Source organism: Desulfovibrio sp., from assembly GCF_014803725.1.
Classification (GTDB): domain Bacteria; phylum Desulfobacterota; class Desulfovibrionia; order Desulfovibrionales; family Desulfovibrionaceae; genus Desulfovibrio.
The window spans coordinates 1-57,671 of sequence record NZ_JAAVBE010000005.1 but is presented as its reverse complement, the minus strand read 5'-3'; the positions used below and the strand labels follow the sequence as shown (position 1 = coordinate 57,671).

General features: G+C 62.5%; 42 protein-coding genes, 5 tRNA genes and 3 pseudogenes (1 of these 50 running past the window's edge). 26 read left to right on the top strand and 24 right to left on the bottom strand.

What is annotated here, in order from left to right; all coding sequences use genetic code 11:
* The 7 genes and pseudogenes from msrA to rfaD form a co-directional block, all read right to left on the bottom strand.
* On the bottom strand, positions 1-792 hold the 5' portion of the coding sequence (gene msrA / locus HDR50_RS02050) for a peptide-methionine (S)-S-oxide reductase MsrA (protein ID WP_291355471.1). Its footprint begins 162 nt before the window's first position; only the first 792 of its 954 coding nucleotides appear in the window; its start codon is at positions 790-792; its stop codon lies beyond the left edge, outside the window.
* Positions 793-943: 151 nt separating this feature from the next.
* Positions 944-1,408 (bottom strand): cupin domain-containing protein, encoded by a 465-nt coding sequence (locus tag HDR50_RS02045; protein ID WP_291355470.1) that lies wholly within the window; start codon positions 1,406-1,408, stop codon positions 944-946.
* Between the two features lie 58 nt (positions 1,409-1,466).
* Positions 1,467-2,366, bottom strand: a complete 900-nt coding sequence (locus HDR50_RS02040) for an autotransporter outer membrane beta-barrel domain-containing protein (protein ID WP_291355468.1) — start codon at positions 2,364-2,366, stop codon at positions 1,467-1,469.
* A gap of 2,420 nt (positions 2,367-4,786) precedes the next feature.
* Positions 4,787-4,862 (bottom strand) — tRNA-Ala (locus HDR50_RS02035).
* Positions 4,853-5,629, bottom strand: a pseudogene (locus tag HDR50_RS02030) (hypothetical protein). Before HDR50_RS02030 ends, HDR50_RS02035 begins: the two are co-directional and overlap by 10 nt.
* Positions 5,630-5,800: 171 nt before the next feature.
* Positions 5,801-7,915 carry a methyl-accepting chemotaxis protein gene (locus HDR50_RS02025; RefSeq protein WP_291355466.1) on the bottom strand — a complete coding sequence of 705 codons (2,115 nt, stop codon included), beginning with the start codon at positions 7,913-7,915 and terminating at the stop codon, positions 5,801-5,803.
* A 195-nt stretch (positions 7,916-8,110) separates the two neighbouring features.
* Complete coding sequence (rfaD, locus tag HDR50_RS02020) at positions 8,111-9,082, bottom strand: ADP-glyceromanno-heptose 6-epimerase (RefSeq protein WP_291355464.1); 972 nt, start codon at positions 9,080-9,082, stop codon at positions 8,111-8,113.
* Positions 9,083-9,306: 224 nt separating this feature from the next.
* On the opposite strand from rfaD, the gene HDR50_RS02015 reads away from it, so the two are divergent.
* The 3 genes from HDR50_RS02015 (at position 9,307) to HDR50_RS02005 (ending at position 12,047) form a co-directional block, all read left to right on the top strand.
* Positions 9,307-9,807: an EF-hand domain-containing protein gene (locus tag HDR50_RS02015; protein WP_291355462.1), complete on the top strand. Its 501-nt coding sequence runs from the start codon at positions 9,307-9,309 to the stop codon at positions 9,805-9,807.
* A 76-nt stretch (positions 9,808-9,883) separates the two neighbouring features.
* The gene (locus HDR50_RS02010; protein ID WP_291355460.1) at positions 9,884-11,791 is read left to right on the top strand and encodes a YgiQ family radical SAM protein; all 1,908 of its coding nucleotides are present in this window, start codon (positions 9,884-9,886) and stop codon (positions 11,789-11,791) included.
* Entirely contained in the window at positions 11,778-12,047 is a 270-nt protein-coding gene (locus tag HDR50_RS02005; protein WP_291355458.1) for a SlyX family protein, read from the top strand. The genes HDR50_RS02010 and HDR50_RS02005 overlap by 14 nt, the downstream gene beginning before the upstream one ends.
* Positions 12,048-12,077: 30 nt before the next feature.
* Here HDR50_RS02005 and HDR50_RS02000 read toward each other — a convergent pair whose 3' ends face one another.
* Positions 12,078-12,992 carry a radical SAM protein gene (locus HDR50_RS02000; protein ID WP_291355456.1) on the bottom strand — a complete coding sequence of 305 codons (915 nt, stop codon included), beginning with the start codon at positions 12,990-12,992 and terminating at the stop codon, positions 12,078-12,080.
* Between the two features lie 196 nt (positions 12,993-13,188).
* Positions 13,189-14,748, bottom strand: coding sequence for an outer membrane homotrimeric porin (locus HDR50_RS01995; protein ID WP_291355454.1), 1,560 nt, complete (start codon positions 14,746-14,748; stop codon positions 13,189-13,191).
* 416 nt (positions 14,749-15,164) lie between these two features.
* Between HDR50_RS01995 and frc the strand changes: the two genes are divergently transcribed.
* The 5 genes from frc (at position 15,165) to tsf (ending at position 21,424) form a co-directional block, all read left to right on the top strand.
* Positions 15,165-16,463, top strand: coding sequence for a formyl-CoA transferase (gene frc, locus HDR50_RS01990; RefSeq protein ID WP_291355452.1), 1,299 nt, complete (start codon positions 15,165-15,167; stop codon positions 16,461-16,463).
* 153 nt (positions 16,464-16,616) lie between these two features.
* Positions 16,617-18,350: an oxalyl-CoA decarboxylase gene (gene oxc / locus HDR50_RS01985; RefSeq protein WP_291355450.1), complete on the top strand. Its 1,734-nt coding sequence runs from the start codon at positions 16,617-16,619 to the stop codon at positions 18,348-18,350.
* A 66-nt stretch (positions 18,351-18,416) separates the two neighbouring features.
* Positions 18,417-19,400, top strand: coding sequence for an AEC family transporter (locus HDR50_RS01980; protein ID WP_291355447.1), 984 nt, complete (start codon positions 18,417-18,419; stop codon positions 19,398-19,400).
* Positions 19,401-19,642: 242 nt separating this feature from the next.
* Entirely contained in the window at positions 19,643-20,470 is an 828-nt protein-coding gene (gene rpsB / locus HDR50_RS01975) for a 30S ribosomal protein S2 (protein ID WP_291355446.1), read from the top strand.
* A gap of 96 nt (positions 20,471-20,566) precedes the next feature.
* Positions 20,567-21,424, top strand: coding sequence for a translation elongation factor Ts (gene tsf / locus HDR50_RS01970; protein WP_291355444.1), 858 nt, complete (start codon positions 20,567-20,569; stop codon positions 21,422-21,424).
* 367 nt (positions 21,425-21,791) lie between these two features.
* Here tsf and HDR50_RS01965 read toward each other — a convergent pair whose 3' ends face one another.
* A complete protein-coding gene (locus tag HDR50_RS01965; RefSeq protein WP_291355442.1) occupies positions 21,792-23,405 on the bottom strand; it encodes an outer membrane homotrimeric porin in 1,614 nt (537 codons plus the stop codon).
* Positions 23,406-23,824: 419 nt separating this feature from the next.
* Here HDR50_RS01965 and HDR50_RS01960 point away from each other — a divergent pair, with 419 nt between their 5' ends.
* From HDR50_RS01960 to HDR50_RS01875, 18 genes and pseudogenes are all read left to right on the top strand, one after another.
* The gene (locus HDR50_RS01960) at positions 23,825-24,766 is read left to right on the top strand and encodes an ADP-ribosylglycohydrolase family protein (RefSeq protein WP_291355440.1); all 942 of its coding nucleotides are present in this window, start codon (positions 23,825-23,827) and stop codon (positions 24,764-24,766) included.
* 590 nt (positions 24,767-25,356) lie between these two features.
* Positions 25,357-26,214, top strand: a complete 858-nt coding sequence (locus HDR50_RS01955; RefSeq protein ID WP_291355438.1) for a tyrosine-type recombinase/integrase — start codon at positions 25,357-25,359, stop codon at positions 26,212-26,214.
* A gap of 223 nt (positions 26,215-26,437) precedes the next feature.
* Positions 26,438-27,319 (top strand): glycosyltransferase, encoded by an 882-nt coding sequence (locus HDR50_RS01950; RefSeq protein WP_291355436.1) that lies wholly within the window; start codon positions 26,438-26,440, stop codon positions 27,317-27,319.
* 193 nt (positions 27,320-27,512) lie between these two features.
* Positions 27,513-28,196 (top strand): hypothetical protein, encoded by a 684-nt coding sequence (locus HDR50_RS01945; RefSeq protein ID WP_291355434.1) that lies wholly within the window; start codon positions 27,513-27,515, stop codon positions 28,194-28,196.
* A complete protein-coding gene (locus HDR50_RS01940; protein ID WP_291355432.1) occupies positions 28,180-29,601 on the top strand; it encodes a phosphomannomutase in 1,422 nt (473 codons plus the stop codon). Before HDR50_RS01945 ends, HDR50_RS01940 begins: the two co-directional genes overlap by 17 nt.
* Before the next feature lie 59 nt (positions 29,602-29,660).
* Positions 29,661-31,085: a mannose-1-phosphate guanylyltransferase/mannose-6-phosphate isomerase gene (locus HDR50_RS01935; protein ID WP_291355431.1), complete on the top strand. Its 1,425-nt coding sequence runs from the start codon at positions 29,661-29,663 to the stop codon at positions 31,083-31,085.
* 99 nt (positions 31,086-31,184) lie between these two features.
* Positions 31,185-32,222, top strand: coding sequence for a GDP-mannose 4,6-dehydratase (gene gmd, locus HDR50_RS01930; RefSeq protein ID WP_291355430.1), 1,038 nt, complete (start codon positions 31,185-31,187; stop codon positions 32,220-32,222).
* A gap of 679 nt (positions 32,223-32,901) precedes the next feature.
* A complete protein-coding gene (locus HDR50_RS01925; protein WP_291355428.1) occupies positions 32,902-34,236 on the top strand; it encodes a glycosyltransferase family 1 protein in 1,335 nt (444 codons plus the stop codon).
* A 2-nt stretch (positions 34,237-34,238) separates the two neighbouring features.
* The gene (locus HDR50_RS01920; protein WP_291355426.1) at positions 34,239-36,761 is read left to right on the top strand and encodes a glycosyltransferase family 1 protein; all 2,523 of its coding nucleotides are present in this window, start codon (positions 34,239-34,241) and stop codon (positions 36,759-36,761) included.
* Positions 36,758-37,594 (top strand): hypothetical protein, encoded by an 837-nt coding sequence (locus tag HDR50_RS01915; RefSeq protein WP_291355424.1) that lies wholly within the window; start codon positions 36,758-36,760, stop codon positions 37,592-37,594. The genes HDR50_RS01920 and HDR50_RS01915 overlap by 4 nt, the downstream gene beginning before the upstream one ends.
* On the top strand, positions 37,591-39,036 hold the full coding sequence (locus HDR50_RS01910) for a glycosyltransferase family 2 protein (protein WP_291355422.1): 1,446 nt from the start codon (positions 37,591-37,593) through the stop codon (positions 39,034-39,036). The genes HDR50_RS01915 and HDR50_RS01910 overlap by 4 nt, the downstream gene beginning before the upstream one ends.
* Positions 39,029-39,793, top strand: a complete 765-nt coding sequence (locus HDR50_RS01905) for an ABC transporter permease (RefSeq protein ID WP_291355420.1) — start codon at positions 39,029-39,031, stop codon at positions 39,791-39,793. Before HDR50_RS01910 ends, HDR50_RS01905 begins: the two co-directional genes overlap by 8 nt.
* Positions 39,794-39,802: 9 nt before the next feature.
* Positions 39,803-41,005, top strand: coding sequence for an ABC transporter ATP-binding protein (locus tag HDR50_RS01900; RefSeq protein WP_291355418.1), 1,203 nt, complete (start codon positions 39,803-39,805; stop codon positions 41,003-41,005).
* A gap of 3 nt (positions 41,006-41,008) precedes the next feature.
* On the top strand, positions 41,009-42,043 hold the full coding sequence (locus HDR50_RS01895) for a glycosyltransferase family 2 protein (protein WP_291355416.1): 1,035 nt from the start codon (positions 41,009-41,011) through the stop codon (positions 42,041-42,043).
* Positions 42,044-42,077: 34 nt separating this feature from the next.
* Positions 42,078-42,962: a putative nucleotide-diphospho-sugar transferase gene (locus HDR50_RS01890; RefSeq protein WP_291355414.1), complete on the top strand. Its 885-nt coding sequence runs from the start codon at positions 42,078-42,080 to the stop codon at positions 42,960-42,962.
* Between the two features lie 791 nt (positions 42,963-43,753).
* Entirely contained in the window at positions 43,754-46,771 is a 3,018-nt protein-coding gene (locus tag HDR50_RS01885) for a glycosyltransferase (RefSeq protein WP_291355413.1), read from the top strand.
* Between the two features lie 661 nt (positions 46,772-47,432).
* Positions 47,433-47,939, top strand: a complete 507-nt coding sequence (locus tag HDR50_RS01880; protein ID WP_291355412.1) for a hypothetical protein — start codon at positions 47,433-47,435, stop codon at positions 47,937-47,939.
* A gap of 57 nt (positions 47,940-47,996) precedes the next feature.
* Positions 47,997-49,098, top strand: a pseudogene (locus HDR50_RS01875) (IS3 family transposase).
* Here the strand turns inward: HDR50_RS01875 and HDR50_RS01870 are convergent.
* The 14 genes and pseudogenes from HDR50_RS01870 to infB form a co-directional block, all read right to left on the bottom strand.
* Positions 49,081-49,335: pseudogene (locus tag HDR50_RS01870) on the bottom strand (Arm DNA-binding domain-containing protein); the annotation flags it as partial. The pseudogenes HDR50_RS01875 and HDR50_RS01870 sit on opposite strands and share 18 nt — an antisense overlap.
* A 178-nt stretch (positions 49,336-49,513) precedes the next feature.
* Positions 49,514-49,588 (bottom strand) — tRNA-Gly (locus tag HDR50_RS01865).
* A gap of 11 nt (positions 49,589-49,599) precedes the next feature.
* Positions 49,600-49,674: transfer RNA gene (locus HDR50_RS01860), tRNA-Gly, on the bottom strand.
* 83 nt (positions 49,675-49,757) lie between these two features.
* Positions 49,758-49,831: transfer RNA gene (locus HDR50_RS01855), tRNA-Cys, on the bottom strand.
* A 7-nt stretch (positions 49,832-49,838) separates the two neighbouring features.
* A tRNA-Gly gene (locus HDR50_RS01850) sits at positions 49,839-49,913 on the bottom strand.
* A 257-nt stretch (positions 49,914-50,170) separates the two neighbouring features.
* Positions 50,171-50,476 (bottom strand): pseudouridine synthase, encoded by a 306-nt coding sequence (locus HDR50_RS01845; protein WP_291355411.1) that lies wholly within the window; start codon positions 50,474-50,476, stop codon positions 50,171-50,173.
* Positions 50,477-50,664: 188 nt separating this feature from the next.
* The gene (locus tag HDR50_RS01840; RefSeq protein WP_291355410.1) at positions 50,665-51,291 is read right to left on the bottom strand and encodes a tetratricopeptide repeat protein; all 627 of its coding nucleotides are present in this window, start codon (positions 51,289-51,291) and stop codon (positions 50,665-50,667) included.
* Positions 51,288-51,722, bottom strand: a complete 435-nt coding sequence (locus tag HDR50_RS01835) for a hypothetical protein (RefSeq protein WP_291355409.1) — start codon at positions 51,720-51,722, stop codon at positions 51,288-51,290. The genes HDR50_RS01840 and HDR50_RS01835 overlap by 4 nt, the downstream gene beginning before the upstream one ends.
* Before the next feature lies 1 nt (position 51,723).
* The gene (locus HDR50_RS01830) at positions 51,724-52,389 is read right to left on the bottom strand and encodes a YkgJ family cysteine cluster protein (protein ID WP_291355407.1); all 666 of its coding nucleotides are present in this window, start codon (positions 52,387-52,389) and stop codon (positions 51,724-51,726) included.
* A gap of 150 nt (positions 52,390-52,539) precedes the next feature.
* Entirely contained in the window at positions 52,540-52,728 is a 189-nt protein-coding gene (locus HDR50_RS01825; protein WP_165078658.1) for a ferredoxin, read from the bottom strand.
* 126 nt (positions 52,729-52,854) lie between these two features.
* Positions 52,855-54,183, bottom strand: a complete 1,329-nt coding sequence (locus HDR50_RS01820) for a trypsin-like peptidase domain-containing protein (protein WP_291355403.1) — start codon at positions 54,181-54,183, stop codon at positions 52,855-52,857.
* Between the two features lie 41 nt (positions 54,184-54,224).
* The gene (locus HDR50_RS01815) at positions 54,225-55,244 is read right to left on the bottom strand and encodes a DHHA1 domain-containing protein (protein ID WP_291355401.1); all 1,020 of its coding nucleotides are present in this window, start codon (positions 55,242-55,244) and stop codon (positions 54,225-54,227) included.
* Entirely contained in the window at positions 55,231-55,521 is a 291-nt protein-coding gene (locus HDR50_RS01810; protein ID WP_165078682.1) for a DUF503 domain-containing protein, read from the bottom strand. The genes HDR50_RS01815 and HDR50_RS01810 overlap by 14 nt, the downstream gene beginning before the upstream one ends.
* 78 nt (positions 55,522-55,599) lie before the next feature.
* Positions 55,600-57,671: translation initiation factor IF-2 (gene infB / locus HDR50_RS01805; protein WP_291355399.1), on the bottom strand; the 2,072-nt coding region annotated here is incomplete at its 5' end.

The following is a 57,671-nucleotide window of genomic DNA, read 5'->3' as shown; positions in this document are numbered from 1 at the left end:
GCGCGCCTCGATGCGCCGCATGCCGTGGCTCTCGTCGAGGCGCCCGGTGATGTGGCCCTTGCCGATGGGCCGCGTGAAGCTGGCCCAGCCCGTGCCGGAATCAAACTTGGCGGAAGAGGCGAAAAGCGGCTCGCCCGTCACCACATCCACATAGATGCCCGGCTCGTGGCGGTTCCAGTGTTCGCCAGTGAAGGCGGGCTCGGTGACGCCCTCCTGCGTGACCGCGTATTGCATCGGCGTGAGCTTCCGGCGCAAGTCCCCGTCCGCAGGCTTCGGCCACGCGCGCACTTCGGGCGCCACTGGCTGGGGCGGTTTTTTGCTGAGGTCGATGTGGCAGTAGCCGCCGGGATTCTTTTTCAGGTAGTCCTGGTGATAGTCCTCCGCGGGATAAAAATTCCGCAGCGGCATGAGCTCCACGGCCAGCGGCGCTCCGGCGAGGCCCTGCATGAAGGAAAGGAGCTTTTTGAGCTGCGCCCCCTCCTCCTCGCTGTCATAATAGATGCCCGTCCTGTACTGGGTGCCCACGTCATTGCCCTGGCGATTGACGGAAAAGGGATCAATGATGCTGAAGAGGCAGTCCACCAGAGAGTCGAGCGAGATCTTCTCCGGGTCATAGACAACTTCCACCGCTTCCACGGCGCCGGTTGCCCCGCTGCACACGGTCTTGTAGTCCGGATCAGCGACACTGGAATTGGCGTAGCCCGTCTTCGTGGCGACCACGCCGGGCAGCCGCGAAAAATACTCCTGCACACCCCAGAAACAGCCGCCGCCGAACCATACTTTCTTGTCCATGCAAGCCCCCGTGCCTGTTCCGGCCAGAAAAAAGAAGAGCGCGCCCAGCGCGCACGCCAGCCAGTGCTTCACCATCATGCCGCCAGCCTTTCAGGTGCGGGAAAGATCCCGGGAAGAGGCGGGCCGGGCTGCCCCGGCCCGCGCGTTCCGTTCAGTTCTTCTTTTCCGGGAAGACGACAACGAGCAGCATCTTGAAGTCGTCGAGCGCGCTCACCGCATGCGGGTGCCCGGCGGGCATGACGATGCACTGGCCCTGCTCGAGCACGAAGGTGGCGTCGTCGATGGTGACCTGGCCCCGGCCTTCCAGCGCGGTCACAAAGGCGTCGCCCGTGGACTTGTGGGCGCTGATGCCCTCGCCCTTGGCCATGGCGAAGAGCGTGACGCCCACGGCCGGGTTCTGCACGAGGGTCTTGCTCGTCACCTGGCCCTGGGCGTAGTCCACCTGCCCGGCGAGGTCCACGGGCTTGGCGTAAGCGATATTTTTCAGGTGCTTCACCGTGCCCTGGGGCAGCAAAAGCTCCTGCTCCGGCTCCTGCTGGAGCAGGATGGGCGTGGGCGGCACGGTCTGGGCTGGGTCATTTTTCACTGCCGCGGGGATGCCGTCTTTCTCGCTCATGGTCTCGATCCTCCTTTGCTGTGTGACTTTGGCGCCCGGCCTCATGCCGGCTCGCGCCCTAAAATTCATAGCGCACGACGCCGAACACCCCCTGGTTGGCGGTGTGTTCGCCGAACTGCCCGATATAGTTGAGCCCGGCGGAGAAATCCCCGGCGCGCAACTCCACGCCGGCCCGCCCGCCCCAGGTGATGTTGTCCATGACCTGACTGTCGAATTCCTGGTCCTTGTGCGAGCCCGTGTAGCGCACCGAAGTCTTGGCATAGGTGTCGCCCAGGGCCGGGATGGCCTTGAGGTTGACGAGCGGCGTGATTTCCCAGCCGTTCTCCAGTCTGAAGGGCTTGGTGAGGACAAGGCCGAAGGGCAGCGTCCAGACATTCTGGTGGGTGCGGTTGCCGTGCAGCGCGTCCTCGCCGTGGAGAGTGGCGTCAAAGGGCTCGGACACCATGTGCAGGTACCGCACCCCAAGGTGCGGCCTCAGGTTCACATATTTGGTGTCGATCTCATACTCCGCGCGCAGGCTCATGCCGAGCGACCAGGCAGGGATGTCGGCCTTGAGCTCGGCGCCGTCCACCTCCGCGGGCAGGTCTTGCNNGACCTTGTTGTANACCGAGGTGTAGTCGACCTCGGCGTCGAGGCTGAAGGCNCCGGGCTTCCACACGCCATAGGCCCCCACGCCCCAGAAGGTGGCGCTGTTCTGCGTGGTGGCCATGTCGCCCGTGCTTTTCACATAGCCGGCGCCCATGTTGAGGCTCAGGCCGGCGCGCAGGGTATTGCCCCANGTNTAGTCGCCGCCGATGGCGAGGCCGCCGATGCCCCCGCGGAAGCCGTAGCTCGCCGTGCCGCCGTCGAGCCCGAAATGGTCGATGGATTCATAGAGCGGNAGCGCCCAGAGCGCGAAGCTGTGCCGGTAGAGATCCTCCTGCCCCAGCTTGATGCGCGAATAGATGGCCGATTCCATGGATTCNCTCGCGGCCTGCGAAAGCCNGGGCACGCCGCTNGCCACNCCGATGCTNTTNGTGTGGGGCGCCTTTTCCGTCACCGAGAACTGCCCTTCCATGCCGTTGCCGAGGCGNGTGAGNTCAAGCAGCGGATTGCTGGAGATGAGGTTGGCCCCGCTCCAGGCCGTGGCGTCGGCATAGTTGGTGGTGATGTTGCGCCCNAGAGCCACATAGGTGTGCCCGGGGGTGACGTGGTCGATGTAGATNTTNGCGCCGGANGCCACGGNCGCNTCCGTGGGNGNGGCGGCGCTNAGGGCGCCGGGCACCNCNNCGGGGAGNGCACGCAGTGGGNACNGNNGGNTTGGNNTAGTTGACGCCGCTCTTGGCTGCCGTCGATGACNAGCAGCGAATTGCCGGAAAAGTTCACNGGCCNCGCGGCAGCACGCGCCGGGCCCGCGGCAGCGCGGCCCAGGGCCCGGGACGCCCCNACGGACGCCGCGTGATCCACATCCAGAGACGAACCCAGCACCACGGGCGAGAANACCCCGAGCACGGCGCTCGNNGGCGCCATGCCGGCTTTGGCCGTGATGGTCTTCAGGGNGCNCGTATCGTTCGTGCCCAGNGCGAGCCGGCCGTTATGCCCTACGGTAATGGCGCCATCCGTGAGNTTGCCGGAGCCGGCTTCGGTCACGAAGTTCCNCACCGCGCCCCAGGCTTCGCCGGCGCCCGCGCCCACGAGCAGGTCATGCCCGTTGAGCCGCAGNGAGCCGATGCCGGCGTCGGTGCTCGCGGCCGTATCCGACGCGGCGCCGATCTGCATATTCCCGGAGCGCACCGCCACGGAGTTGATGGCCGCATNGATGCCGTTGTGCAGGGTGAGGGAGGCGGCGCCGAGCGNNTCGCCNCNGAGGCTGCCNCCGCTTATGCGGGCTGTGCCGGCCACGCCCATGNTGGTGAAGCNGCTNGCGCCGTTGTTGTTCACGTCNANCNTNCCNCCCACCCAGGCGGCCTCGCNGTGGGAGACGAGGGAGCCGTCGGCGGCATATTCCGCATTGCCCACCGCNTNCNTGCCNGTGATGCTGAAGGAGCCGTTGTGCAGGGTGAAGTCGCCCGTGCTNCCGCCGTCGATGTCGCTCTTGACCNCCATCAGGCGCCCNGNCTCNATNCGCGANGGNGTNGANACGCCGGCGATGTCCGCCACCTCGCCCGCNGCGATGAGGCTCGCCCTGATATTGGTGCCGGTGAGGGTCTTGGACGGGGTGACNCTGACACTGAAGGGGTCGTTCACGCNGATCTGGGANGCCGAGGTGCGGTCCACGCCGGCCACGATGAGGCCCCCGGCGCGGATGGTGTCGGCCGTGATGTTGCGCACGCCGATGCTGCCCCCGGCCTCGATGGTCAGGTGGCCGTTCCCCTGCAGGATATTATAGGTGTGAATATCAGGATTGGCGNCGGGATTGTAGGTGCCGATNTCGCCGCCGGCGCGGATGGTGCCCGAGGCCTCCTGGATGCCGCTNTCCCCGCGGTGGTCGGGATCCAGAAAATAGATGTTCCCGNNGGAGGTCAGCAGCGACCCGGCCTGCATGCGGTTGGCCGTGCTGCCGAGGATCCCGTTGATGTGGATATCCAGGTTTGCGGACACCTTGCCGCCGTTCTGGATGTCGAGATCCCAGAGGGTGAGCCTTTCCTGGGAAAAAACCTCCATCCCNCTGGCGACGCGCACCGTCTCCACCAGANTCTGCCCCGNACTNTGGGCGATGCGGATATTGCCGTTCTGCGCGTATATTTCATTGAAAGCCGCGTTGCTTGCCCCTANGCTGCCATTGATGACAAGGTTCGCGCCGTTGGTGANGACGCGCGAAGCGCTGCCGGCTATACTCCCGAGGNTGCCGGCGATGGTCACAGTGGGGCGATTGGATGTGGCTCCGGCCCCGACGAAGACGGTGCTCTGGCCGNTGCCGCCAAGCGCAAGATTACCGGAAAGGGTGCCTTTCTGNAGCACCAGTGTGGCGTTGCCGNNGTCCGACGAAACAATGAAGCGGGTCACGGCTCTGNTCAGCAGGNTGNCGCCATTATTGCCGGTGAGGGTGAGCGTGCCGTTACTGTAGGTAAAGGTGTTTCTCGTAGGCTGGATCTGCGCATAGGTATTGTCGCCGCTGAGCGATGCGCCGCTGTAGGTGCCGTTGGGTTCATTGGCCGCATGGGCCGGCGCCGCGCCTAAAGTGGACGCGAGCGAAAAGGCGCAAAAGGCAAGGCCAAACANCTTAANCACGGAACGGGCATGCGCGGCAGCAGTCATGGGGCACCTCTGCGTGGGCATTGAGACGTTATGATGGGGCGCCGGAGCCGCATGTCCGCGCCCGGTGCTGGTTCCCGGCGCGGACACGATCCGGCGAAGGTGACGAAAAGGGCTTACGCTCTCGCGCAAGCCCTTGAAAAGTGGTGGAGCTGAGGAGAATTGAACTCCTGACCTCTTGAATGCCATTCAAGCGCTCTCCCAACTGAGCTACAGCCCCANGGCNTGAANAAGATAGCCGGNGCNNCNNGNGCTGTCAAATANTTTTTCCANTTTTNTGCGNNCTGCAGGGNNGNNGNCAAGCCCCGCGCCTGAANCANCNCNTGCTGCGGCNGNCGCACTGNGCTCNAGTCNGNCNNGCNTCTNGCGNGNGCTCACGCGCTTTTCAAAGCCCNTGCCCGTCCANTGGTAGGANACCTCGTTGGCNAGCGGCACNTCCACCTTGCCCTTGCTGCTCCAGAANACCGGNTCNGCCTTGAGNCCGCCGAGNCCNAGGCANATGAGCACCGTGGGCATNACNTTNNCGGGCAGNTTCTGGCCCTTGCCGAGAAATTCGCGCGCGTCCGGCTCCGGCGGGGTGTCGATGGGCACGATGCGGCCCGAGGTGTCCTGCCGCCAAAGCTCCACCGTGCAGATGGGCTCGCCCAGCGTGCCCACGGCCACGTCGGTGGAGCCGTCGGCGGTGTTGCGGAAGAGCCTGAGCCCCACCGCCCGGTCACGCAGGGGCAGGCTCGCAAAAACGAGCACATCCGGGGTCTCGCCGCTGATCTCCCAGAATTGCGTGCGCCCCTCGGTGAGCAGTTGCTGCTTGTCGGCTTCGGACAGGCCCTCGGCCGTGGTCTCAAAGATGCTGGTGGGGAGGCTGGTGAACAGGCCCCGGGCCGTGGCGCCATCGTCTTCCGCACGGGCATAGCCGGCCGCGAGGGGCACGAGCAGCGTGAGCGCGGCCATGAGGCGCAGGGGGGCCAACAACACTGGGAGACGCATGCGATCCTCCACCCCGCGCGGCCTTTTGCCAAGGCGCCGCGGGCATTGGGAGTCACGGGGAAGTTGAAAGTTGTATGCCGTCCCCGGGCGGCTTCCCATGCGGGGGGGCGCCCCAGCAAAAGGGGCGCGCCCTTGCGGACGCGCCCCCTGCTTCTGCGCCCTTGCCACTGGCTAGGCGTTCTTCATCTCCTGGATGAGGTCGGTCAGCTTGTGGGCCTGATTGGCGAGATCGGACACGGCCTGGGTGGCCTCAGCCATGGCCTCGGCGGTCAGGCGGGACATGTCGTTGACCTCGATGATGGAGCGGTTGATCTCCTCGCTGGCCGCAGACTGCTCCTCGCTGGCGGCGGCGATGGCCTGCACCTGGTCGGACGTGGCTTCCACCGTGGCGACGATCTCCTCCAGCGCTGTGCCGGACTGGTTGGCCAGGCTGGTGGCTTCGCTGATGCGCTGCACCGCGTTGTCCACGGCGCCCATGCTCTTGTCCGTGCTCTCCTGGATGGCGCGGATGGCGTTGCTCACGTCAAGGGTGGAGGTCATGGTCTTTTCAGCGAGCTTGCGCACTTCGTCGGCCACCACCGCGAACCCGCGGCCGGCCTCGCCCGCGCGGGCCGCTTCGATGGCCGCGTTGAGGGCGAGCAGATTGGTCTGGTCGGCGATGTCGGAGATGACGCCCATGATGCGGTTGATGTCCTGGGCGCGCTCGTTGAGCTGGGCCATGTCTTCCTTGAGCTGGAGCGACACTTCGTGCACTTCGCCGATGCTCTGCACGACCTGCTGGACCACGTGCTCGCCGGCCTCGGCCTTGGCCTTGGTGTCATTGGAGGCGCCAGAGGCGGAACCGGCATTGCGAGCCACTTCCTGCACGGTGGCGTTCATCTCGTTCATGGCCGTGGCGGCTTCCTGCAGGCGCTGGGCCGATTCGGAGGCGCCGCGATCCGACTGCTCAATCTGGGCGGAGAGCTCGGTGGAGGCGGAGGAGATGATCTCGACCATGCCCTCGAGCTGGTTGGCGGCGGCAAGCATGCCCTCGCGCTTGGCGCTCTCGGCCTTGCGGGCGGCCTCCTCGGCGCGGGCCATGGCGGCCTTGGCCTCTTCGGTGGCCTTCTCGGCCTGGGTGGACTTCTCGTGCGCCTCGGCGATGTTCTTCTTCAGCGCGGCCACCATGGCGCGCAGGGCGTCGGCGAGCTTGCCGGTCTCGTCCGTGGTGTGGACGTCCAGCTCCTTGTCCATGTGGCCGGCGGCCACGTCCTGGGCAAAGACCTGGGTGGTGGAGAGCGGCTTCACGATCATGCGGGTGATGATGACGGCGATGATGATGCCGAGCACGAGCACCACGAGCAGCATGATGGTCACCACGGTGGTGGAGGCCGCGAAGCTGCTGGCCGCGCCCATGACGGTCTCTTCGGTGTTCTTGGTGGTGAGTTCGACCATGTGGGACGCGTCGGCGCTCATGGCCTGGAGCTGGTCGTAACGCAGCTTGGCGCTGGCGGCGAGCTCGCGCATGCGGGCGGCCACTTCGTCGGCGTCGTGGGCGAACTCGTTGTATTCCTTCATGGTCTCGTTGAAGAGCTCGCGGCCTTCCTCGCGCTGGAGGTTGGCGGACATGGCCTGCGCCTGCTTGCTGATGCCGCTGAGGCGCTCCTCGATCTTGGTGAACTGGGCCACATCGCTGTGGCGCTCGGCGTTCATGAGGTCCTTGAGCACGGTGGAAACGCTCGCATAGAGGTCCGCGGCCTGGGCCATGGTGCGCGAATACTGGAGCGCCGCGTTCAGGTTGCCCGCGTTGATGGCGGCCACCTGGTTCTCGCTCATGACCTCGATAAGCTGGTCAATCTTGGCGAGCGCCTCGTCAGCCGAGGTCATCATCTTGCCCATCATTTCCTGGGCCTGCTTGTAGACCACCTGGTTCTTGCGGACGAGGTCTTCGTAAATGACGATGTCCTTTTCCGCCTTGGCGATGGCCTTGCCCGTGTTCTCGAAATAGGTGACAGTGTTGACCTGCTTGATCTGGGCGAGCTCTTCCCGGTAGAGCTTGAGGTGCTCGTAGGCCTGGTTGATCTGGGCCTCGTCGCCGGTCTCGAAATAGGCCCGCGAGCAGTAGGCCGCGTTCAGCAGGTTGTTCTGGAGCTCGCTCCAGTTGATGAGACGGGGCATGCGGTCATGCGCGATGCTCTCCGAAACGTCGGTGCCCTCGTTCATGGCGCGCATGGCCACGAAACCCAGGACGAGCGTCAAAAAGATGATGGCGCAGAAGCCGCCGCCGATTTTCTTGCCAATGCTCATTACCAGCCTCCCATGCCTTCTTTTCCTGCCGCCCCGGCATTCGGGCAGCGTTGATGCCAGTTTCCGCGCGGTGCTGCCGGGTCTGCCCCGGCAGACCTGCCATCCAAACGCAGCCCGCCGGGCTCCATTGCCTGCTCTATCGGCCGCGGCGCCAGAAGGATTAGGCCGACACCGGGCTCGATGCTCATGAAAGCCCTATAAAAACCTGTCCTCCGCCTCGAGATGCGCGCGCACATAGTCGCTGACGCCCTCTTCCAGCGGCGTGAAGCGCACCGGGCACGACACTTCCTCAAGCCACGCCATGTCGGCCTCGGTGAAGGCCTGGTACTTGCCGCGCAGGGCCCCGGGCATGTCCACATAGTCGATGGCCGGCTCGCGTCCCATGGCCGCGAACACCGCGCGGGTCAGGTCATTGAAGCTGCGCGCCTTGCCCGTGCCCACGTTGCGGATGCCGTTGACCTGCGGGTTCTCCAGAAGCCACGCCATGAGCCGGGCGCAGTCCTTGGCGTAGACGAAATCGCGCTTCTGCTCGCCGTGGGCCACCGCCGGGTCGAGCGAGCGGAAGAGCGCCATGCGGCCGCTCTCGCGGATGCGACCATGGGCCTTCAGGACCACGCTCGCCATGTCGCCCTTGTGGTACTCGTTGGGGCCGTAGACATTGAAAAACTTGAGGCTCGCCACCTCGCCCGCCAGCCCCTCGCGCAACAGCCAGAGGTCGAAGAGCTGCTTGGAATAGCCGTACATGTTGAGCGGGCGCAAGCGCGGCACGAGGGCGGCATCGTCGGTGAAGCCCTGGCTGCCGTCGCCGTAGGTGGCCGCGGAGCTCGCGTTGATGACGCGAGCGCCCTTGTCCAGCGCATAGCGGCAGACATCGCGGCTGTAATGGAAATTGTTTTCCATGAGGAAGTCGGCGTCGGCCTCCGTGGTGGAGGAACAGGCGCCGAGATGGACGAGGGCGTCCACCTTGAAAGGCAGCGCGTCGCGGCGCACGAGGTCGAGAAAGCGGTCCTTGTGGAGAAAGTCCGCGTAGCGGCGCTTGACGAGATTGCCCCACTTGGGGCCGGCGCCGAGATGGTCCACGACGACGATGTCGGTGAGACCCAGGCTGTTGAGCTGCCAGAGGAGCACGCTCCCCAAAAAGCCGGCGCCGCCGGTGATTACATACATGCGCGCCTCCGCGGGGCGGGCGCGTGCCGCTCCGGCCCCCGCATCCGTACTAATCGGGCGCGAAGATGCTACCGCAAAGCAACGCGACCCTCAAGCCCCATACGTGCGGTCCGGCACACTCGGGCCGCTGGACAAGGCACGCGATTTGCAACATACTGGACACGGGGCGGAAGAGCCCCCGCCGGGGCCCCTCCCGGGCGCGGCACACAACCAAGGAGCCCATCATGCAACGCACATATACCCCCCACAGTTCTGACCACAGCTCGGGCCCCGGCCTCCTGCACCGGCTGGGCGCCTTCACGCGCCTCACGGCCCTCGGCATCCTGGCTGGCTTCATGCTCTTCTTCCACACGGGCGAAGGCATGGCCGCCCCCGGCGCCCACAAGGCCGGCCATGCGGCCCACGCCACCACCGGGTCGGGCGACCGCTTCGCCGCCATGGACAAGAACGGCGACGGCAAGGTGGTCATCGAGGAATTCCAGTCGGCTTCGCCCGGCATGTCCGAACGCGCTTTTGCTGTCATCGACAGCAATGGCGACGGCGCCATCGAGCGCGTGGAGTGGGATGCCTTCATGAAGGGCCACGCCGCGGGCACGCCGCCGCAGGGCATGGCCATGCCCCAGCCCGAGACCGCGCCGCGCCTGAACAATATCCCCGGCGATCCGCTCATCCCGCCGCCGGACAGCGCGGACCTGCCCCTCATGCGGCCGCCGAGTGGCAACTGATTTCTCCGCTTTTCCTGAACTCCCTGTGCCGCCAGAGGGCGGCACAGGGAGACTTGCGCAGCCCCCCTTCCTGCCCATGAGCGCCGCCGAGCTGGCCCGGCTGGGCTGGGACGGCATCGACGTGCTCCTCGTGAGCGGCGACGCCTATGTGGATCACCCGGCCTTCGGCTGCGCGCTCCTCGGCCGCTGGCTCATCCGCCACGGCTTCCGCGTGGGCCTCGTCTGCCAGCCGAGGTGGGACGCGCCCGACGACCTCCTCGCCATGGGCCGGCCGCGCCTCTTCGCGGGCATCAGCGCGGGCGCGCTGGATTCCATGCTCGCCCATTACACGGCCTTTCGCAAAAAACGCCATGACGACGCCTATACGCCGGGCGGCGTGGCCGGGAAACGCCCCAACCGCGCCTCGCTTGTCTACGCCAACCTGGCGCGCCGCGCCTTCCCGGGGCTGCCGCTGGTGCTCGGCGGCATCGAGGCCTCCCTGCGCCGGGCCACGCACTACGATTTCTGGACAGACGCCCTGCGCCGCCCCCTGCTCATGGACGCCAAGGCAGACCTCATCGTCTGGGGCATGGGCGAGCGCGCCACCCTGGCCTGCGCGCAAAGGCTGGACGCCGCCGCCCGGGGCGACATGGATGCCGCGTCTGCGCTCAGGGGCATCCCCGGTACGGCGTGGCTGGAAAAAATGGACGCGGAAGGACGCCCCGCGCCGCAGGACGGCGCCCTGCGCGGCGCGCTCGCGGCAGGGCCGCTGGTGCGCTTTCCCTCGCATGCGGAAATAGAGGCCGAGCCCGTGGAGCTTTTGCGGCTCGCGCAACAGATGGAGGCCCATGTGCACGCCGGCGACGCCTGGGCCTTTGAACCGGTCGACTCACGCTGCGTGGTCTTTGCGCCGCCGGCCGCGCCGCTCACGGGCACGGAGATGGACGTCCTCTACACCCTGCCCTTCCGGCGCGCGGCCCACCCCGCCTACACCGAGCCCATCCCGGCGGCGGAGATGCTGGCCACGAGCCTCACCAGCCATCGGGGCTGCGGGGGCGGCTGCGCCTTCTGCTCCATCGCGCTGCACCAGGGCAGGCGCGTGAGCTCGCGCTCGGCCGCATCCATCCTTGACGAGGCCGCGGCCCTCGCCCGCGCCCATGCGGGCGGGAAACACCGGCGCGGCGGCCGGGGCGTGGCCATTTCGGACATCGGCGGCCCCACGGCCAACATGTGGCAGGCACGTTGCGCCCTGGCCTCGCCCCGCAAGGGCGGCAAATCGGGCGCCTGCAAGCGCAAGAGCTGCTGCTTTCCCGCGCCCTGCCCGCACTTCGTGACGCCGCAGGCGCAGCATGTGGAGCTGTTGCGCGCCGCAGCGGCGCAGCCCGGCGTCTCCTCGGTGCGCGTGGCGAGCGGCGTTCGGCCCGACATCGCCCTCAGGGAGCCTGCCGCGCTGGCCGCCTATGCGCGCGAGTTCACGGGCGGCCAGCTCAAGGTGGCGCCCGAGCACAGCGAGCCGGCGGTGCTCAGCCGCATGCGCAAGCCGGGCACGGCCACGCTGGACGCCTTTCTCGAGGTTTTCGCGCGCGAGAGCCGCGCCGCCGGGCGCGAGCAGTATGTCATCCCTTATCTCATGAGCGCCTACCCCGGCTGCACGGACGACGACATGCGCGCGCTTTCCCGCTGGCTCGCCCGCCGCGGCTGGAACCCGCGCCAGACGCAGTGCTTCATCCCCACGCCCGGCACGGTGGCCACGGCCATGTTCTATTGCGGCCGGGACGAGGCGGGCGAAAAGATCTACGTGGCCCGCAGCGACGCCGAGCGCCTGCGGCAGCACGGCATCCTCATGGGCCGGGCGGAAGGGTCCAAAAAGAGAAAAGAAGACGCCCCGCGCCGCCAGGAGCGGAAAACCGGCAGCCGCGCGTCCCGGAGCGCGCCCCCGAGTGCGGAAAAACCGGGCCGCAAGGGCGTCCCGCGCACACCAAGGAGCAAGCATGTCCAGCACTGACCACACCGGCGGCGCCCCGCTCGCCGCAGCCGTGGAGGCCCTTGAGGGGCGCATCGCGCGCCTCGAGGAGACCGCCTTTTTTCAGGAAGAACGCCTCAAGGAGCTGGACAGTGCGCTCACGGCCCAGCAGGCGCAGCTCGACGCCATCGAGCGCCAGCTCGCCGACCTTGGCGCGCTGGCCCGTTCCCTGCGCGACAAGCTCGCGGACGCGCCGGAAAACGCGCTGCCCCCGCACTCCCTGCCCGAGCGGTACTGAAAAGGCCGGAGCCGGCCTGCGCAGCGGCGTTCAGTTTTGCAGTTGCGCGGGCTTGCAGTCCTCTTCCATTTGCCGGCGGTTGATGGCGGCTTCCAGCTCGCTGTCCGAATATCGGGCGAGGATGGCGTCGATGTCGGCGAGGATCTTTTTCCTCGCCGCCGCGTCCGAGGTCTGGAAGCGGTAGTGCAGGGGGTTGAGGTAGTGGATGCCGTCATAGAAGGTATCCACGGTGAGCTCCTGCAAAAAGAGCCGCAATTCCTCGATTTTTTCCCGTTCCGAGGCCTGGACGAACCGCCCCTCCTCCTGAAGTTTCGCCGCCCCCGTGCCTTCCGTGACCGTCATGCCGGTGGAGACGATGCGCACCGGCTTGAGCTGGTTGAACAGCGCGGCGGTCTCGCGCGCCGATTTCCCGCCCGCGCCCTTGCCGCCCATGCCGATGATATAAAAGACGGTATAGTCGATGCCCGCGGCGTCGAGGCGTTTCAACTGCTCCACGGCTTCGGCCGCATTGTGGCCCTTGTTCATGAGTTCAAGGGCGTCGTCATTGCCGTTTTCCGTGCCCACATAGAGCTGGCGCACGCCCAGCTCCCGGAGTTCTTTCAAATCCGCGTCCGACTTGTCGGCGATGGCGTCCACCCTGCTGAACATGGAGACCTTGCCCATTTTCGGATAATATTTGCGGATGACGGCGAAAAATTCGCGGAATTTTCTGACAGGAAGCACAAAAGTATTCGAGCCCACGAGAAAGATGTCCGTATTCGGCGGATAAAAGGCCTTCTGGCTCAGGATCTCCTGCTCGAGGTCGTCCGGCGTGGTGACGAGAAAGGGATATTCCTTCAGCCGGTAGCAGAAATTGCACTTGTTCCAGTTGCAGCTCTGGGTCACGGGCAACAGCAGCGAATTGGCCTCCATAGGCGGGCGGTAGACGGGTTCGGCGAACTTCATCCTCTTCTCCTTATTTTTGTATCAATCGACATAAATTTTGATGTAGGAAAACCGGGGCCGGATGTCAAGCCGGGGGGGCTGGCCCGTCCCCTGGCCCGCGCCTGGGAGGGGGAGGCGGAATGCACAGGGGCTGCGCCCTTGCCAGAAGGAAGGTGCGGGGCTTTCGGGCGGGCTGCGCCGGCCGCGCCGCATATTCTCAGAACGATGCGATAAAGCTCAGGTTCACGTTCCAGGCGTTGGCCGTTGCCGGGATGGCCTCGCCGCGCGTATGCCGCGCGCCCCAGGCGCCCGTGCCCTTGTCCTGCGAAAGGCCGATCCAGCCGGCGCTGTAAAAGAGCGTCAGCCCCTCGCTGAACCGCCAGCGGCCCGTGCCGGCGATCTCCACCGCGAAGTCGCCCTGGGTGAGGTAAAGATTGGGCATGCCGAGGTCGGCGCCGGGGCCCGGCTGCGCCCCGGAAAGCGCCATGCCGTTGGCCCACAGGCCCTCACGCGACATCTTGCGGGCCATGGCCCGGCTGTTGGTGCCGCGGATATAGTTGAAATAGAAGGTCTGCGACACGTTTTCCCACAGGTGCAGGTGCGCGGCCCTGACGCCGACGCCCAAGGTGCCCGCGAGATTGTTGCCGATGAGCGCGTTGCGCTCGATATAGTGCGAGCCGTCATAGGCCAGCGGCGAATAATTGATGGAATTGCCCGGGTCCAGCGCGGGCAGGCGCTCCGAGCCGTTGGCCGGGTTGGCGTCGTCGCCGCTGGCGTACCAGGCGTAGACTCCGGGCATGCCCCAGTCATATTCCGAATCCACGCAGAGCGTGGCGAACCAGCCGCGCCGGTCGAGGCGGCGGTCGTCCTGCCAGCTCGTTTCGCCATATTCCGCGTCAAAGCTCACCCGCAAATGCGCGAGCAGGTCGAACTTTCCCGTGAGGCCGGCCCAGAAGGCCGTGGCGCGCGAGCGCACGGCGCGGGCGCCGTTGGCATCCGAAAAGTCTTGGTGGCGGCTGCCCCCGGCCGGGAACATACCCTCGCGGAAATTGCCCGCGTCGCCGCCCATGGCGGTAAAATTCCCGAAGGGATACGCGGCATCCCCGGCGCGCGCGGCATGCGGCTCGATGACGGCCATGACCGCCCAGGGGATGAGGCCCGCCTTTTCCAGTTGCAGCGGCACGAGCAGGCCGAAGGCGTCCACATTGTCGCCGAACACCGGCCCTCCCCCCTTCGCCCGCGTATTGTCGTTGTAAGGGCGCGCCCAGGCGCCGGTGACGCTCAGGCACTCCGAAAAGGCCCAGTTGGCCACCACCGCGGCCACGCTGCCATTAAAAATGGAATTGCCCGAGGCGTAGGCCGGCGTCTTGATGCTCTGGATGCCCATGCGCACGCGCAGCGGGGCCCTGGGCAGCGACCAGTCGATGAAGGCGTTGCCCACCTTGACCATATGGCCGTCCGCGCCGAGCGCGCCGCCGCTCTCCTGCTGGCCCCAGATGATGTCGCCGATGTCGAGATAGACGCTGCCGGAGAGATTGCGCGAGACCTCGGCGTCCAGTTGCAGGGCCACCTTCTCGCGGGCGTTGAAATTGTCCTGCCCGGGGCTGAAGCCGGTGAAGCCCGCGTTTTTCACGAACTTGCCGTTCATGCCGTAGCCGAAGCTCGCTATCCACTGGCCGCGGGGCTTGAAGTCCACGGCCCGGGCGGCATGCGCCCAGAGGATGCCGGGCAGCAGGAGGAGCAGGACATGGAGGCAAAAGGCGCGGCGTCGCTTCATCGGGCTTTCCGGGCAACAGGCAAGAGCGGGAGGAGGAGCGGCCGCAAGGGCCGCCGGTATCGCCTGGCGATTTTTGGCATTTTTGTGGACAGGCCCTTGTACAAAAAAATTTTTGCAACGTAAACCTTCAGGATATGGCACCTTTTTGGGGCTCCCGCGCCCGGCCGCGAGCTTGCCGACCTTTCGCTGCCCTTTCGCGGAGCTGGCGCTGGTTGATTTTTAGACAGGTGCGCAATTTTTTTACAGGGTAAGGAGCCTGGGCGTGCCTAAAAAATGTGCACCGGCGCAACAGGAAACCGGGCCACACTTTTCCCTAAAAGTCGAGGATACCCACGCTTTTTTCCGATTGGCAGACTTTATGCTCTACCCAAGGCAAAGTACCTTTCTCTTCACCCCTTACCCCAGTGAGACACCCCATGAACACCGCTCCCTTGCAAGGCATCAAAATCGTCGACTTCACCGCCGTCCAGTCCGGCCCCTCCTGCACCCAGCTGCTCGCCTGGCTCGGCGCCGATGTCATCAAGATTGAGCGCCCCGGCCACGGTGACGCCACGCGTAAAGAATTGCAGTTCGACCCGGACTGCCCGAGCTATTACTTCCTTCAGCTCAACTCCAACAAAAAATCCCTGAGCCTCGACGCGGCCACGCCCGACGGCAAGGAGATCCTGACGCGCCTCATCAAGGAAGCCGACATCTTTGTGGAAAACCTCCATCCCGGCGCCATGGACAAGCTGGGCTTCTCCTGGGAAGTGGTTCACAAGCTGAACCCCCGGTGCATCTACGGCACGCTCAAGGGCTTCCCGCTGTCCTCGCGCTTCGCGCACCTGAAGGCCTATGAGCCTGTCGCGCAGGTGACGGCGGCCGCCGCCTCCACCACCGGGTGGTGGGAAGGCCCGGACAATATCCCGACCCAGAGCGGCGCCGCCCTTGGCGACTCCAACACCGGCATGCACCTCGCCATCGGCCTGCTCGCCGCCCTCGTGCAGCGCGAGCACACTGGCGAAGGCTGCCTCGTGTACCAGTCCATGCACAATGCCTGCCTCAACCTCTGCCGCATCAAGACGCGCGACCAGCTCACCCTCGACCGCATCGGCTACTTGACGCAGTTCCCGCAGTATCCTGACCAGAAGTTCGAGGACTATGTGCCGCGCTCCGGCAACCAGGAAGGCTCCGGCGTGCTCGGCTGGACCTACAAGTGCAAGAACTTCCCCAAGGACCCCAACGACTGCGTGTACATCATCATCCAGCGCGACGCCAAGAGCTTTGAGAAGTTCTGCGAAGGCATGGGCTTCCAGGATTGGCTCACCAACCCCGATTTCAACACCGCCGACGCGCGCGACAAGCACAAGCAGGCCATCTACAAGCGCATCGGCGAATGGGCGGCCACGCGCGACAAGTACGAAGTGACCGAACACCTCGCCAAGTACGCGGTGCCCGTGGGCCCGGTGCTCAACACCAAGGAGATCATGACCGACGAGAGCCTCTATGACGGCAACACCCTCGTCAAGATCAACCAGCCCGGCTACGGCGGCAAGGTCGGCACCTTCGTCACCGTGGGCGTGCCCTTCACCATGAGCAACTTCCAGCCCACCTACGGTCCCTGCCCGACCCTGGGCGGCAACAACGAGGAAGTTCTCAAGAGCGTGGGCTTCACCGACGCGGACATCGCCAAGTTCGCGGCCAACGGTACCACCGAGCCTCTCAAGAAGGCGTAGCAAAAAAACGCCCGGAAGCGGGAGCCTCCACCCCCGCTTCCGGGCATTTCCACTAGGGCGGCCGCCCCGGCACGAGCCCCCGCCGCACAGAGTTTACCGCCGGGAACCTTTCCTCCCCACTCCCTAACTTTTCCCACCCAGAGGGGCATATCAATGACGACGCAAGCAAGTTCCGCGGCCGCTCCGCACTTTCCCGAACAGATCACCGGCATGTATATCCTGGCCAAGGCGCTCAAAAACGCCGGGCTCGACACCATGTACGGCCTGGTGGGCATTCCGGTGACGGATTTCGCCTATCTCTGCCAGCAACAGGGCATCAAGTTCGTCGGCTTCCGCTTCGAGCAGCAGGCGGGCATGGCCGCGGCCACCCACGGCTACCTCACCGGCAAGCCCGGCCTGCTCCTCACGGTGAGCTCCTTGGGTTTCCTCAACGGCCTCACGGCCACCATCAACGCCACGGTCAACTGCTACCCCATGATCCAGATCTCCGGCTCCAGCGACCGCGAGCCCGTGGATATGCAGCAGGGCGGTTATGAAGACCTTGACCAGCTCAACGTGGCCAAGGGCCTCGTCAAGGCCGCCTTCCGCGTCAATGACCCCAAGGACATCCCCACGGCCGTGGCCCGCGCCTACCGCGCCGCGGTTTCCGGACGCCCCGGCGGCGTCTATCTTGACATCACCACCCCCTGCCTCGGGCAGATCGTGGACGCCAAGACAGCCGAACCCTGGTATTTCACGCCCGTCGACCCGTGCCCGAAGATGATCCCCGGGCCCGACTCCATCGACCGCGCGCTCAAGCTGCTCGCCTCGGCCAAGCGCCCCGCCATCCTGCTCGGCAAGGGCGCGGCCTATGCCCAGATCGACGACAAGATCAAGGCGCTTGTCGAGAAGACCGGCATCCCCTTCTACCCCATGTCCATGGCCAAGGGCCTCATGCCGGACAACCACCCGCTGAGCGCGCTTGCCTGCCGCTCCACCATCATGGAAAAGGCCGACGTGGTCATGCTCGTGGGCGCGCGCCTCAACTGGCTGCTCTCGCGCGGCCACGGCAAGTGGAACCCGGAAGGCAAGTTTATCCAGCTTGATATCGACCCGGACGAGATGGACTGCAACCGGCCCATCGCCGCGCCCGTGGTGGGCGACCTCGACAGCTCCGTCTCGGCCATCCTCGAAAAGCTCGCCAACTACAAGATGAGCATGGATCCCGCCTGGGTGAGCGGGCTCCAGGCCGAGACCAAGGAAAAGAACGCCAAGTTCGCCGAGCGCCTGGCCTCGCACGCCAAGGACATGCCCATGACCCATTGGGCAGCGCTCAACGCCATCAAGCCCATCATCGAGGGCAACCCGGACGTGATCCTCGTCAACGAAGGCGCCAATACCCTTGACGACACCCGCGACACCATCGACATGTTCAAGCCCCGCCACCGCATCGACTGCGCCACCTGGGCCATCATGGGCATGGGCATGGGCTCGGTCATCGGCGCGGCCGTTTCCACCGGCAAGAGCGTGGTCGCCATCGAGGGCGACTCGGCCTTCGGCTTCACCGGCATGGAAATGGGCACCATCTGCCGCTTCAAGCTGCCCTGCACCGTGGTGGTGTTCAACAATGGCGGCATCTACAACGGCATCGGCGTCAACTTGGCGCACAACGGCGACCCGGCGCCCACCACGCTGGACATCAACGCCCATTATGAAAAGATCGGCGAGGCCTTCGGCGCCAAGGGCTACTACGTGACCACGCCCGAAGAGCTCAAGGCCGCGCTCACCGAGTCCATCGCTTCCAGGAAGCCCTGCATCATCAATGTGCAGCTTGCCGCGGACTCCGGCAAGGAAAGCGGCCACATCGGCTATCTCAACCCCGAAGCGCTCCAGCATCCCATCGCCTAGCGGCAAGCGGGGCCGGGTCCCTGCCCGGCCCCGCCACCTCACCCGCATTCCCAAGGGGAAAATTTCATGTCACATATCATCCTCTACGCCATCGTGCCGATCGTGGTCGTCATGCTCGCCGGTTACATCTCCGGCAAGAAGGGCATCTTCAACGGCGAGGACGCCAAAAAGTTCAACAAGGTCGTCCTTGACTACGCGCTGCCCGCGGCGCTGTTCGTCTCCATCGCCCAGGCCAGCCGGGACATGCTCTACAAGGATCTCAAGCTCTCGCTCGTCTCGCTTGTGGTCATCATGGCCTGCTTCATGGGCGTGTATTACATCTATAAGTACTGCTTCAAGAACAATACCGGCGCTGACGCGGCCGTGTCCGCACTGATCAGCGGTTCGCCCACCATCGGCTTCCTCGGGTTCGCCGTGCTGGAGCCGATCTTCGGCGCCACGCCGGCCGTGGCCCTGGTGGTCGCCATCGTGGGCATCGTGGTCAACGCCGTGGGCATCCCGGTGGGCCTCTCGCTGCTCAACGCCTCGCTCGCCAAGGAAAAGGCCGCAAACGGCAAGGGCGGCAAGAAGGAAAGCGGCTGGCTGCCTGTCATCCACGCGCTCGAACAGCCCGTGGCCTGGGCTCCGATCCTCGCGGTGGTGTGGGTGCTCGTGGGCATCCCGTGGCCGGAATGGGCGAGCCCCTCCTTCGACCTCATCGCCAAGGCCAACGCCTCCATGGCAGTGTTCTCCGCAGGCATCACGCTCTCGGCCATCAAAGTGGTCATCAACTGGCAGGCCATCCTGGGCTCCATCCTGAAGCTCATCGTCATGCCGGGTCTCGCCCTTCTCGGCGGCGTGCTCTGCGCCATGGACCCGCTGAACATCAAGATGCTGGTCGTGGCCTGCGCGCTGCCCCCGGCCTTCTCCGGCATCATCATCGCTGACGAGTACGACACCTACGTGGCCACGGGCACCTCGTCCCTGACACTCAGCGTCATCCTCTTCATCGGCTTCTGCCCGCTGTGGATCTGGATCACCGACCGCGTGCTCAGCGGCGCGTGGTTCTAGCCGCACAGCACACGCGCCCCCTGATCGTCCCGGCAGGCCCCCTGCCGGGGCTTTTTTTGCCGGCCGGCGCGCACGGCCCCCAACGCTTGCCAGCCGACCTTTTTTGGGCTATGTGACTCGTTCCCATTCCGCACACTCCGGCGGCTTTCCGGGGTCCCCGGGCGGATGCGCGGCGCATCCGGCCACCCCGGGGTGGAAGGCCCGCAAGGCCGGGGTGGAGGCATAACCCATTTGGAGGAATCATGGCCTACGTCAGCATGAAGCAGATGCTGGAGACGGGCGTCCACTTCGGGCACCAGACCCGGCGCTGGAACCCCAAGATGCGCCCCTACATCTTCGGCGCGCGCAATGGCATCCACATCATCGATTTGCAGCAGACGGTCAAGCTCTTCCGCGACGCCTATGACAAGATGGCCGACACCGTGGCGAAAGGCGGCAAGGTGCTCTTCATCGGCACCAAGCGCCAGGCCCAGGAGGCCGTGGCCGCCGAGGCCTCGCGCGCACACCAGTTCTATGTGACCAACCGCTGGATGGGCGGCACGCTCACGAACTTCGTCACCATCCAAAAGAGCATCGAGCGCCTGAAGAAGCTGGAATCCATGTTCGCGGACGGCTCCATCAACCGCTACCAGAAAAAGGAAGTGCTCCTCCTGGAGCGCGAGATGCACAAGCTCGAGGAGTCCCTCGGCGGCATCAAGAACATGGACCGCCTGCCCCAGCTCGCCTTCATCATCGACCCCAACCGGGAAGACATCGCCGTCAAGGAATGCCGCAAGCTCGGCATCCCCATCGTGGCCGTGACCGACACCAACTGCGACCCGGACAATATCGACTTCATCATCCCCGGCAATGACGACGCCATCCGCGCCATCAAGCTCTTTGTGACCGCCTTCGCCGAAGCCTGCCTCGAGGGCGAGGCCATGATGAAGGACAACCGCAACGTCGCCCAGGCCGAGGAAGTCATGCAGGACGCGGCGCTCGCCGAGAGCGTGGCAGCCGCGGCCGTGGCCGTCACCGAAGAGAAGGAAGTGGCCGACGCCGTGGCAGCCGAGGTGAACGCGGCCCTCTAGCAGCGGGGGCGCAAGGTACGGCCGCGACCGCGCGGCCCTGAAACAGCAATCTTTCCGGCGCGGGGCCTCTCGCGCCGGAGTTTGGGAGAAGACCCCATGGCGATCAGCGCACAAATGGTCAAGGAACTGCGCGAAAAAACCGGCGCAGGCATGATGGATTGCAAGAAGGCCCTCGTTGAAGTGAACGGCGACATGGAAAAGGCCGTGGACTGGCTGCGCCAGAAGGGCATGGCCAAGGCGGCCAAGAAGTCGGACCGCGCCACCTGCGAGGGCCTCGTCACCTCCGCGGTGAGCGCGGACGGGAAGCACGTGGCCATGTCCTCGCTCATGTGCGAGACGGATTTCGTGGCCCGCGGCGACCAGTTCCAGAACATGGCCAAGCGCGTGGCCGAGGCCGTGCTGGAGCACAATCCCGCCGACGCCGCCGGCCTTGACGGCATCGTGGGCGACGAGGTGAAGCAGCTCATCGCCTCGGTGGGCGAAAACATGCGCCTCGGCAAGTTCGCGCGGCACAGCAAGACCGGCGACAACGAGGTGGTGGGCCAGTATATCCACGCCAACGGCAAGATCGGCGTGCTCGTCTTCCTCACCTGCGGCAAGGCCGCCAGCGTGGACACGCCCGAAGTGAAGGATCTGGCCAAAAACCTCGCCATGCAGGTGGCCGCCACCAATCCCATGGCCCTCGACGCCTCGAGCCTCGACGCGGCCGCCGTGGAGCGCGAGCGCGAAGTCTACCGCCAGAAGGCCCTTGAAGAGGGCAAGCCCGCCAATATCGTGGACAAGATCGCCGAGGGCGCGGTGAAGAAGTTCCAGAAGGAAGTCTGCCTCCTGGAGCAGCCCTATATCCGCGACGACAAGAAGACCGTGGCCGACGTGGTGCGCGAGGCGGCCAAGGCCGTGAACGACACCATCACGGTGACGGGCTTCGAGCGCATCCAGCTCGCGGCGGAATAACAGCAGTTCGCAGCGCTTCCAGCTTTTTGGCCGGTGCGTACAGAAAGGCCGCGGGGAGACCCGCGGCCTTTTCTTTAAGTTTTCCTTACTTGTGCCGGAGAAAGGAATTCCAGGTTCCGTCTGGAGCGAAGCGACAGACGGATGCTAGTGCCGGAAGAATCCTAAAAAATAAGATTTTTCGGTGCTGGCAAGGAAGATAAAAATTTTCGCAGGGAGTGTACTTAAGTACTCGACCAAGAAAATTTTTCTCTGACGCAGCCAGCACCGAAAAGGCTGTTTTTGACGGAGACTTCTGGCGTTAGAAAGCAGCAAAACGCAAGGCTAATCACCGCCCGCCTAGCCATTCGCTGCCCTTCAGCACCAGCTCTCAGAACGAATAGGCGAAAGTCAGCTGGGCCTTCCAGGCGTCCTGCTTCTCAAAGCTGCCATTGCCCGTGCCGCCGTAATAGCCGGCCTTCTGCCAGGTGTCCTGGTCCATCATGTTGACGATATAGCCGAGCTCCAGGTTGAGTTCGAGGTTTTCATACATCTGCCACTGGTTGACGAGGTTGAATTCCAGGAGCCCGTCATTGGTGGTGAGGTAGGGGCCGTCGCCGCCATAGCCCTTGCGCCACGAAGTGGCGCTTTCCATATACTTGACCATGGACGGGCTGTTGGTACCGCCCCAGTACGCCACGCGGAAGGTGTGCGTCAGGTCTTCGATGAAGGTGAGGTCGCGCAGTTGCAGGCCCACGCCCCAGGTGCCGGAATAGGTCATGGCCCAGTCGCAGCTGTCGTCAAAGGAACCCCAGGCGAGGTTGCCGTCGCCGATGAAGGAGGTGAAGTTGCCCGCGCCGGCGATGGAGGGCAGGCGCTCCGAGCCGTTCTTCACATTGCCGTCGTCGCCCGAGGCGTACCAGCCGAAGATGCCGGGCACGCCCCATTCGAGCTTGTATTCCACCAGGGCCTTGGCGAGCCAGCCCTGGCGCTGGGTGCTCCCGCGCACCATGTCGCCCTCGTTGCCGCGCTTGATGATGTCAAAACGCCCCATCTCCTCCACAAAGCCGTAATTGAGGTCGATCTCGATGTTCAGCGGGTCGAGCACGGAGATGACGATGGGAAGCCCCGCCCAGAACATGCTCCCGTAGGTCTTGCTGGTGCTCGCGGTGGTGAGCGGCGTGGCGCCCGCGAAGTTGAAGCCCGGGGTCAGGCCCGGCACGGTGAGGCCGAGGATGCCGTCCGAGGTCTCCCAGGGCTCGGCCTCGTTCACCTCGGCAAGCCCGCGCAGCGAGTTGCGCCCCAGCATGCCGTACATGACCCAGGGCGTCACCTCGTAGCCGTCAAGGGCGATGGGCAGCGACACGGCGAAAAGGTCCATGTTGTCGAGGTAGCCCGCGCGGTCGCTCGTCTTGTCAAAATAGTCGCCGGTGAAGTTGTCGTTGACCGGGCGCATCCACAGGGCGGTGAGGCTCACGGCGTCCGTGAACTTGTAGCTCGCCACGATGCCGGCCACGTCGGCGTCCATGATGGCCGAGCCGCCGGCCGCATTGGGCAGCGCCAGGCCCTGGATACCCATGCGGAAGGAAAGGTCGGTGGCGGGGACCGCCCAGTCGATATAGGCATTCTTGAGCTTGATGACCTTGGTGGAGTCCGCGCCCAGCGCGCCGCCCTGCTCGGCCATGCCCCAGCGCTGGTCCCCGATCTCAAAGCCCACGGTGCCTGACAAGGATTCGGAGGCCACGGCATCAAGCTGAAGGCGGACGCGCTGGTTGGCCTCAAAGGTATCGTTGGTATTTGTGCGCGTCTTGGGGCCGTGGCCCGGCTCCCGATACTTGCTGTAGAGCTCGCCCGTGCCCGCGCCGAAGCCCACCAGCCATTCACCGCTGATCTTGAAGTCCACGGCCTCAGCCGGCGCCCGGCCGCCCAGCAGCAGCGCCGCCGCCAGGAACAGGGTGCAGAGCAGTTTTTTCCCCTTCATCTTCCCCTCTCGCCTTGTCTTCATGCTCCCCTCCTCAGGGCTCCCGGTCCGCCAAGATCGGCCGCCGGGTTCAATGGTTCACACGCCGGGGCATGACACGGACCGAAGTTCGTGTCAACAAATTAAAAAACGTGCTACTACGTTTTTTCCCTTGGTGCGTTGAAGGAGGATGGCACACGGCGTTTGGTCTGTCAATAAAATTGAAATTCATTTTCAATATGGAATATTTTTGCCTGTCCTTCCAGCCGCTTCCGACCGCTCACCCGCAACCCCTCCCCCGCACGGAGTTGTCCCCGCCCGTCTGCGTAAAAGCGGAGCTTGGGCCGCTCTCTCTTCCTTGCCAGCCGCGGGATGTGAGGGCATACAGAAAGCAGGCGGTACAGGACGCGCGTGGCGCCACATTCGGGGCCTCAGCAGGGGGGACAGGCATGGACGGAAAAAGAATGACGACGGACCAACAGGCTGAGCAGGTCCGTGCGCTCTTGCTGGGCGTGGCCGTGGGCGACGCGCTCGGCGTGCCCGTGGAGTTCCGGCCGCGCGGCAGCTTCCATGTGGACGGGATGCGCGGCCACGGCACCCATGACCAGCCCGCGGGCACCTGGTCGGACGACACCTCGCTCACGCTGGCGCTGGCCGACGCGGTGGAGGACGGGGGCGTCTCGCTGGCGCGCCTCGCCCGCAATTTTATCGCCTGGCACGACAAGGGCGCGTTCACGCCGCACGGCGAGGTCTTCGACATGGGCAACGCCACGGCCCGGGCCATCGCCCGCCTCAAGCGCGGCGCGGCCCCGGAGCTGGCCGGCGGCACGGAAGAGCGGGACAACGGCAACGGCAGCCTCATGCGCGTAGCGCCGCTGGTCTTCCTCCTCGATGGGCGAAGCCCGGAAGAGCGTTTCCGCCTCATAAAAGCCGTTTCGTCCGTCACGCACGCCCATGCCTGGTCCGTGACGGCCTGCTTCCTCTTTCTGGAAGTGCTGCGCAAGCTGCTGGAGGGCCGCTCCAAAGAAGACGCCTACGCTGAAGTCCGCACGGAACTGGCCGCGACGCCTTTTCTGGATGCGGCCGCACTGGAGAAATTCCGCCGCATCCTCAAAGAGGACATCCGCTTCCTGCCGGAAAGCGAGATCCGCAGCAGCGGCTTTGTGGTCGATACCCTCGAGGCCGCGCTCTGGTGCTTCCTGACGACGGACAACTCCAAGGACGCCGTGCTGAAAGCCGTGAACCTCGGCGAGGATACGGACACCACCGGCGCGGTCACGGGCGCGCTGGCGGCCATGGCCTACGGCCTCGAAGCCATCCCGGAGGAATGGATCGCGCAATTGCAGGGGCGCGACCAGATCCTGCGCGCCGCTGACAGCATGGCCTGCGCTCTCGCCGCAAACTGAAGAGGCCGCCCGGGCAAAGCACACTGATAAAGGCTTCCGCGATTTTTTCGCCAAAACGCGAAAAGGGCCAGGAGAACGGCACTCCTGGCCCTTGAAATTTCTGGAGCGGAAACGGGATTTAAAAATATTGGTTGATCATGTGGAATAATATGACATAATGGTATAATAATTATAAAATACCCTCAGAAATACCCCATATTATTGTGGCTCACCTCGCATAATATTGGATCGTGGATAGTTTGTGGGTCAATCCAGTCCGTATTCCCGGTGCATTTCTGGCGAAAGGATCGGCCATTTTATCGCTAAATCAGCCTATTTCGGGAATGCGGCTATTCTTGAGAATCAGGGATCATTGAGCACCTCCTTGTCAGGAGGACTGACAATTTTGAAAAAAATCCTGGTTAATGCTAATTAATTTGGTTGGTTAAATAAGCATGAAAAATTTTGAATTTAAAAAATTATTGCCTCAGGGGAAGATATGAGTTAAATGCCATGGGGTTCATTGTCAGTCCGCCTGACCACCTGATTTCAGAGGCATTCCCCATTTTCTCGTTCCATCACGGTACACCCCGACGAGCAGAGTGACTGACATGAGAACATTTAAAGGGCCCCAACACCAAAATGGCGCCCTTTTGGGGGAATTTGCTACCGATACCTGGCTCCCCCACGTCAGGGAGCATAAGGCAAGCCGGAAGATTGATGAACACACGGCCAAGAATCACATATTGCCGGCATTCGGTGACAAACCCATCGATTCCAACACCGAAGCAGATATACGACTATGGCTTACAGGCTTTAAAAAACAAAAATGCGCTCTCTCCACTCGCAACAGGCGTCTCTATGTACTTAAGAGTATTTTCAATTTGGGGGGAGAAAACGGGCTTTTGACAGCAGATCTGACCTTGGGGATACATTCCGAGCGCATAAAAAAACAATGGCCGTCGCCTGACCGAAAATACCTTTTCTCCCTTTTGGATGCCTTGAATCGAAGCCCCAAAAAGGAAGCCAAAGCTATTGCACTTCTCCTGCTCACGGGAGCGCACAAGAGGGAAATCATTAAAGCACGGTGGGAGAACCTCTTTTTAGAGCGTGGCATCCTCCTTGCCCCCAGGGCAGGTACGCCCCCCTATCGCAAGATATGGCTATCTTCAGAAGCAAAGGAGGTTCTGAAGAGCCTCCCCAGACAACCAGGCTCTCCCTGGATATTCCCGGGCAGGGATGTCACTAAGCCTATTTCAGATATTTTTCTCTTCTGGAAAGAGTTGCGTACGGAATTGGGGCTGGATGCCTTAAGTATCCGTGATTTGCGATATGTTTTCGCAGATTGGCAGTTGAGTTCCGGTGTTGCAATGCCCACACTCCAGCGTTCTATGGGCGTCAGCGATATGCGTACTCTGAATGCGCGCCAACTTTGTGCAGGGATAGGTCATGAGTCGCTCCCTGCTTAAGCGCTGTTGGCGCGCATCACCACAATCGCTCCGCCTCGCGTTTTGCGCTGGAATTTGCCTTTTGCACGCCCAACGGCGAAAGGAACCGAAGCCGACGACGGAACCCTTTTTTGTCTGCGGAGCCTTCCATAATACCAGTGGCCTCGCTCAGGGGGCACGACTCTATGCCGACGAGCTCCGAAAGCAAGGCAAGTTGGTTCACCTGGTGGATATAACTGACGCCATGCGTATGCCCCACGATTTTGTGCCCAAAGATGCGATCCAATCGGTGGCTGATGTAGCCGCCATGCGCGGACCGGGCACGGTGATCATCCATGCCAATCCGCCACAATTCCAGCTGGCGATCTGCGCCTTGGGCAAAGAATTTTTACGCCATAAGCGCGTGGTGGGATACTGGTCGTGGGAACTGGAGTCCATTCCCCCTGTATGGCGGCATGCCCTCGGCTATGCGGACGCCGTGGAAGTGCCCAGCTCCTTTGTGGCTGAGTCGCTGCGCCGCTGGACAGAAAAACCGATCACCATGCATCCGCACCATGTGCCTTTCCCGGAACGGAGCAAAACTGGATATGGCTCGGATGGCATCCTCCGCTGTCTCTCCATTTTTGATGCAGGTTCCTCTTGGGAGCGGAAGAACCCTGCAGCGGTGCTGGATGCCTTTGTAAAAGCGTTCCCTCACGGAGAAGCAGAGCTGACCTTCAAGGTGAGCAACGAAGATGCGGAGCCGGAACGCTTCGCGCGCTTCCGGGCGGCCTGTGCGGCCACACCAGGGGTGCGGATTGTTACCGGAAACCTGCGGACCGATGCCATGGATGAGCTGTACCTTCGGCACGATGTCTATCTGTCGCTCCATCGTTCTGAAGGTTTCGGCCTGACCATCCTCGAGGCCATGCGCCATGGGTTGCATGCCGTAGCCACCGGCTGGTCGGGCAATATGGACTTTATGACCGGGAAGCTGGCTCACCCCGTGCCGTGCACGCTTACCCCCGTGACAATGGCCAGCGGGCCCTGCAAAGGGCTCAGGGCCAGATGGGCAGAGCCGGATGTGGCAGCCGCCGCCGACATATTGCGGGAGCTGCATGAGGAGCTCTCGTGCGCCAACGCCTAAGCTCCAGCTTCCCTGGGCAACCTGAAGCGCATTTACGCCGCCGTGCCATCCAATTGCTGCGGCGCATTGTCAGCCTTTTTTGGGTATGACGTTTTCGGGAAGGGTTGAATTGGCAAACATCATTGGTGTGCCGGGTTTTACCGCACTCAATATGCCGTGATACTTTATCACCCTGAGTCTTGCGAGGAAGTTGTTGGAGATTTACCCGGCGTTGGAACCAATATTCATCCCTCAGGGGCTCGTTCTGATGGGCGCTTGTCTGGTGCTCATCAGCCTCATTATCCCTAAGAAGGATATTCTTTCCGTTCAGGCGGCCGGGCGATCCTCCATTTTGCACGAACGTGCCACTGACCCTGTGAGGCCGAATATCATGGAGTCATACCTATCCATGCCGTGTGCTTGCCACCGCTTCGGTTCAGGCTGCCGAGCCATGACGGCAATGCATCGGGGCTTCAATCCCGATCAGATGCTGCTGCAGGTCCTCACAGCGTTGGTCAGCCTGATCTCCGCTTGCCTCCTCTTTCCTGGGCTTACTGTGCCCTCCCCTCTCATCACACTGTGCACCGCAGTCTTCATGCTGGCTATTTCGGTAGTGACCCGCCAGCTTTTGGGCCGTCGCATAGACCGCGTTTCATCTCAGGGAGCCAACGCCAAGCAAGAGGTGGTGGAACCCCGCACGAGCGGTATGGGTGAACTCCTCATCCATCAGCAGCAACCGATTTTCCTTAAGGCCATCTGCCAACATGTTGAAGCAAGCTTTCGGGCGCGCACATTTTTTTGGCATTTCTCCACGATTCCCGCTTGTCGTCTGGAAAGCTGCGGTGTCTTCCCCATTTGGCTGGCTCTGTTGAGGAGTGCCCATGCTAAACCTCATTAAGCCCATGCCGGACCTCACCTGCTTCAAGGCCTACGATATCCGGGGCCGCGTGCCGGAGGCGCTGAACCCGCCGCTTGCCAGCGCCTTGGGTCACGCATTGGTTGATGTGCTCGGCGCGCGGCAGGTCGTGGTGGGGCGTGACACCCGGCTTTCCGGGCCGGCACTGCGCGACGCCCTGGTGGAAGGCCTGCGCTCGGCCGGCGCGTCCGTCACGGACATCGGCCTCTGCGGCACGGAAGAGATCTACTATGCCGCGGCCAACCGGCCTTTCGACGCGGGCGTCATGATCACGGGGAGCCATAATCCCGGGGACGAGAACGGCTTCAAGCTGGTGCGCTCCGGCGCTGTTCCCGTCAGCGGTGATTCAGGCCTCGTGGCCATCCGCGACCGGGTGGGGGAACTGCTGGTGGAAGCGCAAGCGCCTCTCGCGGCACCTGCCGATCTCCCTCCGCTTGCGGAGGACTCGTACCGGGCGGACTATGTGCGCTGGCTGCTCGCCTACAGCGGCGCGGACAGGCTCGAACCGGCGCGCCGGCCGCTCAAGATCGTTGCCGACGCGGGCAACGGCTGCGCGGGCCTTGTGCTTTCCGGGCTGGCGGGCGCGCTGCCCTTTGACTTCACCTTCCTGCACATGGAGCCGGACGGCGCCTTCCCCAACGGGGTGCCCAACCCGCTCCTGCCGGAACGCCGCGCCGCCACCGCCGAGGCCGTGCGCGAGGCCGGGGCGGACATGGGCGTCGCCTGGGACGGCGATTTCGACCGCTGCTTCTTTTATGACGCCGATGGCAACTTCATCGAGGGCTATTACTGCATCGGCCTGCTCGCGCAGGAACTGCTACGCCATGCGCCGGGCAGCAAGATCGTCCACGATACGCGCGTCTACTGGAACACGCAGGACGTGGTGCGGGCCGCGGGCGGCGTGCCCGTCATGGGCAAGACAGGGCACGCGTTCATGAAAGAGCGCATGCGCGCCGAGGACGCTCTCTACGGCGGCGAGATGAGCGCCCACCATTACTTCCGCGATTTCGCCTATTGCGATTCCGGCATGTTGCCCTGGCTCCTGGTGGCGACGCTCCTGCACCGCAGCGGTCGCCCCCTGGGCGAACTTGTGGCCGAACGCATGGCCGCCTTTCCGTGCAGCGGCGAGATCAACCGCCGGGTGGGGGACGCGCCGGCCCTCATGCGCCTGGTGCGGGAGCGCTATGCGCCCGGCGCCCTCCATGCGGACGACGTGGACGGCGTGAACCTTGAGTTCGCGCACTGGCGTTTCAACCTGCGCATGTCCAACACCGAGCCCCTCCTGCGCCTCAATGTGGAGACGCGCGGTGACCGCGCCCTGCTGGAGGACAAGACCGCGGAGCTGCTCTCCCTGCTGGAGCGCGAGGGCGGAGCCGTAACGGCATGACCGGGAAATTATGAATTGCGCCGGCATCCGGCATCGCCGGGGGACATAACGAGGTAGATATGACACCAATCGCACCGGTCATTCTCTGCGGCGGCAGCGGCACGCGCCTGTGGCCCCTTTCCCGCGAAGCCTATCCCAAGCAGTTCGTGGACCTGGGCGGCGGCCGCACCCTGTTCAAGGACACGCTGGCCCGCGCCCTGCGCACGCCGTCCCGCCAGGAGCCGGTCATCATCTGCAATGAGGCGCACCGTTTCTATGTGGCGGCGTCCCTGCGGGAAATGGGAGCCCAGGCCACCATCCTGCTGGAGCCGGCCCCGCGCAATACAGCGCCCGCTATAGCCCTGGCGGCGCTGGCCCTCACTGCGGACGGGGCCGACCCGCTCATGCTCGTGCTTCCTTCGGACCACGCCCTCAAGGACGAGGAGCCCCTCTTGCGCGCTGTGGAGAGCGCGGCGCCGCTGGCGGCCGAAGGGCGCATCGTCACCTTCGGCATCACGCCCACCGGCCCGGAAACCGGCTTCGGCTATATCGAAACGGGCGCGCCGCTGGGCGACGGCGGCTTTCGCGTGGCGCGCTTTGTGGAGAAGCCCGATGCCGCCACGGCGCGGGCCATGCTGGAACAGGGGGGCTTTTTATGGAACAGCGGCATGTTCCTCATGCGCGCTTCCGTCTATTTGCAGGAGCTCGAGCGCTTCGCGCCCGAAATAGCCACAGCCTGCCGGGCGGCCTGGGACGCCCGCGCGCAGGACGGCGCCTTCTGCCGCCCCGAGGCCGCGGCCTTCCTGGCCTCGCCGGCCGACTCCATCGACTACGCCGTCATGGAGCATACGGACCGGGCGGCCGTGGTGCCGCTCTCCACGCAGTGGAGCGACCTCGGCTCCTGGGAGGCCTTTTACCAGGCCGGCCCGGTCGATGGCGACGGCAATGTCTGCCAGGGCGATGTGCTCGCCCATGACACGCGGGACTGCTATTTCAACGCCCGGCACCGCCTGGTGGCGGCCATCGGCCTGCGCGGCCTCGCCATCGTGGAAACGCGCGACGCCCTCCTGGTGGCCCCTCGCGAGCGGGTGCAGGAAGTGAAGGCCATCGTCAGGCGGCTGGCAGACGCGGGCAGGCCCGAGTGCAAGCAGCATTTGCGGGTCTATCGCCCCTGGGGCAGCTACGAGACCCTCGTCGTGGGCGACCGCTTCCAGGTCAAGCGCATCATCGTCGATCCGGGAGCCGAGCTCTCCCTCCAGATGCACCACCACCGCGCCGAGCACTGGGTGGTGGTCAGTGGCACCGCGGAAGTGGTCAATGGCACGGAAACGCGCCTCTACACCGAAGACCAGTCCACCTATATCCCGGTGGGCACCGCCCACCGGCTGAGGAACCCCGGCATCATCCCGCTGGTGCTCATCGAGATCCAGTCCGGGTCCTACCTGGGCGAGGACGATATCGTCAGGTTTTCCGACGCGTACGGACGGGAAGGCAGCTCCAGATAACCCTCAGGGAACAACGGCATCTGCGGCCTCTCCCCCAAGGCTGGGGGACACGGGCGCAGGCAGGGCGATGAGCCCCAAGAACCACACGGCAGGACCCTCATGGCAAAAAAAGCGATCATCACGGGCATCACAGGTCAGGACGGGGCTTATCTCGCCAAGCTTCTTCTCGAAAAGGGGTACAAGGTCTCCGGCACCTATCGCCGCAGTTCCTCGCCCAATTTCTGGCGTCTGGAACATCTCGGGGTGCGCCATCATCCCGACCTGGACCTGGTGGAATTCGACCTTACGGACATGTCCTCGGCCCTGCGGCTGGTGGACAAGGCGGCCCCGGATGAGATCTACAACCTTGCCGCCCAGAGCTTTGTGGGCGTCTCCTTTGACCAGCCCCTGAGCACGGGCGAGATCACGGGCATGGGGCCCGTCCACCTGCTGGAGGCCATCCGTCAGGTCAAGCCGGACACACGGTTTTACCAGGCCTCCACTTCGGAGATGTTCGGCAAGGTGCAGGAGGTGCCCCAATCCGAAACCACTCCCCTCTACCCGCGCAGTCCCTATGCAGCGGCCAAGCTCTATGCCCACTGGATGACCATCAATTATCGGGAGAGCTACGGTATTTACGGGTGCAGCGGCATCCTGTTCAACCACGAATCCCCGCTCCGCGGCATTGAATTCGTCACCCGGAAGATCACCGACGCCGTGGCGCGCATCAGCATGGGCAGGCAGGACCATCTGGAGCTGGGCAATCTCTCCTCACAGCGCGACTGGGGTTACGCGCCGGAATATGTGGAAGGCATGTGGCGCATCCTCCAGGCTCCGGCGCCGGACAGCTATGTGCTCGCCACCGGGCGCACCGAGACCGTGCGCAACTTCGTGACCATGGCCTTCAAGGCCGTGGGCATGGATATCGCCTGGCGCGGCGAGGGGCTGGAGGAGGAGGGCTTCGCTCCCGAAAGCGGGAAGACCCTCGTCAGGGTGAATCCCAGGTTCTATCGCCCGGCAGAGGTGGACCTGCTCATCGGCAATCCCGCCAAGGCAAAGGATAAGCTGGGCTGGCAGGCCAATGTGGGGCTGGAGGAGCTTTGCCGCATGATGGTGGAAGCCGATGTGGAAAGGGTCAAAAAAGAAGAAGTCGCGTAACAGCGGACCCTCCGAGGATAGATGGAGATTTCCTGCCGGGGTGGCGTCGGGGCGGCCTGTGAAGGCTTTGAAAACTTTTTTGCGCCGTCCCCTATTCTTCCGGGTATACTCGTAAGGTACATGTCCATGCTCAAGCGCTGCATAAAATTCGCCATACGTATCGTAGGGCGTTCCATCGAAGGCCAGCCGCTCCTCAAGAAGGCATGTCTCAAGGTCTTCACCCCTTTTCCTGGCTTGCGTCGAAAATTGATATACATTGTAAGAAATACAAAATATCCGCTCGATGCAGAGTTGCATGACTATGACGACCTCCCGCCCCATGCGCGGGAGATATACCGCCAGTTGATCGGACGCGGAGGTGACTAGGGTGCGCATTGTCATCGACATGCAGGGAGCCCAGACAGACTCCCGCTTCCGGGGTATCGGCCGCGTTACCCGCAGCCTGGCGGAAGCCATTATCCGGCAGGGGCGCCATGAGGTGCACCTGGCCCTCAACGGGCTGCTCCCTGAGGCCATCGGCGCCCTGCAAGAGCAGTTCGGGCCGCTGCTGTCCCCGGGTCATATCCATGTCTGGCAGGCCCTCCCGCCCATTGCCCTGCTCCCCGAGGCCACGCCGCGCCACCGGGAATGGGCGTCGGCCATTTATGGGGCGTTCATTGCCGGGTTGCGCCCCGATGCAGTGCTCGTTCCCAGCCTGATGGAGTATACGACATACAATTTTTCTTTTGACGCCACGCCCCTGAAAGGCAAATGCCTGCTCGGGGCTTTGGTGTACGATTTTATTCCTCTGCGTGAATGGCAAAAATACACGGATCCCGTTTCCGGACCGAGATATGGCGAACTGCTCCAGCAGTCACGCCAGATGGATGTGGTCTTTCCCATCTCGGCCTTTGTGCGCGAGGGGTGCAAGGAGTATTTGCCCGGCATTCCCGCACGTGTGCTTCCTCTGGGGGCGGACGCGCTCTTTTGCCCCGGGGCTGTGGACGAGGCCGCACGCAGGTGGCTGCGCGATACCTTTGGCATTTCCCGTGAATTCATCTTTTATGCGGGCGGCCTGGATGACAGGAAGAATGTCCAGGGCCTGCTGCTGGCCTATGCGCGGCTGCCGCGCGCATTGCGCGCACACTACCAGCTTGTGTTGCCCTGCGGCGGGCAGGCCCATATGATTGAAGAGTATGGGCGCCATTGCGCCAGTCTCGGCCTTTCCGAAGAGGATGTGCGTCTTTTGGGCTATGTGGGCGACAGCGACCTGCGCGACCTTTACCGTTCCTGCGCGCTTTTTGTCTTTCCGTCCCTGAACGAGGGCTTCGGGCTGCCAGTGGTTGAGGCCATACGTTGCGGCGCGCCCGTCATCTGTTCCAACGCCACAGCGGTCCCGGAAATCCTCGACTGGCCCGAAGCGTTTTTCGACCCCCGGGATGTGGACGCCCTTTGCCAAAAAATGACACAGGCCCTGACCGATGAGGAATTCCGGCAAAGGCTCAGAGACCGGGGGCAGGAACGCGCCCCTCTGTTCTCCTGGGCGCGTTGCGCCGATGTGATCCTCTCGGCGTTTGATGCGCTTGTCACCAAACGCTCCGCAGTCTGGCCCGAAGATCCGCAGCAGGAGCAGCTGGCGCCGCTCTACCGGCAGTTGGCCACTCCCATGAGCGCCCACGAAACGGCCCTGCTTTCGGAAGCACTCGACCGAACCTTTCCTGGGGCGGGCGGTCCCCAACTCTGGCCCGGTTTCAGCACCCTCAAGGTTTTACTTGGCAACAACAGGCTCAGGGACAAGCACAAGCGCTACTTGAAGTGCTCCATATATTTTGCGGTCAAATGCATTGAAAAGCTGCCATGGCTTAAGAAGTTGTTGCTCGGTGGCTTTATGGTCTTTCCCGCATTTAGAAAAAGGTTGATAAGCAAGGTTAAAGATACGAAACTCCATTATGATGCTATCGTGCATGAATATAACAGTCTCTCCCCACGTGCGAGGGGAATATATATAAAATTGACCGAGCACGATGAGGAGTAAGCATGCGCATTGTCATTGACATGCAGGGAGCGCAGACGGATTCCCGGTTCCGGGGCGTGGGGCGCGTCACCCGCAGCCTGACGGAAGCCCTGATCCGGCAGGAGCGCCATGAAGTGCATCTGGCCCTCAACGGGTTGTTTCCAAGGGCCCTTGGCAGCCTGCGCGAGCAATTCGGGCCGCTGCTCCCCAAGGGGCACGTCCATGTCTGGCAGGCCGTCCCCCCCCTGGCCCTCATAAAGGGGAAAGCACGACGCCATCACGAATGGGCGTCGGCCATTTATCCGGAATTCCTTGCGGGACTTCACCCGGATGTGGTGCTCGTCCCCAGCATGATGGAATACACAAGCTACAATTTTTTCTGTGACCCGACGCCCCTCAAGGGCAAATGCCTGCTGGCCGCGGTGGTGTATGACTTCATCCCTTTGCTTCAGAAGCAGGAATACACAGACGCCGTGTCGTGGCAGAGATATGCCGAGCTGTTGCAACAGTTGCGCCAGATGGACGTGGTCTTTCCCATCTCGGACTTTGTGCGTGAGGAATGCAGGGAACATTTGCCAGGAATTCCCGCGCGGGTCCTGCCGCTGGGGGCGGACGCGCTCTTTTGCCCCGGGGAGCTTGCCCCCGCAGCACGGCAACGCCTGCTTGATGCGTTCGGCATTTCCCGTGAATTTATCCTTTACGCCGGCGGCCTTGACGAAAGGAAGAACGTCCGTGGACTTCTCCAAGCCTATGCGCGGCTGCCCCGCGAATTAAGCGCACGTTACCAGCTCGTGCTGCCCTGCGGCGGCCAGGCCCACATGCTCGAAGAGTACGAGGCGCATTGCGCAAGCCTCGGCCTGTCCGGGGAGGATGTGCGTCTCCTGGGCTATGTGAGCGACAGCGAATTGCGCGACCTTTACCGTTCCTGCGCGCTTTTTGTCTTTCCTTCCCTGAACGAGGGGTTCGGGCTGCCCGTTGTGGAGGCCATCCGTTGCGGCGCTCCCGTCATCTGCTCCAACGCCACAGCGGTGCCAGAGATCCTCGACTGGCCCGAAGCGTTTTTCGACCCCCGGGATGTGGATGACCTTTGCCAAAAAATGACACAGGCCCTGACGGATACGAAATTTCGGGAGCGGCTTGTCCGCAGGGCACTGGAGCGCGCGCCCCTGTTCTCCTGGAAACGCTGTGCCGAGATCATCGCCTCGGCGCTGGAAGAGCAGGGCGCCAGACGGGCCGCAGTCTGGCCCGACGAGGAGCCGCAGCTCCGGCTGGCACGGCTCTGCCGGCAGTTGGCCACCCCGTCTGCCGACAGGGAGACCGTGCTCCTCGCCGACGCCCTAGCACATACCTTCCCCCCGCAGCAACCACAACTCTTGGTCGATATTGGCACCTTGGCAATCTTTGATTCAAGGACGGGTGTCCAACGCGTGACCCGTGGCATTGCCCTAGAGCTAGTGCGTACCCCCCCCCGGGGCTGGCTCGTGCGCTTTGTGCACCCGGCGAAAAATAAGGGCTATTATGTCTACGCCCATGAGGCGGCCCAGAGGCTGTTCGGCTATGACGACGGCCTGGAGGGCGACGTCCCCGTGGGTTATGGCCCGGAGGATATCTTTTTGGGCCTAGACCTTACGGTTGACCAAACCGTGGACCATTTTGACTGGCTCAAGACGATGCACGCCTGGGGCGTACGCATGTATTTCGTTGTGCATGATATCATACCCCTACTTTTTCCGCAGTATATTTTTGAGGGTGTCCTCGTGAATTTTGAAGGCTGGCTACGAGCCATCGCCCAATTTAATGGTATTATCTGTGTTTCAGCAAGTGTGGCGGGAGAAGTAAAACACTGGCTTGCGACTAAGGAGCTCTTGCGTCCTAATTTAGAGATAGCATCTGTGCACAACGGGGCAGACCTAGAGCAAACCCAGCCTTCAATGGGGCTCCCTGAAGACGCCATAGAGACACTTCAACAACTGCGTACTCGACCATCCATTCTCATGGTGAGCACCATTGAGCCGCGCAAGGGTCACAGGCAAACGCTGGCTGCTCTCGAAATGCTATGGGCTGTTGGGGTGGATGTTAATCTAGTCCTTGTAGGCCATAGCGGCTGGAAGATGGACGATTTTGAAGCCACGCTGGCCTCACACCCCGAACTGGGGAAGCGGCTTTTCAGGCTTCGCGGCATCAGCGACGAATATCTCGCGCAAGTCTACGATGCCGCCACAGTGGTCCTGTCGGCGTCGGAGGCCGAGGGCTTTGGCTTGAGCCTTATTGAGGGCGCCCGCTATGGCAAGCCATTGATACTGCGGGATATCCCCGTATTCAGGGAAATTGCCGGTGAGCACGCCTTCTATTTTTCCGGGAGGGAAGCCGGGGATTTGGCCGCCGCCCTGAGACAGTGGCTGGCGGCGTACGCCCGGGGCAATGCGCCTTCTTCCACGGGTATCCGATGGAGCACCTGGCGCGAAAGCTGTCAGGCTTTGCTCGCCGCCATCGGTATCCATGTAGCGGAGAACGGCGGGAAAGAACCCTGTCGGAGGTCATCATGAGCGGCATCAGACGATATATTAAAGACCGGCTGAAATCGGTACCCCTCGTAGCCAAGCTGGAGAAGCGCTATCAGGCCGTTAGGCGGGCGGAGCAGTTGCTCGTTGAGGCAGCCCAGATAGGGAATGATCAGGTCAGGTTGAAGGACGAGCTTGCCAAGGCGATGGACGACTTGGTAAAGGTGAGGGACGAGCAGGTCAAGGCGAAGGACGAGCTGACGAGCTTGCTGGCGAATTTTGAAAAATCCGTGCCCGTGGCCTTGCGCGCCTGCGCCCGCAATGCCGCTGGCGGCGAAGAGGCGGCCTGTCGGGCTGGCGGCGCCCTCGCGCGCAGAATGGAATACGTGCGTGCCGAGCTGCTCCTCGCATGCGGTGGGCCATCGGCCTTGGCCCGGGCGCAACTGGCGGTTGCCCCGCGCATCCTCGCCCAGGAAAAATTGGCCGTCATGAGCGCGGACCGCAGCATCCGTTGCGCTCTCCGCTGCCAGGCCGAGGCCCCGGCCGATGTCCTGAATATCTGGACGTGGGCCACCCCCGGCGTGGACATCGTGGCCGAGCCGGGTAATCTCCCCTTTACGCCCGGCGAACTGGCGGAGATTCGGATAGATCACATGGATGAGATCTATCCCTGGGACTTTGCGCGGACCCTCCTGCCCTATTGGCGCGAGCTGCTGGGGCCAGAGGGGCTTCTGCGCTGCACGGTTTCGGACGGGGCCAAAGCGCGGGCTCTCCTTACCGAGGCCGGATATGCGGTCGTCGCTGCCTCCGCCGCGGATGCCGGGGCCGGCGAGGCGCCCCTGCATGAATTCATCGCCGCGCGCGGGCAGCTTGCATGAATTCCGAACCAAGGACGGTTTCCGTCATCATCAATACCGATGGCCGCGCCGACAGCCTGCGCGTTTGCCTCGAGAGCCTGCGCTATGTGCGCTACCCCTCCTTTGAAGTGGTGGTGGTGGCGGGCCCCACCAATGACGGCACATGGGAACTGTGCGAGGCCCTGGGCGATGCCATCGTCTTCGGGCGCTGCCCGGTGCGCAATCTTTCCAAGTCCCGGAATATGGGCATAGGCCTGGCATCGGGGGAGCTTCTCGCCTTTTTGGATGATGATTCCATTCCGGAACCGGAATGGCTTGACGATGTGGTGCCCGCTTTCGATGACCCCGGAGTGGGCGTTGCGGCCGGCTTCCTGCACGACCATACGGGCAAGGGGTATCAGTGGACCTTTGGCACTTCAGACCGTTTCGGAGATGTCGACCAGCATTGGAACCGGCCCACGCCCGAGTTTAATTTCCCCAAGGGCTTCTGTTTTCCCTTTGTCATGGCGAACAGCCTGTTTCGTCATGCGCCAGTCGCTGAACTGGGTGGGTTTAACGAAGAGTTTGAATATTTTCTTGATGAAAACGACATGATCGTGCGCATGGTCGACAATGGCTGGAAAGTCTCCCAGTTGAGAAACGCCTTCATTCATCACAAATTTCTCCCCAGTTCGATACGCACTCCAAACCGTGTGCTGACAAGCTGGTATTCACTCATTAAGAACAAGATGTATTTTTCCCTTATCCATGGCAAATCCTTCGCTTCCACTCAGGAAATACTGCATGTCATGGACGAGTTCGTTCAAAGGTGGCGCGGCGATGTGCGCTGGGCCGTGGACCAGGGCATCCTTCTCCCGGCCGATGCCGAACGTTTTGAGCGCGAGGCGGACAGCGCCCTGCGCCACGGGCTTGCGCGGGGATTGTCGGGCCGTCAACGACTGCCCGACCCGCACCTCCTGCGTGGGAGCGCATCCTTCAGGCCCTTTCCCAAATTCCGATACCCGCAGGGGCAGGCCTGTTGCATCCTCCTCTCGCAGACGTGGCACCCCGATCCGCCGGACGCGGCAGCACGGGATGTGCAGGAAAGGGCACGCCAGCTGGCGGCGGCCGGGGCGCAGGTGCATGTGCTCACCGCGGGCGAAGGCCATGACCGCATTGATTTTGAAGATGGCGCGTGGGTACACAGGATCCTAGTGCGGCACTCCGAAAAACCGGCGTGCGTTGCGGCGTCGGACTCCCTGTGGGACTTCTCGCGCACCATGCTCGACGAAGCGCGGGAAATCGCCTCCCGGCGCCCGGTGGCCGTGGTGTATGCGCCGGTAGCGGCGCGTGATGCCGCCGCGGCCTTTGCCGGCAGCGAATTCACCGTGACGTCGGACGCGGAATTTTCGCGCGCGCTCCCCGCCGCCGTACCGCCGGCCTGCGGGCACTGCCAGGACGGGAGGGCGCCTGCCAATGCTTAACGAGGATCTCCGCCTCACCAGGGTGATTTTCATAAGGGATTTCAAGTCCCAGTTCCGGCGCACCATCCTTGGGCCGCTCCTGGCATTTATCTCCCCGGTCGTCTACCTCATGGTGTTCATTTTTTTCCGCCTCATGTTCGGGCTGCCGCAGTCAGACGGCGTCCCCATGATTCCCTTCCTCTTTTCCGGCATCATGCTCTGGATGTTTTTCAGCAGCATCGTTAGCGGAGTGTTCCCCTCCATCAGCGCCAACCTCGGCATCATGCGCAAGATGCCGGCCAACCCGATGGTTTTCGCGGTCAGCTCCCTTGGCATGCCGCTGCTGACCGTCTGCGTCTACAGTGTCCTCATGATACTGATGTGCCTCTACTACGGCATCATGCCCAAAACCTCGTGGCTCGCGCTGCCTTTTCTTATCCTGCTCATCGGCCTCTTCGGCATGGGTATCGGAGTATTCGTCTGCGGCATAGCCATCTATCGGCGAGACATCATCGTGCTCCTACCCATCATCCTGCAGCTCGGCATGTTCGTGACGCCCATCTTTTTCCCCCCGGAGATGGTGCCCGCCCAGTTCCGCTGGGCCGTCACCGTCAATCCCATGGCGCACCTCGTGAGCATGTTCCGCGATGCCATGTTTCTGGGCGAATTCCCGGGCCTGTTGCCGCTTTGCATCTCTGTCCTCGTGACGGGCGCCCTCTGGCTGGTGGGCTACCCCTTCTTCCGGCGCACCATGCGTTATGCGGCCGATGTTATCTAGGAAATACGCATGAATGACGACATCATCATCGATGTGCGCAATATGTGGAAGCGCTATGGCCTTCCCCCCGTCCTGCCATGGAAAAAGACCGGGCTGCGCGAGGAGGAATGCGCACTCAAGGATATCAGTTTCCAGGTGCGCAGGGGCGGCTCCCTGGGCATCCTCGGCCACAATGGTGCGGGAAAGTCCACCCTGCTGAAGGTGCTCGCCGGGGTAACGCCGCCCGACAAGGGGAGCGTCGCCATCCACGGCCGAATTTTCCCCATGATCGAGCTTAACGCCGGCATCAGTATGGATCTGACCGGCCGTGAGAACATCCGGCTGCTGGCTACCCTCATGGGCTTCAGCGACAGGCAGATTCAGAAAATCGAGCCGGAAGTCGTGGATTTTTCAGAACTGGAGCAGTGGATAGACAGGCCGGTGTGGCAATACTCCAGCGGCATGATGAGCCGGCTTGCGTTTGGCATCGCTGTGCATGCCCGAGCCGACATCTTGCTGGTGGATGAAGTGCTCTCCACCGGTGACATTGTATTTCAAAAAAAATGCCAGACATATGTACAAAAATTGTTATCTGACGGCACAACATTGCTTTTTGTTTCCCATAGCCCATACTTTGTTGAACGAATTTGCGAGACGGGAATATTGCTTGATAAAGGTCGGCTTGTCCTGGATGGCGATGTTCACGATATTGCGAGTCATTATCTACAACGTTCACTAAAAAAATCTGAAAATTATATTACTAAAGATTTGTCCTTGGATATGGAAACCCGACAAGGCAGTGGAGAAATTCGAGTCCTAAAATGTTATATGAAGGGTGCACGTGGAGATGTTACGCATGAAATAGAGTATGGAGAAAATATTACTATAATTGTCGAATATATTGCGCATTGTGATATGAATAATATAGATCTTAGTATTGATTTATATACGACTGATGGAATACTTGTGACATGCTTTACCCACTTGAGTAAGGATAACATAAGCTATAATGTTAAAAAAGGTATCCATGCAATATCTTGCACGATAGGAAAATTTCCTATTAAGGGGAAAGGGTTATATTTGGATGTATGCTTTTCAAAAGATACGTTATATTCGATTGACTATGTACAAAACGCATTAATGTTTGATTCATTTCCAAAAGATGAAATAAGGAGCCAAACGTCAAGGTATCAGGGCCTTTTAGAATGTCCGTGTACTTGGGAGGAAAGATAAAGAATGTCTACAAATATTTCAATTATAGTACCGGTATATAATGCCGAAGAATTTCTGCCCAGGTGTTTAGACTCGATAGCAGCGCAAACACTAAACAGTATTGAGGTTATTTTAGTCAATGATGGGTCGCAGGGAAATTGCAGTGAAATATATTCCACATATAAGCAGAAACTGAATATCATTTATTTGGCGAAGAAAAAAAACGAAGGCCTCTTCCAGGCGAGAATTGACGGACTCCTTCATGCCACAGGCAAATATGTTTATAATCTCGATGCCGATGACTGGATACAACCGACGACGTGTGAAGACTTGTTTTTACTTGCAGAACAACATGGTGCCGATTTTGTCCAGGGGCCCCGGCTTGAAGGCACTAATGAGGACGACCTGAAGCTCTTCACAGGCTGTGACTACCATGATGTGGTCATGTTCGGACAAAATATATTTGACTCGTTTATGCGAGGCGGACAACTTTGGTCTGCATGTGGTAAGCTCTTCCGCAGGTCTCTGTACCTCAAAGCTCTTCTTTGGGCAAATCTTCCGTGTGGCTTAAACATAAATAATGCTGAGGGCTATCTGTTCGTTCTGATTTTTTGTATTCACGCACAAATATTTGTACGATCCGGGGCTAAAGGTGCGTATTGCTATTACACGAATCCCCACTCTCTCAGCAGGAAGTTCAGTAAAACCAATGAACAATGGAATAAATTTTTCACGGATATGTGCCTGGTGCAAAATATAAGTTATGGTCTTTATCAAAGACTACAGGTTCCACCAGATTTGTTGGATGCATGGAAAGCGCGACGTGAGGCATTTATAAAAAATTATATGGAAATTACATTAGGCCTAAAAGAGGATCAACGATGCTATTTCCTTTATTGTTTACATAAAATTGTGAGAGAAGATACAGAAGAATTTTTCTTTAGCAGGCTTTATGATATATATTTAAGATGTAGAAATTGCGATATCTCTATAGAAGAAAATTATCGATCTCTAAGAAATATCAAAACTTTTTTCTTGTCTCTTCTTAAATTGAAGTGAGGCAGCAATGCATATAGTTTCTTCTGGATATGGAATGCAGTATCTTCCATATATAGCGGTTTTTTTACAGTCCGTATCTACTGCGATTAAAAATAGTAAAATTTTATTCTATATACAAGATATAGATGAAGATTGTCTAGATATATTATGTAAAACCTATCAAAATTCAGAATTTATCGAGACGGATATCGCATTTCCGAAAAGGAATGTTGAGCGTATACCCTTAAAAATGAAAACATGGACTGAAGCGCTTTCAAAACTTAATGGGGATATCCTCTTTCTGGACTGTGATACAATCGTTTCAAAATCACCTCAAGGTTTCTTTTCTGATGCAGATATAACTTTTACCTCAAAGGATGAACAATTTCAAATCAATACAGGCGTAATGCTCACAAAAAATTCCAAGGCTGTCCAGTTTTTCTATCAGCAATGGACCCAGGATATTCTTAATATCCTCACAGATGAGCAAAGAATCGAAATCGCATGCTCTGCGCAGCATCATTTTGGGGCAGTAGATCAAATGGCCTTTTATGAACTGATAAACTTTAACTTGGAGAAAAACAATTATGTTTATAATACACCCTATGGTCCGATTTCTTTAGCCTCCATGCCATGCGATGAGCTTAATCAGGTGAATTCTGTCCCACTCAATGATAATATTTATATTTATCACTATAAAGGTGGCTGGCGACAAATAATCAAATCAGGGGAATTTACGCAGTATAGAAGATTTTACGAATCATATCCCATGTTATTACTCTTTCATAAAACATTAAAAAAAGCCAAAAAAGCGATGCTCTTAAATGGCGCTTCCCCGAAAACTGTAGAAAAATTTTCTATTTATCCTTTCAAATGGGGTTTATTTAAAATTAAATATTTCCTTCTTTCATTATTAAATAATAATTTATATAGTATTTAATCTTTTAGTGTCGATTTGTAGTTTATTCACAACCCTTAGAATTTATATTCCTTAAGGATTATGACTAGGGGAGGGCAGCGATGATATCCACAAGTAAAAATGGTGCAAACATTTACACTACTAGTATAAGTTATACCAGTCGTGAAGACAAGATGGCCTATGTCTATGATAAGTACAAGAAAATTCTTGATAATAAATCCATTTTAGACATTGGCGCCGACAAGGGATATTTGCGGGAGCACCTCAACGCGTCCTCACACTACATGAATATGGGTTTTGGGACAGCATTATCAAGCATTGGAATCTTGAGCATATTCCCTACCCCTTTGCGGACTAAAGCTTCGATACGGTGTTGTGCCTTGATGTTCTTGAGCACCTGGAACATATCCATGCGGCGTTTGATGAATGCCTACGCCTTGCGCGCGATCATGTCATCCCCTCCCTCCCCAATGGCTATTTGGACTCTTATACTTTTTTAAAGATTGGCCAGTACAAGGGCGGAAATCAGGGCATGAAATTCTACGGTTTGCCTTTGGCCCCCCCGAAGACAGACCCCGCTGGTTTTTTGACCGGAGGAGGCTGTGAATTTTATTTCTCATGGTGCGCGCAAGGCGGGTTTTGTCATTGAGCAGCTTGACTTCGGGCACGCCAAAATATCTGTATGTGAGAGGCTCTTTTTCAAAAAATTCTTCCACCCCACTTTTCAGGAAAGGCTCCTCACAGCCACCACCCTCTGGTTTGTATTGAAGCGCGTCCCTCAATAACGATACAAATATATTCCTGGAAACAGTATGAACCTTGTCCTGTTCATGACCCGGGGCATGTCCCTGGCAGCGTGGGAAGACAACGGCTCGCTTGAGCGCGAGCTGGCCCTCTATGCGGCGCTTGCCCGGGAAGGCTGGAAAACAACCGTCGTTTCCTGGGGCGGCGAACACGACAGGGCCATCGCCCAACGCTATCCCTGGCTTACGGTGTGTGTGAACAGCCGGCATCTGCCGCCCGGTCGCTACGAGCGGCTGATGCCTCTCTTGCACGCAAGGGAGCTCGCCCCCGCCGATGTCATCAAGAGCAACCAGGTCAACGGCGCGGACTGCGCCTTGCGCTGCGCGCGCCTGTGGCGCAAGCCCTTCGTGGCCCGTTGCGGCTATTTATGGAGCCAGAACAGCCGCGACGGCGGCAAGGAGGACTTGCCGCAGGCGCTTGCACTGGAGCGGGATGTCTTTTCCGGCTGTGATCACGGGATCGTGACCACCGAAGCCATGCGCGACTATATTGAGGATAGCTATGGCGTCGCGGGCGACAGGCTCCATGTCATTCCCAATTATATCACCGGCGCCTGGTTCGAGCCCCTACTCCCCGCGCAAGCGCCGGCGGCCAACGCAGTGATCACCCATCTCGGGCGTCTCGCCGAGGAGAAAAACTGTTTTGCGCTCATCGACGCCTGCGTGGGGCTCCCCGTCATCGTGCGTTTCATCGGGGATGGCCCCCTGAAGGAGGAACTCCGCCAGCACGCGCAGGCCAGGGGGGTGGAAGCGGAGTTCACCGGCACCGTCCCGTCCGCCGGGCTGCCTGACCTGCTTGGTCAGAGTGCGGTGGTGACGCTGGTTTCCCTCTATGAGGGCCACCCCAAGGCGCTCATCGAGGCCATGGCGCGCGGCTGCGCCGTGCTTGGTACGCGTGTGCGGGGGATAGAGCCCTGCATCGTGGACGGCGTCACCGGTCTCCTGTGCGAAACGGATGCCGCTTCCATCCGCACCGCCCTGGAGCGCCTGCTGGCCGACCCCGGCTTGCGCCGCCGGCTGGGTGAGGCGGCGCGGCATGCGGCCCTGCGCTTCCATGTCGACGCCGTGGCGCGGGAAGAACTGGCACTCTATGCCCGGCTGCCGAAGCTCTCGCGGCTGGACAAAGCTCTTGCAGCAGGGCATCTCGCACTTCGGGCAATCCGCAAGGGAGGGAAAAAGCTGCACGCCATGGCGGAGCAGCAGGTCCAAAAGGTGCGGGCCAGCATCGGGGCAAGAAAGCTGCGCGCGCTCCCCGGGAAGGCGAAAAAGTTGCCGGCCACGCTCAGCGCGAAAGCACGGGGGAAGGTCACAAGCGCCATCATGCGGCTCGTGCACTGGCGCCTGCGCGATGCCCCGGCCGCGGACGCCCTGCGCTTCCTCTTTGACCTCGAGAGCCGGCTGTACCCGCTGGAAGGGCGCTACTCCGTGGCCTACGACGGCGGCGTACACACCGAGCACAGGCATACCCGCTGCCATGATTTCTTCGTGCGGCAGCTCAGGCCGGGCGAGCGTGTGCTGGACATCGGCTGCGGCAACGGCTTCCTGGCATACGACATGGCCGCCAAGGGCGGCGCCATGGTGACGGGCATTGACCTGAACGCCGACAATATCGCCGTGGCGCATGAGCGCCATGCCCACCCCAATGTGCGCTTTGCCTTCGGGGACGCCCCGGAGGCTTTGCCCGATGAACGTTTCGACACGGTGGTTCTGAGCAATGTGCTGGAGCATTTGCCCGGGCGTTCGGCCTTTTTGCGCAGGATCAGGAAACAGTTGCGCCCCGGGCGTTTTTTGCTGCGCGTACCCCTTTTTGAACGCGACTGGCGCGTGCCCCTGAAAAAAGAGCTCGGCGTGGAGTGGCGGCTCGACCCCACCCACGAAACAGAATACACCCGTGAGCAGTTCCTGTGCGAACTGGCGCGCGCTGGCCTTTTCGTTGAGCATGAGGAAATCCGCTGGAGCGAGATATGGTGCGTGGCAAGCGATGCCGTCCCGGCCGTGAAAACGGCCCCGGCAAAGCCGCGCGTCACCGTGCTCATGTCCGTCCACAACGGCGAGGCCTACCTCGAGACCGCCGTCAACAGCATCCTGCGCCAGACGTACGGCGATTTTCTCTTTCTCATCCTCGATGACGCCTCCACGGACGCCACGGCCGGCATGCTGGCGGACTTTGCCGCCAGGGACGCGCGCGTCCGCATCGTCACCAACACGGAAAAACTGGGCCTCACCGCCAGCCTCAACAAGGGGCTGCGCCTCGTGGAAACGCCCTATGTTGCGCGCATGGATGCTGACGATATCTCCTTGCCGGAACGCCTCGCGCGGCAGCTGGAGCACATGGAGGCGCACCCCGAACTCGCGGCCTGCGGCTGCCTGTGGGCCTTATTTGATGAAGACGATCCTGAGGGACGGCTTATCCCCCAGGATGTGCCCACCTCCGCCACGGAGGTGCGCAGGTTCACCACGGGCAAGGCGCCCTGCATCAGCCATCCCGCCGCCTTCCTGCGCACGGGCGCCCTGCGCGCCGTTGAAGGCTACCGGGAGGCGTTCACCGCCGCACAGGACTATGACCTCTGGCTGCGCCTGCTCGAACGGGGAGAGTTGGATAATCTCCCCACCATCCTGCATTTTTATCGCCGCCATGGGGGGGCGGTCTCCAGCGCCCGCGTGGCCGAGCAGGCGATTTGCCATGTGCTCGCCATCATGTCGGCCGAATGTCGTCGGGACGGGCTGCCCGACATCCTGGCAAGCGGGCCTGCCAGCCTGGAAACGCTGGAGCGCCACCTGGACCCCGCGAGGCCGAGCTTTCTCATCTGGCTCTGGCTCCTGGTGACCCGCCCCGTCGACCCGCGCGGCGCGGCCCTCAAGCGGGCGCTGCGGCTGCTGGAAACAGGGGCGGCCGGGGAAGGCGCGCGCGCCGGGGCAGCCCGCAGGCTGCTGGCACAGTTGCGGGAGCGGGAGGATGATGGTCATCACTCATTGGAAAGCAGGATCATCGAGGCGTACAACAAGGCCTATGCTGCCATGAAGTGATGCCCTGCGCCAGGCATCCCGAGCCCTTCCCGCTGGAGCCCCAAGTTTAGGCGTCGCGCCGCCAGGCGCGGGAGCCGTCAGTCGGCTTGCTGCCCTCCCTCCTGGGCTACGGTAAAAATCATGTACCTTCCGTCCTTGCTCACATGTCTTTCCAGGCCTGTATCCTCCAGACTCTTTATCAATTCGATATATTGGGCGGCGTTCGCCCTCGTATCATAGAGAATGGTGTTATACCCCAGCGTTTGTGCGGCGCGGAAAAATTCACGCCCGCGCAACTTGACCAGCTCAAGCAGCCGCCGCTCCGCAAGGTCCTGTCGGTACCGGTTCCCGAAGCCGAGTATTGCTCAGGCATCAACACACCGCGTGATGCCGAGTCAGTGGACGCCATGCCGAGAAGCAAGCTTCACACGCCATCCCCCTCGATAGCCCCCTCGAGCGAACACGCAAGGTCTGCCATTTATGAAGCATAAGGCCGGACAACTTCAAATCGTCCTTTTTTCCGGGGGTACCAGTCTTATCTCCCGGTTCTTGCTCGACCGTTTGGACATGCGCCTGACGGTGGCGGTCAATGCCTATGACGACGGGCTTTCCACAGGGCGCCTGCGCGACTTCCTCCCAGGTATGCTGGGGCCAAGCGATGTGCAAAAATATAAGCTCCCTCATGGCGGCCGATGATGTGGCGGGGAAGAGCCTGAAATGGCTGCTGGAAATGCGCTTCCCGGATGCTCGAGAGAGAGCCTTGGCGTGCCTGCGGGCCATTGCGGCCACGGCTCCCGAAGACTGTCCCATGCCCGACATGGCCAACGCTCTCGCGTCGCCGAATTTTCGCACCTTGCGGGAACTGGCCGCGGACATAGGGGCGTTCCTGGAATTTCAGGACCGCCGCGAGGCCGAGGGATGCCTTTTTGAGTATGCCGACTGCTCCCTGGGCAACCTTGTCTTCAGCGGCCGCTGGTTGCGGCCGGGACGCGACTTTAACGCCGCCTGCGGCGAGCTCGGCGCACTGTGCTCCCGCCGGGCGGAAGTGGTGAACGTCACCAGGGGCGAGAACCTCGTCCTGACGGCCTTGAAGGCAGCCGGCACCTATCTTGCGCGGGAAAGCAACATCGTTTCCGCCCAGCACACGCCAGCCCCCATTGCCGAACTATTTTTACTGCCCGCCTACTGACCCCTCCCCAAATACAGGTCCATTGAAAAGTTAGTGTTCCTGGCATAGGAGCACTGCATGAAACGGAGTCGATTCAGCGAAGAGCAGATCATTGGGATCTTGCGCCAGGCCGAGGCCGGTATACGCGTAGTGGACTGATGCCGTAGGCACGGTATTTCGGACGCCGCCTTCTACAAGTGGCGGACAAAGTATGGCGGCATGGATGTTTCTGAGACTATGCGCCTGCGCCGGCTTGAGGAGGAGAACGCCCGGCTCAGGAAGATGGCGGCCGAGCAGGCGCCGGACATTTCCATCCCCAAGGATATCCAAAAAACTTCTGAAGCCCGCGTCATGCAAGGAGGCCGTACGCTATGTCCAGTCGGCGTATGCGGCCTCCCAGCGGCGGCCTTGTGCGGCACTTGGTGTCAGTCGCAGTACTGCGCGGCGTCCCTCTCCACAGGACCGGGATGCGGTTCTGCGCCGGCGCCTGCGCGAACTGGCTGAGGAACGGCGGCGTTTCGGCGTTCAGCGGCTGCATATCCTGTTGCGGCGTGAGGGGCTTGTGGTGAATCACAAGCGGACGGAACGGCTGTACCGCGAGGAGCGTTTGTCCTTGCACTTGCGGCTCACAAGGAAACGTCCCTGCCTGCCAATGCCCCATCGGTCCTGACGAGCAATGGGGCATGGATTTTGTCAGCGATAGCCTGGAGTCAGGGCGGCGTATCCGTATCCAGACCACCCTTGACCTCTGGGACCGATCGACTCCGGCTTTGGAAGTGGATATATCGCCTTCCGGTCAACGGGTGCGCAGGTGCTGGAGCGCCTTCGGTTGCAAGGACTCCTGCCACGCAGGCTTCTAACGGACAATGGCCCGGAGTTCACAGGTCATGCCTTGAATGGATGGGCGCAAAAACATGGCGTTGGCCTACGCAGTCGGCCCGGGAAGCCCACAGATAACGGTTCCGTAGAGAGTTTCAACGGAACGCTGCGCGATGAATGCCTGACCCAGAATATTTTCGTTTCCCCGGCAGAAGCCCGGCGTCTCATCGAGGAGTGGCGGCAGGAGTATAACTGCGACCGCCCCCACTGCGCTCTTGGGTGGCAAAGCCCGGAAGCTTTCCGGGCAAGACATCAACACTCAACCACGACAGGAACCACTAACTTATCCGTGGTATCGTGAATGGGGGAGGGTCAGGTCGATACCCCTTCGCAGCAATTTTTTGGCGTCATTGCATGTCTCCCGCGCTTCCTTAAGAGATAGTTGGGGGTATGTGCCAAGGGTAAGCAGTTTCTCGCGGCCCTGAAAGCGGAATTTCACGCGCCAGCTCCTGGTACCGCTGGGCGCGACATAAAGAAAAAGGCCATTACCGTCGAAAAACTTCCGGGCCTTGTCCGCAGGCTTTATGCCACGGATGGCGGTATCGGTAAGGGGCGTGGGCTATTATCTCCGGGCAGGTAAAATCTACCCCCGGAAGTACCCCGAAAAAGAGGGATGTCTATGGACAATAATAGCCGGGTTCATACTGTCGTCCAAGCCATTTCATCTTCTTTTTCAATGGCTTTTGGACTGTATTGAACCCGGCTGGCATTCAATCTGGAGCGGGAAACGGGATTTGAACCCGCGACCTTCAGCTTGGGAAGCTGACACTCTACCGCTGAGTTATTCCCGCAGAAAAGCTGGTGGAGCGGGAGACGGGATTTGAACCCGCGACTTCAACCTTGGCAAGGTTGCACTCTACCACTGAGTTACTCCCGCACGGGCGCCGCCCCGATGGGCGGATGGAAGGGTTCAAGCCCCTCCGCAGCCATATGAGGCCATATGACCGCCGAAAAGAAAACTGGAGGCGGCATCCAGATTTGAACTGGAGATGGAGGTTTTGCAGACCTCTGCCTTACCACTTGGCTATGCCGCCAATTCAGTGGAGCGGGAGACGGGATTTGAACCCGCGACTTCAACCTTGGCAAGGTTGCACTCTACCACTGAGTTACTCCCGCAGGAAGGAGGCAAACCTACGCTTTCCCCGTTTCACTGTCAAGCGCCGCGGCGCATTTCGCGCCCGGGCGGCAAAAATGGCCTGAAAAACGCGGGACAGGGCTGGCAACTGCGGCAGAGCTGTGCCCGGGTGTATGCGCATGGGCGGGCAGCCAAAGCACGACGAAAATGCCGTGCGCGCAGGACGTGGCCCACAGGTGGCCTCTCGGCGCGCGCTCCCCGGCCAGAACGCCCAAAAAGCGTCAAAAGGCCGTCTTGCCTAGTCGTCCAAAAGGCCGAGCAGGCGGGCGACGCGCTGCTCGTTGAGGCCGGAGTGGGCCTCGACGAGCTCCTGGCTCTGGAGGGCGGCTTCCTCTTCCACACGGGCGAGGGTCATCTGCACTTCCTCGGTGTTGGGATAGTGCGGCGTGACGGCCATTTTCTCCACGGTGTCGAGGGCTGGCGCGGCGGAGCTGGCGGCAGCCGCTGCGTGGTTCTCGGCCGGGAGCATGGTGTTCACGCGCTCCTGAAAGGTGGGGAAAAAGGCGCCGAGATCGTGGTTACGGCTGCGGAACTGCAATTCCATGGTCGTGCTCCTTGCATCGTAAAACACAGGCGGCAGGATTGTCCGCCCGGTAGCTGTCCGCAGACAGAGAAGCAAGAAGCATGCCTGACGCGCCGGTGCGCCGTTACCGGCCCCCAGGCCTACGGCACAAAAAAGCCGGGCACGGCGCCCCAGCGCCCGCCCGGCCTCGTGCTTCAGTGCAAAACCGCTCAGCCGCGCGCGGCCGCCAGCTCTTCGAGAAAGCCCGCCGGCACCTCGAAGCCCAGTTGCTGCGCCTTTTCCACGGCTTCCTGCGCCTCGTCGAGGCGCCCTTCCTCAAAGAGCACCAGGGCGAGGTTGTTCCACGCCGGGGCGAAGGCCGGCTCCTGTGCGATGAGCTCGCGGCAGAGGCGCTCGGCCGTGTCCAGCTCGCGCTTCATGAAATAGGCCGTGATAAGGGCGTTCTTGGCCTGGATGAAGTCCGGGTCCCATTTCAGGGCCTTGTTCAGGGCCTGGATGGCCTTGTCCGGCTCGCCGCGCTGGAGGTGCACAAAGGCGATATTGCTCTGCGGGATGGCGAACTTGGCCCGCGAGCCCGCGGCCTCCTCGTTGTAGCGCAGGCAGCCCTCGAGGTCGCCGCGCTCAAGGCAGATGCCGCCGAGCTGCACATAGGCCTCGGCCAGGTGCGGCGAATTGCGCAGGGCCGCCAGAAAGGCCTCCTCGGCTGCCACGAAGTCGCGCTTGCTCAAAAAGGCCAGGCCCAGGTTGTAATAATGGTTGGCGCACTTTTCGTTGGCCTTGATCTCGTCCTTCAGGTCGGCGATATATTCGTCGATGTCGTCATAATGGGCTTTCATGGCAAATGTCCTTCTTTTTTCAGCAGATCATGGTACCAGAGGCAGAAATCGAAGATGCCCTGGAACTTCTCGTCCTTGTTGATGACGCCGATGGCGCATTCCACGGCGCCCGCGCGGTAGGCCCGGTCGCGCGAGGCCGCGCCGTGCGCGCGGGAAAATTCGTCAAGCAGGTCCTGCGCCGTGCGCTGGCTGCGCTCGGTGCGGATGTCGAGCGGGTCCTTGGGCGCCTGGAAGGGGTCCCAGAGGTCATAGCCCAGGCGGTCCACGAACTTGCGCCGGCGCGGGTTCATCTTTTCATAGATCTCGCGCTTGAGGCGCGCCTGCTCGGCGGTGAGATTGCGCGGGACTTCCTCGGCGAAGAGGCGCGCGGCCGCGGCGCCGGGCTGGGGAGCGCCGGGAGCAGCCGGGGGGCGGGAAGGGGCGTCGCCCATGTCAGTCTTCCGCCCTGGCCGGGCCGATGCCGAGATAGTTTTCGTCATAGCGCGTCAGAAGCGCCATGGAGAGCGGCACATAGACCTCGCCGAGCTCGAAGCGCGACTCGACGGTCTCGGCGATCTCGCGGCTCAGGGTGTCGAGCCGGCTCTGGAAGCGTTCCAGCCGCACCGTGGGGTAGGACTTGCCCTTGTCGAAACGCGAGAGGCCGCACACATGGGCCTCGCCGCCGATCTCCGTGGGGATGCCGTAGAGGCGGCAGGTGATGGGGCGGCCGTCATAGAGCAGGCAGCGGTCGTCGGCCCCGAGCAGCGGGCAGCGCACGCGCAAGCTGGCCGCGCGGGCCATGATAGCCCTGGGGCTTTCGCCGTCCTTTTCGGCGCGGAACATCTCGCGCTTGTGGCGCGTGAGCGCGCGGTCGATCTCCGAGGCGCGGGTGAGGATGTCCGAGCGCTCGCGGCCATGCCCGAAGGCCGCGTTGAAGGCCGCGTTGACGGCCATGGCCTCCACCAGGGAAAGGTCAAAGAGCGCGTGGCAGCAGTCGCTGCAACCCTCGTGGCAGGTGACGCATTCGGGATATTTGGCCGTCACATGGGCGAAGATGGCGTCCGCCTCGTCCCTCAGGGTGGCGTAGCTGGCAAAGATGGGGCTCAGGTCTGGGATCATGGATGTTTCCTGGGGCGCCCCGCGCCGGCGGCACGGCTGCGGGCGCCAAATAGGGAAGTGCCGCCGGGCATGCGTATCATGCACGCACCCGGCGGCACTCCTGAACGGCCTCCGCCTGCGGCGCGAAAACGCGGCGCCCGGCGGGAAAGCTTACATTTCTTCCACGGTGATGGCGTTGCTCTCGCAGACCTCGACACAGGATTCACAGCCGAGGCACTCGTCGGCGTTGACGGGGTCGGACTTGCCGTCCTTCATCTGGTAGACTTCCACGGGGCAAACGTCCACACACTCGCCACAGCCCACGCACTTGTCGGTATCGACGGTCACATTGTAGCCCATTGTTTCCTCCAGAAATTTGGTGTTCCGCTTTTTTACGGGCAGGCCCTGCCCGCTCGCGTAAGGGATAGCGTCACGGGGGGAGGCTGTCAAGTAGCTCCCCGCGTTTTCCCCGGCGCGGAGGCGGCTTCAGGGCACAAGCCGCGCCTGGTAGAGGCGCCCCTGCCGCACGATCTGGAGGATGACCTCGGGCGCCAGGCGCTCGCGCCGGAACACGTCCACCAGTTCCTTGCGGCTTGCCATGCGGCGCCCGTCGATGCCGGCGATGCCGTCGCCGGGCCGCAGAAAGTCCGCCGGGCCCGCGTCGCGCACGGAGGCCACAACAGGCGCGCCCTTGCCGTCTTTTACGGAAAAGCCCCAGCGGCGCTCCATGAGGCGCCCTGCCGCGGCGTCATCCAGCGGCACGGGCGTGAGGGTCACGGTGCGCGTGCCGTTCTTGCGGCGCAGGGCCACGCGCACGCTCTCGCCGGGCATCTGGTTGCGCAGGGCGTTCACAAGGTCGCGGCCGTCGCGTAAGCCCGTGCCGTTGAGGGAAAGAAGGATGTCACCGGCCGTGATACCGGCCCCGGCCGCCGGCGTGCCGGACACCGCCTCGCGCACGAGCACGCCCGCGGGCTCGATGCCCAGCGCCCGGGCCGTGCGGCCGTCCACATCCTGCCCGAGCACGCCGAGCCAGAGCGGCGCGCTGTGGCTGCCGGCCATGATGTCGTCGAGCACGCGGCGCGCCTTGCCCGCGGGAATGGCGAAGCCGATGCCCTCGCCGCGCGCGTCCACAACGGTGTTGATGCCGATGATGCGCCCGTCGAGGTCAAGCAGCGGGCCGCCGCTGTTGCCGGGGTTGATGGCCGCGTCCGTCTGGATGAGGTCGGTGAGCATGCCGCCCTCGTTGCGGATGGAGCGCCCGAGGGCCGAGATGACGCCGGTCGTCACGGTATGATTGAAGCCGAAGGGGTTGCCGATGGCGATGACCGTTTCCCCGGGCAGGAGGTCGCCCGTATCGGCCAGCCGGGCCGAGGGCAGGCCCGAGGCGCCGCGGATTTCCAGCACGGCGAGGTCAAAATCGGGTTCCGCCCCGAGCACCCGCGCCGGGAAGTCGCGGCCGTCCTGCAAATGGACCATGATCTCGCCGCCGCCCGCGACCACATGGGCGTTGGTCAGCACGAGGCCGCGCCCCCCATCCACGATGACGCCGCTGCCAAGGCTCGCCCTTTTGCGGCCCTGGCTGCCCAAACGGTCAGGCAGAGGCCCGAAAAAGCGCTCCAGCGGCGACAGGGCGCCGCGCTCGGCAGGCAGGGCGCTCGTGATATTGACCACGGCCGGCGCCGCGGCCTGCACCACGCGCACCACCGGGGTGAGGCGCGCCGAACTGGCGGGAATGGCTGGGGCGGGAATGGCCGGGGCGGCAAGGGCGCTCCCTGCGGCAAAAAAAGCGAGCAGGAGCAGCGGCAACACCGGCACACGGAGGCACCGGCGCCGGAAAAATCTGGCCGGGCGCCCTTTCACCGTGCGGCCTCCTGCGCGGCCAGGGCCGCCCCCACGGTCTCGAGCAGTACGCCCTCGGCCGCTGCCATGGGCAGGTCGATGGTGCCGCCGGCGGCATTGCGGTGGCCGCCCCCGCCGAGGGCCTGGGCCATGGCGCGCACGTCCACCCAGCCGCGCGAGCGCAGGCTGAACTTGCAGCTTTCCTCCCTCTCCTCCCGCAACAGCGCGGCCACGCGCACGCCCTTGATGCGCCTGAACCAGTCCACCAGGCCTTCCATTTCCTCCTTGGTGGCGTGGCACTCGCGCATGTCCTCCCTAAAGACCGGGCACACGGCCACGCGCTCGTCGCAGGCGAGGCGCACGCGGCCGAGCAGGCGGCTCCAGAGGTGGACGCGGCCCATGCTCCAGCCGCTGTCCAGCTGCTCGCGCAGGTCGGCGATGCGGCAGCCCCCGCGGGTGAGCAGCGCGCAAAGCTCAAAGACATCGGCGCTGGTATTGCCGTGGCAGAAGCCGCCGGTATCGGTGATGAGCCCCAGCGCCACGGAATCGGCGAGCCCGCCCGTCAGCGGCTCGCCGAGGGCCAGCGCCACGCAGGCCATGAGTTGCGCCGTGGCGGCCGCGTCGGGCGTCACCCAGTTGGCCACCGTGCCCATGCCCGGGCCGCCGAGGTGGTGGTCGATATTGACGCTCGGAAAGTCGGCCACGCAGGCCGCGAGCTCGCGGCCGAGGCGGCCGGGCGTGTCGCAGTCGAGCAAAAGCGCGCTTTCGGGCGCGAAGGGGAGGTGCGAGAGGCTGGTGTGGAGTTTCGCCGGCAGGGGCAAAAAGTCCAGCGTGGCCGGGAGGCCCGTGGGGCTGTAGAGCGTGAACTCGCGCCCGAGGGCGTGAAAGATCCAGCCGGCCGCCGCCATGGAGCCCAGGGCGTCGCCGTCAAGGTTGACGTGGGCCGCAATGAGCACGCGGTCAAGGCCGCGCACGGCGTCGGCCACGCGCAGGGCGTCGCCGCGCCATTTTTCGGGCACGGCGTCAATCAGCGGCATAGATCTCCACCTCGCTGTCGATCATTTCTTCGGGAGAGACGGCTTCGAGCATCAGGCAGCACTTGTCCATGCGCGAGCGCAGGTGGCGCTCGCTGTTGGAGATGGACACCACCGCGAGCCGGAGCCGGGTGAGGCTGTCTTCCGTCCCGGCCTCGGCCACGGCCACGTTGAACGTGTTGCGCGCCTTCTGCTTCAGGCTGTTGGCCACGCGGCGCTTGGCCTTGAGGTTGTCGTTGCCGTCCAGGCTGAATTCGACGGTCAGCACCGCCACGAACATGGGCATGGTCTTTTCCGTGCACAGAAAGGGGCGGCCCGCGCTCGCCGCGCAAACCGCCCCTGATACTGCATCGACGTGCTACAAGGTGGCGGCTTCCTCCACGGTCTCGAAGGCCTCGATGATGTCGCCGACCTTGACATCGTTGAAGTTCTCGAGGCCCACGCCGCACTCGTTGCCCTTGACCACCTCGCGGGCGTCGTCTTTGAAGCGCTTGAGCGAGGCGATCTTGCCGGTGTAGATGACCACGCCGTCGCGCAGGAGGCGCACGCCGGCATTGCGGGCGATCTTGCCGTCCGACACGTAGGAGCCCGCGATGATGCCCACCTTGGGCACGCTGAAGGTCTCGCGCACCTCGGCCTGGCCGAGATAGACCTCGCGCTGCACCGGGGCCAGCATGCCGGCCATGGCACTCTTGATGTCGTCCACGAGCTTGTAGATGATGTCGTAGAAGCGGATGTCCACGTTCTCGCGCTCGGCCACGTCCTTGATGCGCGCTGCCGGGCGCACGTTGAAGCCGATGATGATGGCCTGCGAGGCCGAGGCGAGCAGGATGTCCGACTCGCTGATGGCGCCCGTGCCGCCGTGCACCACGTTGATCTTCACCTTGTCGGTGCTCAGCTTGTTGAGCGCCTCGGTGATGGCCTCGAGGCTGCCCTGCACGTCGGCCTTGAGCACGAGGTTGAGGGTCTGGGCCTCCTGGCTCTCCGCGCTTCTGGAGAGGAAGGTCTCCAGCGTGACCTTGGCCTCGGAGCGCAAATCGTGCTCGCGCTGGCGCACGGCGCGCGAATCTGCGATGCGGCGGGCGAGCTTGTCGTCGGCCACCACGAAGAACTCCTCGCCGGCCTCGGGCACGCCCTCGAAGCCCTGCACCTCCACCGGGATGGAGGGGCCGGCCTCCTTGACCTTCTTGCCCTGGTCGCTCGTGAGCGCGCGCACGCGCCCGGAGAACGGCCCGCACACGAAGTTGTCGCCAAGCCGCAGCGTGCCCTCCTGGATGAGCACGGTCGCCACCGGGCCGCGGCCCTTGTCGAGCCGGGCCTCCACGATGTGGCCGCGCGCGGGCTTGTCCGGGTTGGCCTTGAGGTCCATGATCTCCGATTGCAGGGCCACGAGCTCGAGCAGGTCGTCAAGGCCCTCGCGCGTCTTGGCGGACACGCGGGCGACGACTGTATCCCCGCCCCAGTCCTCGGGCTGGAGGCCGAGCTCGGCGAGCTCGCGCAGCACGCGGTCAGGGTCGGCGCCGGGCTTGTCCATCTTGTTGACGGCCACCATGATGGGCACATTGGCCGCGCGCGAGTGGTTGATGGCCTCGCGCGTCTGCTCCATGACGCCGTCGTCGGCCGCCACAACGAGGATAACAAGATCCGTCACCTGGGCGCCGCGGGCGCGCATGGCCGTGAAGGCCTCGTGGCCCGGCGTGTCGAGGAAGACGATCTCGCCGCGCTTGGTCTTCACATGGTAGGCGCCGATATGCTGGGTGATGCCGCCGGCCTCGCCGCTCGTCACGTTGGACTTGCGGATGGCGTCGAGCAGCGAGGTCTTGCCATGGTCCACATGGCCCATGATGGTGACCACCGGCGGCCTCGGCTTGAGGCTTTCGGGCGCGTCTGCCTCCTTGGGCACGAGGTAGTCCTCCTCGGAGAAGCCGGCCTTTTCCACCTCATAGCCGAACTCGGCCGCCACCAGAGTGGCGGTGTCGATGTCCAGCGACTGGTTGATGGTGGCCATGACCCCGAGCCCGAAGAGCACCTTGATGATCTCGTTGGCCTTGAGGCCCATCTGGTGCGCCATGTCGGCCACCCGGATGGCCTCGGTGACGCGGATCTTGCGCTTGGCGGCCTTGATGGGCTGGGTGGCCTGCGGCGCGGCCTGCACCTTGCCGCCCTTGCGGCGCGAGCGGCCACGGTTGAGGCGCAGCCCCTCCTCGTCGTCGCCGTGGCGCCCGAAATCGCCCTGCTGGAAGTCCACGGTGCGGCGGCCCTTGAGGCGCTTTTTCTTGCTCTGGCCGTCGCGGCTGTCAGCCTGGCCCGGGGCCGGCTGGCCAAAGCCGGGCGCGCCGGGGCGCGGGGCCCCGTAGCCGCCGGGCCGCCCTGCGCCGGAAGGCCCGGGCCGCTGGCCGTCACGATAACCGCCGGGCCGCTGGCCGTCGC

What these genes read in the sequence shown, in the direction of transcription:
- HDR50_RS02045 (WP_291355470.1), bottom strand. Translation starts at nt 1,408, where the DNA reads ATGAGCGAGAAAGACGGCATCCCCGCGGCAGTGAAAAATGACCCAGCC.
- HDR50_RS02025 (WP_291355466.1), bottom strand. Translation starts at nt 7,915, where the DNA reads ATGAGCATTGGCAAGAAAATCGGCGGCGGCTTCTGCGCCATCATCTTT.
- rfaD (WP_291355464.1), bottom strand. Translation starts at nt 9,082, where the DNA reads ATGTATGTAATCACCGGCGGCGCCGGCTTTTTGGGGAGCGTGCTCCTC.
- HDR50_RS02015 (WP_291355462.1), top strand. Translation starts at nt 9,307, where the DNA reads ATGCAACGCACATATACCCCCCACAGTTCTGACCACAGCTCGGGCCCC.
- HDR50_RS02010 (WP_291355460.1), top strand. Translation starts at nt 9,884, where the DNA reads ATGAGCGCCGCCGAGCTGGCCCGGCTGGGCTGGGACGGCATCGACGTG.
- HDR50_RS02005 (WP_291355458.1), top strand. Translation starts at nt 11,778, where the DNA reads ATGTCCAGCACTGACCACACCGGCGGCGCCCCGCTCGCCGCAGCCGTG.
- HDR50_RS02000 (WP_291355456.1), bottom strand. Translation starts at nt 12,992, where the DNA reads ATGAAGTTCGCCGAACCCGTCTACCGCCCGCCTATGGAGGCCAATTCG.
- HDR50_RS01995 (WP_291355454.1), bottom strand. Translation starts at nt 14,748, where the DNA reads ATGAAGCGACGCCGCGCCTTTTGCCTCCATGTCCTGCTCCTCCTGCTG.
- frc (WP_291355452.1), top strand. Translation starts at nt 15,165, where the DNA reads ATGAACACCGCTCCCTTGCAAGGCATCAAAATCGTCGACTTCACCGCC.
- oxc (WP_291355450.1), top strand. Translation starts at nt 16,617, where the DNA reads ATGACGACGCAAGCAAGTTCCGCGGCCGCTCCGCACTTTCCCGAACAG.
- HDR50_RS01980 (WP_291355447.1), top strand. Translation starts at nt 18,417, where the DNA reads ATGTCACATATCATCCTCTACGCCATCGTGCCGATCGTGGTCGTCATG.
- rpsB (WP_291355446.1), top strand. Translation starts at nt 19,643, where the DNA reads ATGGCCTACGTCAGCATGAAGCAGATGCTGGAGACGGGCGTCCACTTC.
- tsf (WP_291355444.1), top strand. Translation starts at nt 20,567, where the DNA reads ATGGCGATCAGCGCACAAATGGTCAAGGAACTGCGCGAAAAAACCGGC.
- HDR50_RS01965 (WP_291355442.1), bottom strand. Translation starts at nt 23,405, where the DNA reads ATGAAGACAAGGCGAGAGGGGAAGATGAAGGGGAAAAAACTGCTCTGC.
- HDR50_RS01960 (WP_291355440.1), top strand. Translation starts at nt 23,825, where the DNA reads ATGACGACGGACCAACAGGCTGAGCAGGTCCGTGCGCTCTTGCTGGGC.
- HDR50_RS01955 (WP_291355438.1), top strand. Translation starts at nt 25,357, where the DNA reads ATGAGAACATTTAAAGGGCCCCAACACCAAAATGGCGCCCTTTTGGGG.
- HDR50_RS01950 (WP_291355436.1), top strand. Translation starts at nt 26,438, where the DNA reads ATGCGTATGCCCCACGATTTTGTGCCCAAAGATGCGATCCAATCGGTG.
- HDR50_RS01940 (WP_291355432.1), top strand. Translation starts at nt 28,180, where the DNA reads ATGCTAAACCTCATTAAGCCCATGCCGGACCTCACCTGCTTCAAGGCC.
- HDR50_RS01935 (WP_291355431.1), top strand. Translation starts at nt 29,661, where the DNA reads ATGACACCAATCGCACCGGTCATTCTCTGCGGCGGCAGCGGCACGCGC.
- gmd (WP_291355430.1), top strand. Translation starts at nt 31,185, where the DNA reads ATGGCAAAAAAAGCGATCATCACGGGCATCACAGGTCAGGACGGGGCT.
- HDR50_RS01920 (WP_291355426.1), top strand. Translation starts at nt 34,239, where the DNA reads ATGCGCATTGTCATTGACATGCAGGGAGCGCAGACGGATTCCCGGTTC.
- HDR50_RS01915 (WP_291355424.1), top strand. Translation starts at nt 36,758, where the DNA reads ATGAGCGGCATCAGACGATATATTAAAGACCGGCTGAAATCGGTACCC.
- HDR50_RS01910 (WP_291355422.1), top strand. Translation starts at nt 37,591, where the DNA reads ATGAATTCCGAACCAAGGACGGTTTCCGTCATCATCAATACCGATGGC.
- HDR50_RS01905 (WP_291355420.1), top strand. Translation starts at nt 39,029, where the DNA reads ATGCTTAACGAGGATCTCCGCCTCACCAGGGTGATTTTCATAAGGGAT.
- HDR50_RS01900 (WP_291355418.1), top strand. Translation starts at nt 39,803, where the DNA reads ATGAATGACGACATCATCATCGATGTGCGCAATATGTGGAAGCGCTAT.
- HDR50_RS01895 (WP_291355416.1), top strand. Translation starts at nt 41,009, where the DNA reads ATGTCTACAAATATTTCAATTATAGTACCGGTATATAATGCCGAAGAA.
- HDR50_RS01890 (WP_291355414.1), top strand. Translation starts at nt 42,078, where the DNA reads ATGCAGTATCTTCCATATATAGCGGTTTTTTTACAGTCCGTATCTACT.
- HDR50_RS01885 (WP_291355413.1), top strand. Translation starts at nt 43,754, where the DNA reads ATGAACCTTGTCCTGTTCATGACCCGGGGCATGTCCCTGGCAGCGTGG.
- HDR50_RS01880 (WP_291355412.1), top strand. Translation starts at nt 47,433, where the DNA reads ATGGCGGCCGATGATGTGGCGGGGAAGAGCCTGAAATGGCTGCTGGAA.
- HDR50_RS01845 (WP_291355411.1), bottom strand. Translation starts at nt 50,476, where the DNA reads ATGGAATTGCAGTTCCGCAGCCGTAACCACGATCTCGGCGCCTTTTTC.
- HDR50_RS01840 (WP_291355410.1), bottom strand. Translation starts at nt 51,291, where the DNA reads ATGAAAGCCCATTATGACGACATCGACGAATATATCGCCGACCTGAAG.
- HDR50_RS01835 (WP_291355409.1), bottom strand. Translation starts at nt 51,722, where the DNA reads ATGGGCGACGCCCCTTCCCGCCCCCCGGCTGCTCCCGGCGCTCCCCAG.
- HDR50_RS01830 (WP_291355407.1), bottom strand. Translation starts at nt 52,389, where the DNA reads ATGATCCCAGACCTGAGCCCCATCTTTGCCAGCTACGCCACCCTGAGG.
- HDR50_RS01825 (WP_165078658.1), bottom strand. Translation starts at nt 52,728, where the DNA reads ATGGGCTACAATGTGACCGTCGATACCGACAAGTGCGTGGGCTGTGGC.
- HDR50_RS01815 (WP_291355401.1), bottom strand. Translation starts at nt 55,244, where the DNA reads ATGCCGCTGATTGACGCCGTGCCCGAAAAATGGCGCGGCGACGCCCTG.
- HDR50_RS01810 (WP_165078682.1), bottom strand. Translation starts at nt 55,521, where the DNA reads ATGTTCGTGGCGGTGCTGACCGTCGAATTCAGCCTGGACGGCAACGAC.